Here is a 57,671-nt window from a genome sequence, read left to right as displayed (position 1 = left end):
CTCATCGTAGGTTTTCCCTTCATGGTTAAAGCTAATCACGTTTCGTCGTTGTATCGATTCGATAAGTTTCTCGAACACCGAAGCACATTCACTAATGTCCTCTACTTGTGGGTTCTTGAAGAGAAAAGGTGGTGCGGTTTTGTTGTTCAGTACGCCATTACTTAGATAGTGCTTACCCGAAAACAAAGTATCGAACCCCATGTTTAACAGCAGGAGAGATAGCTCATTATTGGTCTGTCTGCCTAAGAACTTAGGGTCTAACGAGTAACAAGCTCCGTCACGTTGTATAGGTAGGTAATTTAACCGTTCATTGAAGTCACGATTTAACGTCCTTCTTGCTACCCCAAATTCACGACTTAAATCATCCAGATGCAACTTCTCACCCGTATTTAAACGGGTCAGGATGATGCCAAGTCGTTTCGCTAGTTTGTCATGCTCTTTCATTCTACGCATTGTAGATAGGTCACTCGTCAGGTGGTGTCGCACTGAGAAAGAACCTGATTATTTCTAGCTAATTTTCATAAGGTTACTGATATTGCTATAACTTTCATTAGCTACCTCTAGGTATGCCTTACAAGGCATTCATCAATCATTTCAATATTTCTATATCCGAGCGACACACCCTGTCGTTCACCCTCTTTAAACTAATCATCAATCACGTTAATGCCGTCTCTTATAAGCGGCGTCATTACGTATTTAAGGAAAACAAAAGTGAAAAAATTAATCATCCTGCTAGGTCTAACTTCACTATTCGCATCTTCAGTATTCGCAGGTGGCACGTTCGGCGGTAATCCGGGCGATATCTCGAAAATGAAAGAACTGCTAGAGCCACAATGGAATGGTAAAGCAGGTATTCAGAACACATCATCTTACGGTGCCATCGTGCAATGGAAAGCGGATGTCTGCGGAACCATGAACGGTCATGTTACTGATGTAACTCAATGCGGCTCTGATACCCCGAAAGGTAAAGCACTATAAGTTTTGTTGCGGAGCTTGGCTCACGATATCTCAGCTTCGAAATTGGAACTCTCTAGGCTGAGGTATCAATGAGCTCCGCAACACCCTAATAAACCAACAAGAAGGAGCCTTTTCATGGCGATTAAATCAATAACAATATTAGTTACAACCTGTCCTGCATGTGGTGAGCGTGCATATGATGATGGTAGCTGTCAGGTGTGCGGTCACTCTCACTAAAGCTGCATTGGTAAAAATCTAAGGGGGCGTATTCTTAATTGAGTACGCCTCTTTTTCATATATAGGAAAGGAGAATCATGATGAAAGCATATGATCGAATCATGCTTCAACAACGATGGTTTAAGCCTAGCGTTTCAACTGGATTGAAAGGCGCACAGTACGGGACTGCACTTGGAGCTAGGTTTGGCCCTCAAGGTGTTGTGCTTGGTGGTGCAATCGGGTTTGTCAGTGGAGCCTTAATCGGTGGTGTTCTGGATGAGCTAGACGTTCTCTAGTGATTGAAGGAGTAGGGGGTATCTCTGCTTCTTTTTTTTCTTACGTTGATGATTCAGAGTTCGTATTGACGACGGCTTCGATATGTCGAGTTACGAAGATATTAAAGATAAATTTCACAACCAGTGTTAGCAATGTAGAAGTGTTGCTGATGTTCGTTTCTTTATCTAGTCACGATGATTCACTTTGTCATTGCTGTGCTCATTCTGTTCTAAATTCAGCACTGTCCCATTGCACTAAAAACAATGTTTGAAATTTAGTGTAGTAGGGTTGGGTTTTGTTGCTTCTAAGTAGTACAGCTTTACTTTGTTCAGACATATCCAGTCTATAAGAAGAGATTTATTGATCAACATTTGTTCGATCAAACAAGAAAGAAAAAAATTATTTTAACGAGTGGCATCTTGATTATTCATTCAGAAAGACTTCGTATGTTTTTTGTTCGAAGAAGTTTTACGCCAAGAAGAGGGCGCAAACCGTCGTGATTAAAATTTGCTTATTCACTTTCTTGGTTTTTTTAGTCATTGTTGATGTTTTTAGTTGTTTTAAATCAAGTGGTTATGTATTTTTGTGGTGTTGATTATATATTTTTGAAGGGTATGCTAAACGTTCTTTAAACACCCGAGAGGACTACAAAATGGCTCGTAAGACACAGAAAAAAGGTTTCATCCAGACACTAGATGGCAACACACTAGCTATGAAATTAATTGCCTCAATTATTCGATTAGAAGACTTAATTATTTTTCTCGAAGGTAAAGGACGACAAGTTTCCTACGCAAAGCTTTCAGATAAAGAGGGTAGAACTGTTGCCGATGCTGATGCTTGTACTGATGAGGTGATCAACTCAGATAGCTTTATCAACCTAGGCAAAGGTAATCACGTTCGTTGTTCTACTATCGAGGCGGTCGAGACTTGTAATGGTCGAGATCATAACGGCATTCTGATTCGTGGTGAGGGTGATGCGATATTGAGCTTCCTGCCTATCTCCCAATTAGAAGCCCGTGAGAAGGTCGCTGACGCGTTACATGATGCGCTGGTTTCTTATGAAGCTGGTAAGTTTGTACAACCTGATCTAACTAAAATCCTATTCACTCACTAATCGTACGAAGGTAAATGATATGAACACTCTGAAACTGAAAGACTTAATCGAAATGATCAAAAAATGTGGTCAAGATTGTCCGCAGGGTAACCGCAGAACAATGGGAGGACTACTCGCTCACTGTATCGAGAGTTGCGAAGATGAACATGGAACAATGCAGCAATCTGCTTATTTAATGAAGTATGTGCGTACCTGTATGAATAACAACGTTGAAAAGAAAGGTGTCGATAGCATTGGCTATTTGCAACTAATCAAGTTTGTTAAGTCATGGGCTCGCACAGCGAAGTTTAAGTAAGAATAATATCGCTGTAATACGGTCTAGCAAACCACTGCCTTCGTGCGCACCATTCTATACCAGCCTTTTCTAAACTAGTCTCATCTCCGAGCACCTCTTTATTACCAATCTTTCTATATCCGATAACCGACGAAGTGTGTCCGGTCATGGATGTACTTCGTCTTTTTTATTTTAACGAATGGATAAATAAAGATGAAAACGTTAGAAACAGCCCCAAAAACAACATATCAATTGATGCGCGAAACTGAGCACGAATTAGAAGACTTCCTGCAGTCCACGTTCTTCGATACAAAACCATTGCTTTTAGATGATCAAGTTAGCAAGTTCGAAGCTGAGCTGCGAGGACGTGAGGAAGCTAAAAAGGAAATAGATAAACGTATTAATCGATACTTAGAGGGGATTAAATCTGCTCCATGGGCGGCAATGCGTGGTAAGGGTAAAGCTATCCATATATCGATAGACTCTGAGTGGGTCTTTAACCATGAGACGGGTAAGAACGATATTCTTTGCTACTCCTACAGTGTTCGCATTGGTGATAAGTCGTTTAGCGGCGTGAAACATACCGACATGGCGAAACTGATTAAGCAGTGTCGTGATCAAGGTCTGTCGAAAGAAGATGAAATGGATAAGCGTAAGCAGCTTACCAAGAAAGGTTATAAGATCGGCTTTGACAAATTCATCCAAGAATTACTGATAAAAGCTAAAGCACGTGGTTTCATCGAAGAATGGCCTGAGCAGACCTTTATCTATGCTCATTTTCTTCGTGCTGATATCGCTTCTTTCGAAGAGTTTTGGAACATCGGTAAAAATAACAAGAACCATAAAAACTCGCTAACAGTCGTTCAAGGTACAGTAACCTCTGGTCGCGGTGCTTACGGTATCGCTCTGGACTCCATCGGGCGCAGTAAATATAAAATAGAAAACACCAAGTTCTACTCTTCATCAAATAACGCTTTTGAAACTAAGCTTCGCTTCATCGATACAACTTTGTTGAGTAGCAAGGCATCACTTGAGGAGCTAGGGTTGCAGTGCGGTTTCCCCAAAATGACGCTACCAGACAACATGATAGAGCGAATGGATGACCTGTATTGTAAGGATACTAGTCTGTTTAATCGGTATGCGGTTCGCGATGCGGATGTTGCCTTGGAATATGGTTTACGGATGCAGAAGTTCGCATTGGTTGACCTTCGTGAAGATATTGGTCTGGAGCTGAATAGCCTGCCTTCGACATTAGGCAATCTTGGTGTGTCGTTGTTCCGACATACGTGTGGTAGTACAGCCGCAATGCATGACTTTTTAGGATATGAGACTCGTAAAAAGCAGTATTATCATGCAAAAAGTAATGCTATTCGCAACACATACGATATATCGAAAACGGTTAGTCGAGAGTACACCGATAACCTTGCAGTTTCAGCCTTGTTTGGTGGTTGTAATTTTGGAGCTTACTTTGGGGTATCTGAAAAAGGTGACTATTTTGATTATGATTTGAGCGGCGCGTACACGACCAGCTTAGTCAACTCTAAAAAGGCCGATTACCCTAATACCTTCGAATCTAAGAATATTGAAGACTATCTAGGTGATACCATGGGTTTTGCGTATGTTCGCTTTAAACATCCAGACGGTATCCGATTTCCTGTCATGCCTTGTCGAACCGATCTTCGTGGCATCTATTATCCGATGGAAGGGGAAACTTATGTAACGTCGCCAGAGCTTCAACTGGCGCACGATATTGGGTGTGAAATTGAGATCTTACATGGAATGGTAATCCCTTGGGTTGAGGGTTCGACATCTATGTATAAGGACTTCACCACTATCATTCGTAAGCAACGTTCCAAGTACAAGAAAGCAGGAAATGAGCTGTACAGCGGGCTATGGAAGTTGGTAGGTAACTCGCTTTATGGCAAAACTTTGCAGGGGTGCAGCAACTCAAAAGGGTTCGATCTTGCTACAGGATTGAGTAAGAACATCCCATACTCACCAGTGACTAACGCGCACTACGGGGCATACTGCACGTCTTATGTTCGCGCTACCATGCTTGAGGTTATTGGCAAGCTTTGCGAGCGTTATGGCGATGACATTAAGATAATTTCAGCCACCACAGACGGTTGGTTGTGCAATGCCACAGAAGAGCAATTAGAGCAATGCTTAGACGGTCCATTAGCACAACGCTTCCAGCAAATCTGTACTGAAGTCAGTGGCGAAGACATGATGCAACTAAAGCACCATGCTAAACAGATTATCTCTATGAAGACTCGTGGACAATTGACTGCTGAATTAGGATATACAAAACCTATATGCGCTAAAGCAGGGATAAAAGCACCGAAAGGCGTAGATGAAAATGAGTGGATGGTCGAGTTGTTCTTAGATCGTTATCCGGGTCAGAAAGTTGCACGTAAACACTTAGCTTCAGCGCGTGACCAATGGTTAAAGGAACTCGACCTGATTTCTATCCATATCGAACAGACACTTAACCTCGAATATGACTTTAAACGTCGCCCCGTAAACCCTCGTATGGTGGAAGTTCGTCACCCTAAAAGCGGTGAAATGGTAGAGCACCTATCGTTCGATACTATTCCATGGAATACCGTTGATGAAGGTTTAGATGCTCGTACTTATTTCGACGAGTGGCGTGTAAACAACTGCCTAAAAACGATGGAAGATTGGGACAATTGGATGGACTTCTATAAGGTTCGTAGTTATCTCAAGGGAACTGGTGTTAAATACCTAGGAGATGGCTCAGAGGGCATTTTCAAGGTACAGATGTTACGAGCTATCACTCAAGGTAAATGGGGGCTACCAGAGGCTCCAAAACGCGCTCCACGAGGTCATTACGATAAGATGGTCTCTATGTTTGAGACTGACGGTATAGAAGGTATCACTAAACAAGATTTAGCAAATTCGAAGGGACGTAAGCTACTGGAATCTAAGTTACCTGTAACGCCTCGCATGTTGCCACTCCTATCATGGTTAGTGCGTAAGTACCCAAGGGTCGATATGACATTGATTTTCCATCCTATCGAGGTTGAAGAAGCAGTTTCCATGCTAGAAGAGTACAGCCGAGAACATACTGAAAAACTAGCAGCGTAGTATCGCGTAACACTTACAGAGCCAGATTCCGAAAGGGGTCTGGCTTTCAATTTTAGAACAGGTGGTAGCAGTGAGTGGAACGATTGCTGCCATTCTCTGGTGATGTACAGGAGGTTTCGTTGTTGGGATGGTTCTAATGATAGTTATTGGAAACACGGCAATGGATACATTGCTAAAGATATGTGGCGAAATTGACGGGTTAAATTATGCAAATCAGTTAGTTATGTTAGTATTTGATACTAGCTATTCACTTAGTTCGTTAGCTGTGCTGATAAAAGAGGCGGTTAATTGATTCTTTGATCACTGCCTACCTTTAGCTTTTCTATTATGCCAATCTTTAACATTTAAAAGTTTGAATTAGAACATAGCCTTAAGAGTAAAAGTCAGTTATTAGATATACTTCCCATGCTACAATTTGCATTCAATCGGATAGGTAATGTGATTATGTTAGTCCATTTAGCAATGCATAAGGGAGAGTATGGGTTTAGCTGAAGCTTTGATTAGTATTCCGCAGTCTGAAAGAGGTGGTGAGGTTGCTCAACGTGGATTTGATTATCAGACTTGCTGGGCGTTATCTCAAATGCTGGAATATGAACTGGATGGAAAGAACTACGTGTTTATCTTCGAGTATCATGATGATGTTCTTATTCTAGATGATGAAGTTTCCCCAAAAGATCTTATTTTTGCGCAGGTAAAAACCAGAGAGTCGCATTGGACTGCATCTTCTCTTAGTAGTAGCACGAAGAAAAAGCCAGTATCTATCGTTGGTAAATTATTCATTCACCATAAGAATTTTTCTGATTATTCGCCTAAGTTAATGTTTGTTACTAATGCTTCATTTAACTTGTGCGAACAGAACGGCGGTAAATCTTCGTTTAGTGCGGATGAGGTAAAGGATGAATATAAGACTAGCTTTAAACAAGCATTGAAAGAACAAGTAAAACTTGATGATGCTAGCATTGATCTTTCTGTGATGAGTTTTGTTCAATCCTCACTGAGCCTAGAGGATCATATTACACATTTAAAAGGTAAGCTGTGCGACTTCCTTAGCAAGAAGTTTGGGGATAGCTCTAACTTGAGTATTAATGTATTAGCGTCTTTACTTGAACGAGAATGCCGAGACAAATCTAAGGTAAAGTCAGCAGATATCATTGATTTTGCAGACCTTATTTCTCGAAAAGGTTTTTCATCCCAAGCATTTAACGGTGTTCTTGATTCGTTGAATGCAAGCAACAGCATGAAGCCTGATTGGGAAATGACGAAAACTGTATTTAGTGATCTCGGTAAGACACCTTTCCAGCTCATTCCGCTTAAAGCAATGTTCTCACAACTCTGTATGGACCTTAATCGAAATACAAAGAATCCGTCGACTGTATATTTAGAATATGCAGTTAGCCTTTACGACGAGGTTAAGATCCATTCGGATTTAAAACTATACGTAATTGAAACCATGCAAAAAATTGATGCACTTTGTCCGGACTATACATTGGCTCTAAAGCAAGGGAAGAAAGAATGTATCGTTGTTTATTCAATAATCCAGAAGCTATTAGAGGGAGGTGAGATATGAAAAGCATCTACTTCAAAAGTGTTCATATATTATCACTTCGTGATAAGAAAGGGTTCTTCTTCGAATTCTCACCAGATATAAATATAATTACGGGTGAGAACGACACAGGTAAATCTAGCTTTATCAAGAGCTTATATCACACATTAGGTGCTGATGTTCGTCTAGATAAAAAGTGGAAGGATGATAACTTCATTTCAAAAGTGGTTATTTGTGTTAATGATCGTGATTATGCTTTTGTTCGACACGAAAAACGTATTTCCATATTTGATATCACTGAAGGACAGAAACACTTAGTCACCTCTAATTCACGTACAGACATTGCATTAGCTGTAAGAGATATCTTTGATTTCAACTTAGAGCTTGTTACTAAGAGTAACTTGGTTCAAGGGCAAGCACAGCCAGCAAGTCTTTACCTTCCTTTTTATATTGATCAAGATAGTGGCTGGGGGAAGATTTTAGATTCATTCAGTAGCTTGGCAATGTACAAAGATTGGCAGAAAAACATCTTAAACTTCCATACAGGTGTAAAGCCCAAGGAATATTATAAGCTTCAAGGAAAGATTAATTTAATTGATATCGACCTCGAAGAAATCAGAGCAACATTAAAAGCTCTAGAAGCTGCAAAGAAGCGTTTCGAAGAATCATTTGGAAGAGTACTTTTTGATGTTGATGTTGAATATTATGAAGAATTATTAGAGCGGTTCCTTCGTAAGTGTCAAGACTTGCATCAGGAAGAAACAGAATACAGAATCAAGCTAATTGAAGTCTTATCTTTGCGAGATGAATTAGTAGCTGAGATAGAAGAATCAAAAAGACAGCTTGATGAAAATAACATCGATTCTCTATCGCCATCGGCAGGCTTAGAAGCCAAATATGCGGTACTTGAAAATAGAGATAAGCTTTTACAAATCGTCCCCGAATTGTATGAGCAAAAGTCAGTATATGATGAGAAAATTACAAGTATCAAAGAAGATTTGAAAAATGCTCAAAAGTTAAGCTCTGAGCTGAAAGGTATGCTTCAGGAAGTAAAAGAACACTTGACTCTTCAAGACGTTATTAAATCACAAGCAAGTAAGCAGGTTGAGTTCACTTTCGATGAGCAGATTAATGAGTTGCTACAGAAAATAGGTGAATTAGATGTCGCTAGAACTGAGCTATCCGAAGAGATTGCAAAGTTCGATGATAAAAAGCGCTCCAAAGAAATTAATGACAAATTCAAAGAGTCATTAAAATTGGCACAAACTGAGTTAGGTATTAAAGATCCGAAAGTTGGCACTATTCTTCAATACGGTCCGATCTCGAAGAGCGAAACAGGTAGCCGTGCTCCAAGAGCTATATTGGCTTATCACTATGCTCTTCTTAAAACGATAGAAGATAAATCAACAAACCCAATGCTTCCTGTGGTAATCGATTCGCCTAAACAGCAAGACCCTGACCCACATACAGCGAAAAAGCTTTTCGATTTATGTATCGACGGTCTTTCAACTAATAGTCAACTAATTATTGGTTCAGTTTCTTTTGAGAAGGCAACAGATGAATTTAAAACACTGACTATGATTGAAAAATATAGCTTGTTAAAAACGAATCTTTACGACGAGGCTTATCAACAAATTATGCCTTTATATCAACAAGCTGTATTGTCTTGAAGAGTTGCGAGTATATCGACAGAGATATAATCGCGTAACAAAGAGTATCATCGCCATACTTTAGGCGTTGTCTGTGAAAGCGACCCTAAGATACTTTAAGTTATTTACTGAATGTTAAACCCTGATAATGGTAGGGCAGTCCCACTAATCGCTGGTTGAATGGCTACAATGTATCCATTGCTAAAGACATAGTCGGAAATTTAGCTCGAAGTTTAGACGTGGTGTTAGTTGGTCAGTGGTTCTCGATACTATTTGTAAATAACATTCCGTGGTGAGCGTATTGCAGTCTATTCGCTTGCGTAATTCCCATATGAGACATGCCAACATAGTCAGGTTAGTTGTTTGATTGTGTCTTTAATGCAGCGAAATTACGTGTTCCAAATCCGCGTGTTGGGAGTTCGAATCTCTCCACCCCTGCCATATTTAAGGCTCTAGCAGAAATGCTAGAGCCTTTTTGCTTTCTGAAGCTAATTATACGCCATTAGCAAAGCAGCGGATTCCCCGACTTACCAAAACAGCGCGCGTTGGGAGTCTAAATCTCCACTCCTGCCATATTTAAAGTCTCAGCAGAAATTCTGGAGCCTTTTTTATTAGCTTCGACTCATAATGCTTTTACGCAACTTTTCCTATTTGGATATGTTGATATTCGAACCTTAACGCTTCCGTAATAGTTTGAAGATCGAGTCGAAGATAGAGGTCTTTTGGCTTTCTATATGTGTGATATTTAAGCTGTCATTTCTTGCATTGGCTGATATTTGGCCTTAGAAAGGTAAGTGCTCACTTATCCCAGCCTCTTTTATAAACAACCAACAGCACAATCCCCACTTCTTTATGAGAATTATTCTCAATATTTTGTTACATTTTGGTCGTTATTACTAAAAGGCAACAAATATGGATATTTCCCGTCGTAAGTTTATTCAATCATCTCTCGCTATATCTGCACTCACTGTTTTACCCGCTTGTTCTATGAAGCAGTCTGTTGATGCTCAAGGTAAGTATGTTTATGACTTAACTGCTGAACCTTCAATGGCTGAATTAGTCGTGGGATTTGACACTAATGTTTTAGCCTTTAATGGACAGATTCCAGCTCCGACGATTCGATGTCGACAGGGTGAAAAGGTCACAATTCGTTTTACGAATAAGCTATCAGAGCCGACGACTATTCATTGGCATGGCTTAAGAATTCCTATCGAAATGGACGGTGTTCCCTTCTTAAGTCAGCCACCGATCATGCCAGGTGAAACATTCATTTATGAGTTTACGCCGCCAGATGCTGGCACATTTTGGTATCACCCACATATGAATAGCGTTAAACAACTTGGTATGGGTTTAGTTGGCCTTATTATCGTAGAAGAAAGCACTCCCGTGCAGTTTGACGAAGAACACGCATTGATGCTTAAACATTGGCATATCGACAAGCAAGGTCAATGGAAAGGCTTAATGATTCCTCGACTCAGTGCTCGTATGGGTACTCCAGGAGAGTGGAGCAGCGTCAATGGTGTTCATGAACCTGTATACCAATTAAAGCAGCACGCAACGACTCGACTGCGTATTGCGAATGTCGATAATACGATCACTTATCCTATTGCTATCGAAGGGGCTGAGGCATGGGTGATTGCCATTGATGGTAACCCTGTGAAAACGCCTTATAAACTTACTCAACATAAAATTGGTCCGGGTATGCGTGTTGATATCGGACTGGTCGCTCCTAAAGCTGGTGAGCGAGTTAACGTTCTCCAAATGAAGGGGCGTTTCCCATTTTCTTTGTGTGAATTTGAAGTCGTAGATTCAGCATTTACTCAAGAGCGAGTGTTGCCATTATTACCATTGAATCCAGTACCTAATCTAGATCTTGCTAATGCTGAAGAGATCGATTTCGTGTTCGAGTGGGAGGGGGCGGTTTCACCTGTATCTAAAGATGGTAAATCGATGCCTAAATTTTGGCTTACTAATAAACGAGCGTGGGAGGGGATGAGCAAAGACAATATCCCTGAGCCGTTGGCGACTTTAGAGCTAGGTAAGACTTACATATTCGATCTTAAGAACGTCACTCAATATCATCACCCGATTCATATTCATGGTCATACATTCACTGTATTGGAACTTGATGGTAAAAAAATTGAAGAACCTTTCCATACCGATACTGTGTTACTTGGAAAGAATGGTCGAGCGAAAGCCGCATTTTTTGCCGACAACCCAGGACGTTGGATGTATCACTGTCATGTTATAGAACACATGAAAACGGGTTTAATGGGATATATCGAAGTTAAGTGACACCTGTAACGTTTAATATTTGCGCATGCATTCTTAGTTTCTACCCTCGCTTTTATCAGCGTTAAAGCTAGAATATAGGGATTATTGTTTGGGAGGATTCATGGGTCAGTTATCTATTTTAGGTTTTATTGCCATTGGTGGCGCATTTGGTGCTTGTTCGCGCTATTTGATTTCAGAGTTATGTGTGGTGATGCTAGGGCGTGGTTTTCCTTATGGTACGCTAACTGTTAACGTGATTGGCTCTTTAATTATGGGCTTACTCATCGCAGCGTTTGAGAATGAGATGGTTGCGACAGAACCATGGAGACAAATTATCGGTCTTGGCTTCCTTGGAGCACTGACTACATTTTCTACATTTTCGATGGATAACGTGCTTCTTATGCAGCAGGGTGCTTTCTTTAAGATGGGACTCAATGTGCTACTTAACGTGGTTCTCAGCATCTCAGCAGCATGGATCGGCTTCCAACTTTTGATAAAGTCTTAAAACTTTCTTACGATTTGTTAACAACTCGGCTTGGTTTATCCAAGGCGTTTTTATATACTCGATCGAACTTGTCGGAGTGCCATATGGCTGAGACCGTTAACTCGGGATCCGTTGAACCTGATCAGGCTAATACCTGCGAAGGGAACAAGAGTAGATATCTAACTAGAATCCATCTAGAGATCTATCTCCAGATCACAACTGTATTTCTTACCGTGATCCCTCTTGTAGCATCTAATCCGTCAAGCATTTTTATCCCTATAAATAATGGCTAAAAGCCAAGGAAAAATGCTATGTCGAGTCGTAAACAAGCAAGACTGGAAGCGAAGAATTTCATCGATTCTTTATCCGTACAACCTTATCCAAATTCAAAAAAAGCTTACATCCAAGGATCTCGAGAAGATATTCAAGTCCCTGTACGAGAAATATCACTTGCTGATAGCCTTGTCGGTGGTACCAAAAAAGAGCCTGTATTCGAACCTAATGTACCCATTCAAGTTTACGATACCTCAGGTGTTTACACTGACCCCAAGCATCAAATAGACCTGTATAGCGGCCTTCCAAAGTTGCGTGAGCAATGGATTGATGAGCGTGGTGATACGGAACTGTTAGACGATGTAAGCTCTGTTTACACTAAAGAACGTTTAGAAGATGAAACTCTAGACGACCTTCGTTACGGCAATCTACCTAGAATTCGTCGCGCGACTGACGATCAATGTGTTACTCAGCTGCACTATGCTCGTCAGGGGATTATCACTCCTGAGATGGAGTACATTGCTATACGTGAGAACATGGGGCGTCAGAAGTTTGCTGATGAGCAGCTTAACCACCAACATCCTGGCCATAACTTTGGCGCAAATCTACCGAAAGAAATTACCCCTGAGTTTGTGCGCAAGGAGGTTGCTGAAGGTCGAGCTATTATCCCTTCAAACATCAACCACCCAGAATCAGAACCGATGATTATTGGCCGTAACTTCTTAGTGAAGGTGAACGCTAATATCGGTAACTCTTCAGTAAGCTCTTCGATTGAAGAAGAAGTTGAGAAGTTAGTATGGTCAACTCGCTGGGGTGGCGATACCGTAATGGACCTTTCTACCGGCCGTAATATTCACGAAACTCGCGAATGGATCTTACGTAACAGCCCTGTACCAATCGGTACGGTTCCTATGTATCAAGCCCTTGAAAAAGTGAATGGTGTTGCGGAAGACCTTAACTGGGAAGTGATGCGCGATACTTTGATTGAACAAGCAGAGCAGGGTGTTGATTACTTCACTATCCACGCAGGTTTGTTGCTTCGCTACGTTCCGATGACGGCTAAACGTGTCACTGGCATTGTTTCTCGTGGTGGTTCTATTATCGCGAAATGGTGTCTTGCACATCACCAAGAGAGCTTCCTTTATACTCACTTCCGCGAGATCTGCGAGATCTGTGCGAAGTACGATGTTGCCCTGTCATTGGGTGATGGCCTACGCCCGGGTTCTATTGCAGATGCCAATGATGAGGCTCAATTCTCGGAGTTACGTACTTTAGGTGAGTTGACTAAGGTAGCTTGGGAATACGACGTGCAGGTGATCATTGAAGGCCCAGGACATGTGCCAATGCACCTAATCAAAGAGAATATGGAAGAGCAGTTAGAGCACTGCCACGAAGCACCTTTCTATACTTTAGGTCCACTGACGACAGATATTGCCCCTGGTTACGACCATATTACCTCTGGTATTGGTGCCGCCATGATTGGTTGGTACGGCTGTGCGATGCTCTGTTATGTCACTCCTAAAGAACATTTAGGCTTACCAAACAAAGAAGACGTGAAGACTGGCTTGATTACTTACAAGCTGGCAGCACATGCAGCAGACTTGGCAAAAGGACATCCGGGCGCACAAATCCGCGACAATGCATTATCAAAGGCGCGTTTTGAATTCCGTTGGGAAGACCAATTTAATCTAGCTTTAGATCCGGAAACCGCGCGTGCTTTCCATGATGAAACTCTGCCACAAGAGTCGGGTAAGGTTGCTCACTTCTGCTCTATGTGTGGACCTAAATTCTGCTCGATGAAGATCTCTCAGGAAGTACGAGAGTATGCGAAAGACACCGAACAAGTGGCGGCTGATAAGGCTATCGAAATTAAGATGTTGGATAACCCGTTGGAAGGAATGCGTCAGAAATCACAAGAGTTCCGTGATACCGGCTCTGAACTTTACCACCCTGCAGTAGGTGCAAAAGAAGCTCAACTAGAGGAATAATGACAGTGAAGATACTCATCCCATCTCAAAATATTGAGTTAACGGGAGAAGTGCAGAACTGTCTATTGGTTGCTAAGCGACAAGGCTTTGCAACCGATGCAGTTGAGTTGGGCGTAAGCCCAACTCAATACTTCTCTATCGTTGATGCTCAGCAGGCGTTATCTATTGGCTTTGCTCATGATGTTGATTCATTGGCTAAGTGTCAGTTAGCGGAATTGAACCATGTTGTTGATTACAGTAATTCAGTCGCGTTAACTGACGTTTGTGATGCCTTTATACAAACTCCGAATACTATCTATATCGGTATCTCAGATGATTCAGCTGTACTGGATATCTGGTCACACCTAGATGCTAATCGTGCTATCAAGAGTGAAACTACAGCTCATCAGGAGTTAGATAATCGCGGCCACTTTGCTTGGTTACTTACTTTGTTGGCGCTGGAATTCCCATTAGAAGACGCACTAGTTTTAGCTCGCGCAGCATCTAATGTTTCACGTGGAACATGGCCTGCACATTACCAAAATTTTCCTATCCCTGTTCTTGAAGATCAACGATTGGATATAAGCGTAGGTTGGGCTAACCAAGGGACATCACTTTCTTTTCCTGAATTGAATAAGAGTAGCCTCGGTTTATACCCCGTAGTTGATGATGTTGACTGGATCGAAAGATTACTCAAGCTTGGAATCAACACTGTTCAACTACGTATTAAGAACCCGCAGCAAGCGGACTTAGAGCAACAAGTCGCACGATCTATCGAGCTTGGTCGAGAGCATAACGCTCAAGTTTTTATCAATGATTACTGGCAGCTTGCACTCAAGCATGACGCTTTTGGTGTTCATTTGGGGCAAGAGGATATTGAAGAATCAAACCTCTCACAGTTGAGCCAAGCGGGTATAAAGATTGGTTTATCGACTCATGGCTATTACGAGTTACTGCGCATTGTTCAAATCAACCCAAGCTATATTGCGCTAGGCCACATCTTTCCAACAACGACTAAGCAGATGCCATCAAAGCCTCAGGGTATAGTTCGTTTATCTCTGTATCAACAGCTGATTGATACTATCCCATATACAAAAGAACTCACCGGTTATCCGACGGTTGCTATTGGTGGTATTGACCAATCGACAGCTGAGCAGGTGTGGGATTGTAGGGTGTCGAGTTTGGCGGTTGTTCGTGCGATTACATTAGCGGAAGACCCTAAAAAGGTGATCGAATTTTTCGAAAAACTGATGGCGTCTAAACCTCCAGCTCTCAAAGAAGAGGTTATGCAGGAGCCTAGCTATGCTGAGTGACTTTGAATTTATTCGTTATCAACGACAAATTGCGTTACCTGAAGTCGGTGAACAAGGACAACGAAACCTATTAAATAGCCATGTGTTAGTGATTGGTTGTGGTGGCTTAGGTAATGCTGCGGCTCTTTACCTTGCAGCTTCTGGTGTTGGAAAGATCGTGTTGGTTGATGATGACTGTGTGGATTCATCTAACCTGCAACGACAGGTCGCGTTCAAAGAAATTCAGTTAGGTTCGCCTAAAGTCGAAGCTATGAAGCAACAACTGACTGAGCTCAATAGCCGCAGTCAAGTTAGAACCATCAATCAGCGAATGAGTGACAGTCAGCTTGAACTTGAAGTGATGCTCGCTGATTTGGTGTTGGATTGTACTGACAACTTTGCGTCACGCCAGCAGGTTAACCAAGCGTGTTTCGGCAGCAATACACCTTTGATTTCTGGATCTGCAATCGGTTGGAAAGGCCAGTTTATTGTATTTGATTATCAGAATCAGAAAGGGTGCTATCACTGTTTGTTCCCGTTCAGTCATCATCCACAAACGACTCGTTGTAGTGATAGCGGCATCATAGGCCCAGTTGTTGGCACCATAGGTAACCTTCAAGCTTTGGCTGCTATTCAACATTTAACTCGTGGTGAGTTTCAGGTAGCAACACACCAGCTCAAACTGTTCGATGGCCAAACGATGAACTGGCAAAACTTAATGGTCACTCAAGATAGTGAATGTCCCGTGTGCAGTGCGTCTGCAGTTAAGCATTTAGAAGAAGAAATCCAATGAGTCATATAACGATCTCTATAAACGAGCAACCAGAACAGGTCGCGCACTTGTCGTCTCTAGCGGACATTATCCACGCTTTATCACTACCTGATCTGGGGTGTGTATTTGCAATCAATAATGCGGTTGTCCCGCGCAGCCAGTGGCAAAACACGGTCGTCAATGAAGGCGATGCTATTTCCCTTTTCCAAGCTATTGCAGGAGGCTAACCATGTTAACTATCGCTGATAAAACGTTTCAATCTCGACTCTTCACAGGAACCGGCAAGTTCGCGAACAAGCATTTGATGGCGAGTGCTATTGAAGCTTCAGGTTCGCAACTGGCAACCATGGCGTTGAAGAGAGTCGATATTCGCTCTGAGCAAGACGACATTTTACAACCAATCATTGATGCTGGCGTAAACTTACTACCGAATACATCAGGCGCTAAGAATGCAAAAGATGCCATCTTTGCTGCGCATTTGGCTCGTGAAGCGCTAGGCACAAATTGGCTCAAACTGGAAATTCACCCAGATCCAAAGTACTTGATGCCAGACCCAATTGAAACGCTTAAAGCCGCTGAGCAACTGGTTAAAGATGGCTTTGTTGTGTTGCCTTACTGCCATGCTGATCCAGTATTGTGTAAACGCTTGGAAGAGGTGGGTTGTGCTGCAGTTATGCCGCTGGGCGCACCTATTGGTTCAAATAAGGGTATTGCGTCTGCAGACTTCTTAGAGATCATTATCGACCAAGCGAATGTCCCTGTGATTGTGGATGCAGGCATAGGCGCGCCATCGCATGCTGCTCGTGCAATGGAAATGGGCGCAGACGCTGTGTTAGTGAATACGGCTATAGCTGCGTCGCAACAACCTGTTGATATGGCAATTGCGTTTAAGTTGGCAGTTGAGGCGGGGCGTATAGCTTACCTTGCTGGACTTGCAGGAAAAGTATCTCACGCGGTTGCTTCAAGCCCGTTAACTTCATTCCTAGACGAGTAGTAGTGCTATGACGTTTGTTGATCGATTTAAACAGCTCAACTGGGATGACATTGGTATGTCTATCTTCAGTAAAACGGCAGCGGATGTTGAACGTGCTCTGAGTAAACCCAAACGTGACTTAGAAGACTTTAAGGCTCTGATCTCTCCGGCGGCAGAACCTTACTTAGAGCAGATGGCGCAACAATCTTTGGCACTAACACGCAAGCGATTCGGCAATACGATGTCGCTTTATATTCCTTTATACCTATCTAACCTGTGCGCTAATGCGTGTACGTATTGTGGCTTCTCAATGGAGAACCGTATCAAGCGCCGCACGCTTACGTTGGATGAAATTGATGCCGAAAGTGCGGCTATCAAAAAGATGAAGTTCGATAGCGTTTTGTTGGTCACCGGTGAACATGAAACTAAGGTCGGGATGAATTACTTTCGACAGGTGTTGCCGAACATCAAAAAGCAATTCAACTACCTTGCGATGGAAGTTCAGCCGCTTGATCAACAAGATTACGCAGAACTTAAAACGCTAGGTTTAGATGCAGTGATGGTTTATCAAGAGACTTATCAGCCAAGGACCTACGCTGAACATCACCTACGCGGTAATAAAATGGATTTTGAATATCGTCTTGAAACCCCTGATCGCTTGGCAAAGGCGGGGATCGATAAGATAGGGATTGGTGCCTTGATTGGTTTGGAAGATTGGCGAACCGACTGCTTTTTTGTTGCTGCTCACTTAGATTACCTAGAGCGCACTTATTGGCAGACTCGCTATTCAATTTCATTCCCGCGTCTTCGTCCGTGTGAGGGTGGAGACTCTAGTGGAGGATTACAGCCTAAATCAGTCATGAACGACAAACAATTGGTTCAGCTTATCTGCGCATATCGACTCTTGAATCCTGAAGTCGAGCTATCTCTATCTACTCGTGAGTCAGCAACCTTCCGCGACAATGTGTTGCCATTGGGAATCACGAGTATGTCGGCGGCTTCTAAAACCCAACCCGGTGGTTATGCTTCTGGTGAAGAAGAGCTTGAGCAATTTGAGATAAGCGACGAGAGAAGTGCTGCCGATGTTGAGTCAATGATTCGTCAGCGAGGTTTCGACCCAGTGTGGCGAGACTGGCACAGTGCCTATTCTGGTTAATCAACATATTGGTCGATGTTCCACGTGAAACATCGTAATGATACAGGCAAATAAAAACGGCTACCTTTGGGTAGCCGTTTTGCTATTTGCTATTTGCTATTTGCTATTTGCTATTTAACTTATTAACCGAGCAAGCTCGTTTTGGTTCAGCTAACAGCTTAGTGAAGCGTTAAGCGTGAGCAAGTGGTGTTGTTGATTGGCGTAACCATTCCAATGTATCACCTTCAACTAGTGGGCTAACGTCGTTCCATACCTTCTGATGGTAGTCGTTCAGCCACGCCAGTTCAGGTCGTGTTAGCAAATCAACATTGATGTTGTGCTTATCGATAGGACAACGAGTTAGCGACTCAAACGTTAGTACTGAAAAATCACCTTGAGTTGGCAGCTCAACCACCAGTTCTAGGTTCTCGATACGGATACCAAATTCATCAGCACGGTAGTAACCCGGCTCGTTTGATAACACCATACCTTCAACAAGAGGCACGTCGATAAGCTTCTTAGAGATGCTTTGCGGCCCTTCATGAACACTTAGGAAGTGACCAACACCGTGACCAGTACCGTGGTCGTAATCGAAGCCTTCTGCCCATAAGTGCTGACGCGCTAGGATATCAAGTTGGAAACCACGAGTGCCTTGTGGGAAACGAGCTCGTGCGATGCCGATATGACCTTTCAGTGCGAGAGTGAACTGCTGAATCATTTCGTCACTTGGTTGGCCAATCGCGATAGTACGCGTGATGTCTGTTGTGCCATCTAGATACTGGCCGCCTGAATCGACTAGGTACAGAGTATTCATTTCTAACTGACCTGGTTCAGGTTGATTCTCATGGTTGTAGTGACACATTGCAGCGTTGCCGCCTGCCGCAGAAATGGTGTCAAAACTTAGATCCATCAGCGTCGGGTCTTGCTCGCGGAATGATTGTACTTTGTCTGCTAGTACCGCTTCGTTGTGTAGGTTACCTTGCGCGACTTCTGCATCAATCCAAGACAGGAATTTCGCCATCGCCACGCCATCTCGAATGTGACACGCTTTCATACCTGCAATCTCAGTTGCGTTTTTAGCAGCTTTTGGCATTAGGCATGGGTCTGCTGCTTCAATGATGTGAGCGCCAGCGTTTTGCAGAACCAGCGTGTACCAAGCATTACTCGTGCCTGAATCGACAGACACATTGTTACCTTCTAAAGACTGAAGGCGCGCTTCAAGCTCTGATGGGTGAGAAACGCGAATACCATTACCAACGTGTGCTTCAAAGCCTGCTGGGATGCGTGCTGGGTCTAGGAAGAAATCGACGCTTTCATCAGCGTGAATGATTGCATTAGACAGTACAACAGGTAGGCGAGATACGTCCAAGCCACGAATGTTAAGCAACCAACAGATTGAGTCTAGCTCGGTAAGGATAGCGGCGTCCGCACCTTTTGCTTTTAGTAAGCCAGCAATCTCCGCACGTTTGCTTTCACTTGATTGACCAACGGCATCTGTTGCCATTAGGCGAACATCAGACACGACAGGTTCAGGGCGATCAGACCAAAGTTCATCAATTGGATTAGAAGAGAGTGTCGTTAACTCAACTTTCTCCGCTAGTTTTGCTTGTGCGCCTTTCAACCAAGCAGCGGTGTGCATGCGTGGGTCGAATGCAACCTTACTGCCTTGTGGCAATGAATTGATGATCCAATCTAAAGCCGGTTCTTCAATAAGGTGGCGATACTCAAATAACTCTGCTGGTACCTGCTTACGAACCTGAACGGTGTAGCGACCATCTACAAAAATAGCAGCAGTTTCACGAGTGATAACAGCGGCACCTGCAGAGCCAGTGAAACCTGTTAACCAGTGAAGTCGCTCGTTATGAGCGGGAACGTATTCACCTAGATATTCGTCTTCATGTGGAATGATAACGGCATCTAGGTTGTTTGTTTCAAGCCAAGATCGAACTGCAGCAACGCGTTCAGCAGTGATATTGTGCATCTGTGTTTATCCTTATTGTTAGGGTCCTTGTTAACACTCACAGTCGATATACATGCGAGGGGACTTATTAGGTCAATAAGCTAGCGCTTTTGTTCGTTTGCTGCAAACGCTGTACGCCATTTTTATCTAAGGTGCAGAGTTTTTTCTTTGATGATATCTCGCAACCAAGTTAAGGCTGGGTCATTTTCTCTGTCACGGTGCCAAAACAAAGTGTATGCCATCGGTGGGAATTCCATTGGTAAAGGAACAACCACTAAGTCGAGTTGCTTAGCGACGAGGTAAGTAAAGTGGCTTGGTGCGGTAAACACAAAGTCGGTGTAAGTACACAGGCTTGCGGCGCTATTGAAGTCTGGAACAGAAATAGCGATATCACGTTGATGGCCAAGATCAGCCAGTTTGTAGTCGAGCAGCCAGCGGTCGTTACCATCACACCTTACTTGTACATGACGCTGCGCAAGGTAGGTTTCCAGATCCCATTTACCACTCAGAGCAGGGTGGTTGCGTCTTAGTACACACATCTGTGCATCGCGGTAGATCTCTTGTTCGCAAATATCATCTGGCGGCAGCATGGTTAAACGCGCATCGTTGATGTCGATGTCTTTGCCAGTGAGTCCGATATCTAGTTCGCCAAGCTGCAGCTTCTTAAAGGTTTGTTCTGTCCACGCGTGGGTGTTGATATTGACCTTAGGTGCTTGTCGAAATATTGCCGGTAAGAAATGAGGAAGAATCAGTGGGTACACACTCTCAACGGCAGCAATGTGAAAGCTATGGTCACTGTTGTTGGGAATGAATGTCTCAGGCTGAGTGAGAACATCAAGTTGGTTGATCAACGTTTCTAACCGAGGCTTGAGGAACACAGCTTTCGGTGTTGGTCGTAGGCCATGAGCACTTCTCGTAAAAAGGGGGTCATTAAATTGTTCACGAAGCTTGGCCAATGACTTACTCACCGCTGACTGGCTCAAGCATAATCGATGCGCAGTGCGAGTGACACTCAGCTCTTCCATCAGCACCTGCAAGCAAACTAATAGATTGAGGTCGAGGCGTGATAGTTTCTCGATATTCATGTGAGTTTCCTATTTGGAATAATGCTAATGAGTATATGCCATTTTTGTTCATATCTTTAGTTGGTTATTATGCACCTAAATTAACTCATTCGGAGAATCTTGTGCCTTCTAACGCGCTTCCAACCCCTAGTAAACTGCAGGTTGCTTTATTGGCAATGCTGGTTCTATTTAGCCCTCTGGCTATAGATATTTATCTTCCAGCTCTGCCACAAATTTCAACAGCGTTTCACGTGGAACACGCACTAGCACAAGATACGATTACTTGGTTTTTATTCGCCATGGGTGTCGGGCAATTATTTGCAGGCCCTTTGGCTGATAAGCTAGGACGTCGAACCGTTGCATTGGGAGGTGTTAGTATCTATGCATTGAGTGCTTGCTTGGCGTGGGCAGCTCAATCGATTGATATGATGCTAATAGCTCGGCTGCTACAAGGCTTAGGAGCTTGTGCGACTTCTGTAGCAGCCTTTGCGACGGTTCGCGATCTATTTGGCCCTGAGAAGAGTGGCCGTATGATCAGTTACCTAAATGGTGCAATTTGCTTTATTCCTGCATTAGCACCGATTCTGGGTGCGTGGTTGACTCAACAGTTTGGCTGGCGCTCGAACTTCAGCTTCATGGCTGTGTTCGCTGTCGTGGTTGGCACAATTTTGTTTTTCCAAATGAAAGAGTCTAATCCTGCGACAGAAAAGGTCGCGGTGTTCAAACTTGAGCGTTACTGGTCGGTATTGAAAACACCATCATTCATCTTCCATGCGACATTGTGCTTGATGGCAATGGCAGTGATCCTGGCTTACGTTACCTCTGCACCTGTTGTGTTGATGGAAAACCTAGGTTTGACGATGAACGAATTTACCTTCTGGTTTGGTATTAACGCGGTTATCAACATCACGGCTGCATTCACTGCTCCGAAGTTCATGGACCGTTTTGGTACATATAAGGCGTTAGTTGTAGGTATCTCAACATTGGGTCTGGCTGGCGTCATTATGTTGGTACTTGCTGACCATGCTAGTGCGATCGCATTCATGCTGCCAATCTTCTTGTCTTCAGTTGGTTTTGCTTGGATTCTTGGTGCTGCAGCCGGTAAGGCACTTGAACCCTTCGGTGACCGTGCGGGTACCGCAGCTGCGTTGCTTGGTTTGTTCCAAATGAGTGGCTCAGGGTTACTGGTTGGTACCATGCAGCGCCTTGATTTAACATCACAAGTGATGATTGCGCTGCAAATGTTCCTGATTGTTCCAGCATTGTTAGTACTTGCGAGCAAAGCAGGTAAGTCGTGGCACACGACGTTTGCTAAGGCATAAGTCTCAAGGGTGACAAAATATACAAATGGCGGTTTGCGAAACGTTAAAACATGGTATATTTGTCACTCATTGAAACGTTAGTCCCCAACGGAAAATACTGTAATGTCATTAACAACCTACGAAATGGCGCGCATCTTAGAACAAATGGAAGATGCACCTGAAAAGGTCATGTTTGGTAAATTGCTTAAAGAGCTAGGAAACCAAAGTGAAGAGCGTATTCGCAGTGCGGCAAAACAAGTTCCAATCGACACTTTGCGAGATATTATTTACCAGTTTCAACGCGTGGTTGAATCTCGTAAAGGTGAACAAGTTCAGCTGCTAGCAAAAGAGCTGGCAGAGCAAGGTATTTCAGCTGAGGAATTACAAGCTTTTCTGAGCAAGTAGTTTTTCACCAGTTAAAAAGAAACCACTCATTTGAGTGGTTTTTTGCGTTTTGGATTTGCGATGAGGACTAGTTGCTAAATTGCTTCTTCAAGATTCTATCCAATGAAAATGGTCCTGCGCCCCATACAACGACGATAAGAATCATTAATCCCCAAAGCTGATGATCGTAGAAGCCTTGCGCCCACAATACAGGGTATGACACGACGGCCATGATATTGAAAACGAATAGTGCTGCAGCCATAGGTCGTGTTAATAAACCAAGTGCTAAGAATACTGGCAGAATCAATTCAGCGGCAGTACCCATATAGGCCGCTAACTCCCAAGGTAACAGTGGGACTTGGTATTCCAATTCAAACAAGTACAGAGTGCTATCCCAAGTTGCTATTTTAGTCAGCCCAGAATTAAAGAATACCCATGCCACCCAAAGGCGACAAAATAGCAGAAGCACTGGAACAAAAAGTGCCTGTGATTTCTCAATCAAATTGTCGTATTGAGCCATCATGTTCGTGACTGTGTTGTTATCCATATTATGTCTCCAATTCGGCATCGATTGAAAAACCTGAGATGACGTTAAGCGCCATGACAGTATTCAGATGTTGTAGTAATGAAGGGTCAATCTCAACGAGCGTTTGACCCGATTGCAATTCAGTTAATAGTTGGTGGCATTCTTCTGTCAAACAATGACTCTCAATCTGTGAATTCTCGGCTCGGATTAACACCCCAAATTCAGGTTGGTTGATGTCTAACCCGTCGAGTTGCTGCTGATAGATAGCTTGCTCAAGCGCGATCATCGTATAGCTAGAATTGACTAGTGTTATTGAACCTTTGAGATGAAATACTAAAGCGCCTTGTTGCTCTTGTGGCACATCAGCTAAACAAGAAAGGGGGCGCTGGTCGACATGTGATTCTGAAGTACATCTTACTAAGCTATCTTTTTGCCATTCATACAAAGTCACTTCAGTGAGATAAGGTGCAGCCTCAATCACGGCAGGAAAGGCTTGGATAGTCTGTTCAAAGTGTTCCCCATAACCGCTGACATCACCAGAGGTTGATGGATAACTTAAGACATGTTGACGAGCCATCTGTTGGAAGCACTCTTCACCAACCAGCATTTCAGTGAGTGGGTAGGTTGCTGCCAGTACTTCGCTCAAGCTAATCACAAAGTTGTTGCGGTAAATCTGGATGCGTTGCTCATCAGTAAAATGGTCGCTCACGATGTCGCAATGCTCACCATTGTTTTGGTAGCGTAACGCGTTCGCAAACTCCGATTGCACATTAGCTAAAGAGTGGCTCATGATGCGCGACTCCTTTGGTTGAACTTGTCGTGTTGATACAAGATATCACTGGCTTTGCTTGCTTCAGCCAATAAGACTTGTGGTTCTGGGATGTCTAGATCCCACTCAATCAAGGTGTGGCGCAAACCATGTTGTGCTATCCATTGTGTGTAGAGTTGCCACACTTCGTCACAGACTGGTTTGCTGTGGGTGTCTATCCAGATCTCACCTTGTTCGAGTTTCTTTTTGGTAAAACCTGCCAAGTGAATCTCTTCCACTTTGTCTGCAGGAATTCCGCTTAAGTACTCTTCACAGCTGAAGCCATGATTAAAAGATGAGACAAAAATATTATTGAAATCGAGCAGTAGGTGACACTCAGTGCGTTTCTGTACCTCGGCCAAAAATTCCCACTCTGGGATGGTTGAATGCTTGAAGGCTAGGTAGCTCGATGGGTTCTCAATCAACATAGGGCGTTGCAGGCTGTCTTGAACCTCGATGACATTACGACAGAAGATTTCTAACGCTTCTTCTGTGTAAGGCAGCGGTAGCAAGTCATTGAAGTAATGACCGCCGGTCTGACTCCAGCTGAGATGGTCAGAAACCAAGAACGGCTCGATGTCATCAATGAGTTCTTTCAGCTGTAGTAAGTGATTTGGGTTGATGCGCTCAACAGAACCGAGAGACAAACCCACACCGTGGCAACTGATGTTGTGGGCGTTACGAATTTCTCGGAGTTGTTGACGTTGCGGTGATTGAGTTAAAAAGTAGTTCTCGCTGTGCACCTCTAACCAACTCACTAAGGCTGGGTTTTGGCTAAAGAAGTCCAAGTGCGGTGTTCTAAGGCCAACCCCTGTGTTGGGATGAAGAGTTTGAGTCACAACGATTCTCCAAATAAGAAGTGGAGGTGAGCTGAATGTCAGCTCACCATGCTAAGCAGCTCAATTATGATGATTGAGTGTTACCACCTGATAATTTGCCACACAGCCCTTTAGGTACGACTACGAATGCATCGGATTGGTTGTCTTCTTTTGCTGTACCCGCACATGAACTTGTTTTGGTTGCACAATCATTTTGGCCAGCTTTTGCCACGCCGTAGCATTTTTCTTTTGCTGCTGCTTCCGCAGGTGCTGATGTAAGAACTGCACCGCCGAACGCTAGTACACTTGTGATTGCAGCTGTAACAGCAAGATTAGAATTTTTCATAGTCATTCCCTCTAGGACTTAATAGTATTTCATATCGCAGGTTAATGGATTGTTAACTTGCTTACTAAAAAGGATAGGAAGAACCAGGAAATAATTTCACGACATTATAAGAAATATCAATATTAATGATGAGTTTCATTTTAAGTTGATGATTTTATGATGTTAATTTTTGAATGTTTTTTCTTCTTATTATCCTAAACGCAGCCTAGTGTTTAGGTTATAATCAACTTTTATGTATAAATACCCAGTAGTGAGCATATCCAATGATAGATCCTTCGCTTTTACTCGATGGCCTAAACGACAAACAACGTGAGGCGGTCGCTGCACCTTTAGAAAACCTACTTATTCTGGCAGGTGCTGGCAGTGGTAAAACGCGAGTGTTGGTGCATCGTATCGCTTGGTTACAAAGCGTAGAGCAAGCATCACCGTTCTCTATCATGTCGGTTACCTTCACCAACAAAGCGGCAGCAGAGATGCGTGGTCGTATTGAAGAGTTGATGATGGGCAGCTCGTCGGGTATGTGGAACGGCACCTTCCACGGCATTTGTCACCGCATTCTTCGTGCTCACTACCTAGATGCAAAACTGCCAGAAGACTTCCAGATCATTGATTCAGATGATCAGATTCGTTTGCTGCGTCGCTTAATCAAGGCGCAAAACCTTGATGAAAAGCAGTGGCCAGCCAAGCAAGCTTCTTGGTGGATCAATGGCAAGAAAGACGAAGGGCTGCGCCCAAGTCATATTGACGCCTACCATGATCCAATAACTCAAACGTGGTTGAAGATTTACTCTGCTTACCAAGAGGCATGTGATCGTGCTGGCTTGGTCGACTTTGCTGAGATCTTGTTGCGATCGCATGAACTATTGCGCGATAAGAAACACATCCGAGAGCACTACCAAGCTCGCTTTAAGCATATTCTTGTCGACGAATTCCAAGATACCAACAACATCCAATACGCTTGGTTACGTATGATGGCGGGCCCGGATTGTCGCGTGATGATCGTGGGTGATGATGACCAATCTATCTATGGCTGGCGTGGCGCTAAAATTGAAAATATTCAGAAGTTCTTGGATGAATTCCCAGGAGCTTCAACGGTTCGACTCGAACAAAACTACCGTTCAACCAAAACCATTCTTCAGGCGTCGAATGAGCTTATCTCGAACAACACTGAGCGTATGGGTAAAGAGCTGTGGACTGATGGCAACGATGGCGAGCCAATCTCAGTTTACTCAGCTTATAACGAGTTAGATGAAGCGCGTTTCACGGTTAGCAAAATCAAAGAGTGGCAAGAGAAAGGCGGTGCGTTAGAAGATACCGCGATGCTTTATCGTAATAACGCCCAATCTCGTGTGCTTGAAGAAGCGCTTATCCAAGGTGGCCTGCCTTACCGAATCTACGGTGGCATGCGATTCTTCGAGCGTCAGGAAATCAGAGATGCTTTGAGCTACCTGCGCTTAATGAGTAACCGCAGCAATGATGCGGCATTCGAACGTGTCGTTAATACGCCGACTCGTGGCTTGGGTGATAAAACGTTAGAAACGATTCGTCTTGCAGCGCGTGATCGTGGTGCAACCATGTGGGAAGCCAGTGTTGCTCTGATAGAAGAGCAAGTGTTACCAGGTCGTGCTGCGGGTGCTTTGAGCCGCTTTATTGAACTTATCAATGCACTTGAAGATGACACCATAGAACTGAGACTTCATGAGCAAACCGACCACGTAATCAAATCGTCTGGCTTGTTTGCAATGTACGAGCAAGAGAAAGGTGAGAAGTCGAAGGCTCGTATTGAGAACTTGGAAGAATTAGTAACGGCAACGCGTCAGTTTGAAAAACCAGAAGAAGCGGATGAAATGAGCATGCTAACAGCATTCTTAACTCATGCAGCTTTGGAAGCGGGTGAAGGTCAGGCTGATGAGTTTGATGATGCTGTTCAGTTAATGACTCTGCACAGTGCCAAAGGCCTAGAGTTTCCAATGGTGTTCATGGTCGGTGTCGAAGAAGGCATGTTCCCAAGCCAGATGTCGGCCGAAGAAGCGGGGCGTTTAGAAGAAGAGCGTCGTCTGTGTTACGTCGGCATGACCCGTGCGATGGAGAAGCTCTACATCACTTACGCTGAAATGCGTCGTTTGTACGGTCAAGACAAGTATCACAAGCCATCTCGTTTTATTCGTGAGCTACCAGAGACATGTCTGGATGAAGTGCGTATGAAAGCGCAAGTGAGTCGCCCTGCAAGCAGTGGTCGCTTTAGCCAAACCGCCGTGAAAGAGAACTTCAATGAAACAGGCTTTAGTTTGGGCTCTCGCGTTAAGCACCCTAAGTTTGGTGAAGGTACCATCATCAATTTCGAGGGAAGCGGCCCACAGAGCCGAGTTCAAGTTGCGTTTAACGGTGAAGGGATTAAGTGGTTAGTAACGGCTTACGCTCGATTAGAGCAGCTTTAATCTGCTACTTCGGCATCTAAAAATCGTTCATTATTAAAAACTAAAAGAGCAGCCAATGGCTGCTCTTTTTATTGCTTTGTACTGACCTCTATTAGGTTAATACGAGCTTAAGGCATTGCTGCCTCAAAGTGAGACTTACAGTGCTGCAAGTGCCGCTTCGTAGTTTGGTTCTTCAGTGATCTCTGCAACCAACTCGCTGTGTGTTACCACACCTTTTTCATCAACAACGACAACTGCGCGTGTTGTTAGGCCTGATAGTGGGCCTTCAGCGATCGCTACGCCGTAGTCTGATGCGAATGCAGGAGAACGGAAAGTTGAGGCGTGTTGAACGCCTTCAATGCCTTCTAGTTCGCAGAAGCGACCCGCAGCAAACGGTAGGTCAGCAGAAATACAAACAACAACCGTGTTCTCAAGCTCTGCCGCTTTTGCGTTGAACGTGCGTACGCTCGTTGCACAAGTTGCTGTGTCGATGCTTGGGAAGATGTTTAGAACCACTTTCTTGCCTTCAAGAGAAGCAAGAGTCAGTTCAGAAAGATCGCCTGCAGTCAGTGCAAAGCTTGGTGACTTTTCACCTGTTTGTGGGAATGTGCCCGTTAGCGGTACAGCAGCGCCTTTGAAGGTAACGTGTGACATGAATTTGTCCTTAGTTTAATTATGGTTATGAAACTAGTTGAGCCTAGTTCGACTTACGTTACTCGGAAGTGGTTAAGAAGTGAATGCTTTAAATGTCAGAATTGTAATCAAAGGTCTTTGATGTATTTGTTTGAGAGAGGAATAAATGAAACGACAGATAAAGAAAAACCCCGAGAGCTTGCGCTCATCGGGGTCTATAGTCTTACTCGCAGCAATCCGGCTACTAAGTGTGCTCCATGCATCAAATCCATGATAGTGTGCTGTTATCCTTCAGCGTATTCCTTTCGTCGCCTTCCTAGCGGTGTCCTTGATCTTATCCTGATCTGCCAACAATCCTCGTTAGCGCGCGTCACTTGTTCCTTGAGCGGTGTCCTTTACATCATCCTGATGTTCAGGCCTTTCCTCGTCCAGAGGTGTCCATTGTCTTTCCTTAGTAGCAACCATCCTAGTTACTATTGCGTCCATTCAATATCCATTTCGCTATCCATGCCGATTATTCATCCTGAGTAATCGAATCTTCATCCTGAAGATAACCAAATCCTTGGCGTTTCCTGTTCCGTGTCAGCATCCTTCCGACACCATTCATATTACCGATTCCTTATTTATCAGCAATGGTGAATAAGCGAATTTCTATATAATTATTTGAGTGATAAATGTACGTGTCTTTTTAATTCAATCGGTTACGACGTTAGGGTGACTAATTTCGTCATCAAATATCGATATTTACTCACTGCCTTGTGAGAGATCTCGCACAAGGCAGCGAGTAAAAAGGGAGGATTATTCCCTACTGACCAATGGCTGCACCTTCACGACGAGGGTCTGCAGCGCCTTCTAAACCATCTTTTGTGATGCGAATCGCGTGTAAACCAGAGTTAAGATCGCGAACGTTGACTTCAAATCCCATCTTTTCTAGCTCAGGTTTGAAGTTTTCCGCTGATGTTCCTTTTTCCAAATCTAAGGTACCGAAACGGTTTAGGAAGTGTGGTTGGTTGATCGCTTGCTGAATATCCATGTCCCATTGGGTATGCGCAATGATCGCTTGTGCTACATAACCGATGATACGGCTGCCACCGGGAGAGCCAATCGCCATGTAAGGTTTATCGTCTTGCATGATGATGGTGGGTGCCATTGAAGAACGTGGACGCTTACCCGGCTCAAGTCGGTTGGCGATAGGTTTACCATCGTTATGGGTCTTGAATGAGAAGTCGGTCAGCTCGTTGTTGAGTAGGAAGCCTCTCACCATCAAGCGTGAGCCAAAGGCATTCTCAATGGTGGTGGTCATTGAAACGACATTGCCATCGCTATCAACAATATTGAAGTGGCTGGTGGACGGCAATTCAATAGAAACATCTTGGCTTCTTTGCATGGCGTGATCCCACGGTGGCGTGCCTGATGGTGCGCTTTCTAATGCCTTGCCTGCGGTAATTAACTGGGCACGTTCCTGCAAATAGTCAGTATTGACTAACCCTTGGGTTGGCATCGGTATGTAATCTTGATCGGCCATGTACATACCACGGTCAGCAAAGGCTAGGCGAGAAGCGTCTGCTAACACTTGCCAAGATTTTGCGTCGTTTGGTCCCCATGATTTGAGGTCAAACTGCTCGGTCATCGCTAAGATCTGCCCAACCGTTAATGCACCTGAACTTGGTGGTCCCATTCCACATACTTGATAGCTTTCATAAGCAGAACAAACTGGCTCACGTTGCTTAATTGAATACGCGTCGAAATCTTTCTGCGCCAATACGCCAGGGTTACCTTTGGCAGTTTGCACAGTATTAATGATGTCGGCAGAGATCTCACCTTGATAGAAGGCCTTAGCACCGTTCTTCGAGATAGCGTTTAACGTTGCCGCGTATTCTGGGTTCTTAAGTTGAGTACCCGCTGTTTTCGGGCTGCCATCGGCATTGAAGAAGTAGGCCTTAGTTGTGGCAAAGCGGCTTAGTCGCTCTTGGTCATTTTCAATCAAGGTTGCTAAACGTGGGCTGATGGTAAAGCCTTTTTCAGCCAGTTGAGCTATGGGCTTAATCAGTGATTCCCACTCTAATTTACCGTATTTCTGGTGAGTGTCCCACAGCAATTGCACCGTGCCCGGTGTGGCAACAGAACGACCGCCAACCACTGCATCATAGAATTTAAGCGGTTGTCCGTTTTCGTCTTGGAATAGACGTGGTGTGGCATCAAGTGGTGCAGTTTCACGACCATCGTAGGTTTTGAGTTGCTTGTCCTTGCCATCAAAATAAACAAGGAACGCGCCACCACCAATACCTGAGGATTGAGGTTCCACTAAGCCAAGCATCAGCTGCACAGCAACCATGGCATCAATGGCATTACCACCACGAGCAAGTACATCGGCACCCGCTTGGGTCGCCAGTGGGTTGGCCGCAGTGACCATCCAGTCGTTGGCTTTAACGAGTTGTTTGGTTTCTAAACCACTACTTTGTTCGGGTGCGACGGAATCGGCAGCTTGATTTGCCCAACTGACGTAAGAGGCAAAAAGTAGGGTAGAAGTGGCGAGGGTTGTTAGTTTTGTTTTCCACTGCATGATCTTCTCCTTTTAATATGCAGAGCTAGATTGGCAGTGGAAAGATGAGATAGCCAGAGCGTTGTTAACGAATTGTAATCTTGATTCGAATTTAAGCGATTAAACCGGACAGTGACTGCCAAAGAATACTCGCGCCAATAAGGCTGAATAACACGCCACACAAGCCATCGATGTAAACGGTCGCTTCGCTGAGTTTCTTCTGCAGTGTTTTGGTTGAAAGCATCCACGCCAGCAGTGAGAACCAAAACAGAGAGAGGCCAAATAGGATGATCAGAGCAAAGCCTTTGCCTGACAGCGACATATCCGCAGGGATTAAGCTCGACATTAAACTAATAAAGAATACCAAAGCCTTTGGGTTGAGAATGTTGGTCATAAACCCTTTAGAAAATGCATCTCGTTTGTTGGTCAGAATCAGATCTTTGGAATTGACGGTGTCGGCGTCATCATCGTGGTTCTGAATGATTTGCCAGGTTGCTTTAAGTGCACCGTAACCTAAGTACAGTAAGTAGCTACCGCCGGCCAATTGGATAATGGCAAATAGTGTGGGTTGCTGGTGGACTAGGTAACTGATTCCCGTCAGGCTCAGCAATGAGTGCAGCAAGATCCCGCAAGATAAGCCAAGCGCAATGTACAAGCCTGTCTGGCGTCCGTGGCGTGTCGCATTTTGCACGACTAACGCAAAGTCGGGGCCGGGGCTCATCAAGGCGATGAAATGGATAGAGGCTAGGGTGATCAGTATGGTGACTTCGTTCATGTCAGTTCTCAATAACGTTGCCGCTATTTTTAAATAAGTAATCGTATTGAGCGTAGCTTACCGTGATTTGAAATCGAGCAATTGTAAATTATCAACACTTAGTTGATTTGTGAGGGTGGTACGCCGAACGTGGTTTTGAAAGCCTTAGAGAAGTGTGCCTGATCATAGAAGCCTACTTGGTGCGCAACCTTAGTACCACATATCCCAGACTTAATCAGGCGCATGCTTTGTTCCATGCGTAAACGGCTCAGCCATGCATAAGGCGTAATGCCCATTCTGCTTTTAAAATGGCGTTGGAATTGAGTCGTCGTTAAACCACACAACTCAGATAGTTGTTCTAATCGCACTGGTTGATCCAAATTCGCCATCAAATAGCCTTTTAGCGTATCAATCGATTGATTACCCAGTTTGATGTCGCTTTTCGATCCAAATTTCGCATAACGATCGACAATCGTCGAGAATCCTTCGAAAGGTAAGCAATCTTGAGCGAGTTGGCTGATGTTTTGATTGATTAACAGGCCATGTAAGTTGCGTAATTGTGAAAATGCAGCTTGATCGGAGAGGATCAACTCAGAAAAGCCTAATGTGTGACCATTTTCCTTGGGATCGGCAAGATCTTGAAACCATTGGGGAGAAACCGCAAACACACTGACCTGATAACCCGAATCGAGCTTGGAGTGCCCATCATGCAGTTCATCGGGTGGCATGATAACAACTTGGCCAGCACCAACATTATGGCTCGTCCCTTTATAGACGAATTTCTGCTGTCCTTGGGTAATTAAGCCAATGTGAAAGTCCAAATGATAGTGGCGCTGAAAGGCAAACTCTTGATACTGAGCTTGGATCAGGCTGATATCTTCTGTTGGGGTAGAGTAGTAGTGGACTTTATCCATGGTACAAAAAAGCTTGGTCAAATAGTCATCAATTCAACCAAGCTTATCTTCGTATTAAGGGATTGTCTTGTAAAAAACGATCAGTGTTACTGCTTAGCGCGTTTGTTCTTCTTGTTGTTACGTAGGCCATCAAAGCTGAAAATCACCAGAGCGCCCCAAATAAAGGCGAAGGTAATCGCTTTATCTGAAGTAAAGGCTTCACCGTAAATCAGAACCGCGAGCAAGAACATTAAGCTGGGGCCGATGTACTGGAAGAACCCGAGTGTCGATAGCTTCAAGCGGGTTGCAGCGCCAGTAAAACAAAGCAGTGGAACCGTGGTGATCACACCTGCTGCAACCAATAATAGATTGAGCTGCATTGGGTTCATCGAGAAATCTGACGTTGCGCTATCGGCAATAAACAGTAAGTAGGTTGCGGCGAGAGGCAGCATCACCAGAGTTTCAATGAACAGACCCGTTTGCGCTTCTAAGCTGACTTTCTTACGCAGCAAGCCATAAAAACCAAAGCTAAAGGCTAGGGCAATAGCGACGATCGGCACTGAGCCGAAGGCAATCAATTGGATTAATACGCCAATCGCGGCCAGAGCCACAGCAAACCATTGCAGCTTACGTAAGCGTTCGCCGAGGAAGAGCATCCCAAGTAATACGTTAATTAGCGGGTTGATGTAATACCCCAAACTGGCATCGAGCATGTGATTGGAATTCACCGCCCAGATAAAGATCAGCCAGTTTGCACCTACTAAAATAGACGTCGCTACCAAATAGAGCATTTTTGGTTTTGAGGTCAGGGTGTCACGGACTTTACGCCAGCTGCGGCCGATGTGTAGTAAGAAAGCGAGTAGGAAAAAAGACCATACTACACGGTGGCTAAGGATCTCTAACGGGGAAACGTCACTTAAAGATTTGAAATATATAGGGGCGATCCCCCACATTGTGTAGGCGCCGACGGCAAGCAAAACTCCCTGGCGCGTACGTTGTTGTTCTTCCTGTGTCATGCATCTTTCTCTAGCACTAAGTGCTTATTAATAAGATTTATAAGAGAGTTGGTCAGTATAGGAGCGATAACCCTTTTCACCTAACAATTTGCGGTTTAATTCGCCAGCGTTCCCCTCTACAATGTGCGACTTGCTTGCCGAAGATGCTTGCTGATTTCATACCTCGATTAGGAACCATAATGACCGCCACTCTGATTGCTGAGCAAATACCAACTCCCGCGAATGATGCGCAAACCATCTTGCAAGATGTGTTCGGCTATCAAAGCTTTCGTGATGGTCAGCAAGAGGTCATAGACCTAGCCGTTGAAGGCAAAGACAGCTTGGTAATTATGCCAACCGGTGGTGGTAAATCTCTGTGTTACCAAATTCCGGCGTTGGTTCGTGAAGGGCTGACTCTGGTTATCTCGCCGCTGATCTCGTTGATGAAAGACCAAGTCGATCAACTGAAGGCCAATGGTGTTGCTGCTGAGTGTATTAACTCTTCAATGCCACGCGACCAATTGCTGAATGTGTTCAATCGTATGAACTCAGGTCAGCTGAAAATGGTTTATGTGTCGCCAGAGCGCGTGTTGATGCGTGACTTTATCGAGCGCTTACAAGGCTTGCCGCTTTCGATGATTGCGGTGGATGAGGCGCACTGTATCTCTCAGTGGGGACACGATTTCCGTCCTGAGTATGCTTTGCTAGGCCAACTTAAAAAGTATTTCCCGCATGTGCCTTATATGGCGCTGACGGCAACCGCTGACGATGCGACGCGCAAAGATATTATCTCGCGTTTGCAGCTGGTGGAGCCGCACACGTACTTAGGCAGCTTCGATCGCCCTAATATTCGCTACAACCTAGTTGAGAAGCACAAGCCCGTGTCTCAGGTGGTTCGCTACCTAGAAACACAGAAAGGCAATTGCGGCATCATCTATTGTGGTAGCCGAAAGAAAGTGGAAATGGTGACCGAGAAGCTGTGCAATAACGGTATTCGCGCTGCGGGTTACCATGCAGGCATGGACACCGACGAACGTGCTTACGTTCAAGAAGCCTTCCAACGTGATGATATTCAGATCGTTGTGGCGACTGTGGCGTTTGGTATGGGCATCAATAAACCCAATGTACGTTTTGTGGTGCACTTTGATATCCCACGCAACATCGAATCTTACTATCAAGAGACAGGCCGCGCGGGTCGCGATGGCTTGCCTGCTGAAGCGATGATGTTGTTTGACCCTGCTGATATGGGTTGGCTGCGTCGTATGCTGGATGAGAAAGAAGAAGGCCCGCAAAAACAAGTTGAGATGCACAAGCTGAACGCGATGAGTGCCTTTGCCGAAGCGCAAACCTGTCGTCGTCAGGTTCTGCTTAACTACTTTGGCGAGTATCGCGAGAAACAATGCGGCAACTGCGATATCTGCCTAGATCCACCAAAACACTTTGATGCAACCCAAGAGGCGCAGAAAGCGTTGTCTTGTGTGTACCGCGTTAACCAATCATTTGGTATGGGCTATGTAGTCGAAGTGATGCGCGGTATGCAGAACATCCGTGTGCGCGATAATGGTCACGATAAATTATCTACTTACGGTATTGGCCGCGACCACAGCCATGATTACTGGATCAGTATCTTCCGTCAGTTGATTCACAAAGGCTTGTTGTTCCAGAACATCACTCGTAACTCGACTTTGCAGTTAACCGAAGAAGCCCGCCCGTTATTGCGCGGTGAGATGTCTTTGGAGTTGGCTGTACCTCGTTTAGATACCGCGGTGCGTAATGCTAAGTCCGATAAACTGAGCAGCAAGAACTACGATAAGAAGCTGTTTGCCAAACTGCGCAAGCTGCGTAAGTCGATCGCTGATGAAGATGGTTTGCCACCTTATGTGGTATTCAGTGATGCGACTCTGATTGATATGGCTGAAATATTACCCACATCTTATGGCGAGATGCTGGCAGTCAATGGCGTTGGTCAGCGTAAACTTGATAAGTACGCAGACCCATTCTTAGATTTGATTCAAGAACACATCACCACACACGGCTAGCTTGCCAGAAACGACTAGCTTGTAAAAACGATTGGCTTATAGAAAAAGAATAAGGTTGATAGGGACATGACAACACCAACAGAATTTGGCTTAAGAGAGTATTTGGCTGAGGAAGGGCGTTTATTGATTACGTCTCCAAGTTTTGATTTTGATTCTTATGAAGTGCTAGGTGAAAAGCTGGTGGCATTGCTGTCAGCTTCTGTTGTTGAAAAGCAATGGGACGCCGATATGCATTCTTGGTTGATTGATTTTGAAGATTGTCGAATGTTTTTAAAGTCTGAGCATTACAGCGAATCAATTTGGTTTGAGTCGTTAAACGCTGAAGAAAGCCGAGAAGAGTTCGATTATCTCGCGACGCTTTTCAAGCGTGGTTTCTAACTTTTAGCATGGCTTCTGAAACGTAGCTTCTAAACCTGGCTTTTAAAACTTGGCTTCTAACGTCATTCATCAATAAAAATGAGGATAAACGTTTGCGTTTGTTCTCACCGTTGCAGCCAATATTGATTAATGTATAATCGCCCGCCGCTCAATAGAGCAAATTATAGAAACATTTTTAATTCACATTATTGGTAAGAGCTTTCTTAGTTTATTCGAAGAAATGACTCGATTTGGGTTCCCTCACCCCCAAACCAAACTAAAAAGGTACAGCATGAGTAACTTTACCCCTGCGCAACAGCGCAAAGCCCTAGCACTATTAGTTTTGTTCCATTTAGTGATTATTGCGTCAAGCAACTATTTGGTTCAGCTACCTTTTACCGTCTTCGGTATGCACACCACTTGGGGTGCTTTCACTTTCCCGTTTATCTTCCTAGCGACCGATCTCACAGTACGCATTTTTGGCGCGCAGCTTGCTCGTAAAATCATTTTCTTAGTGATGTTGCCTGCACTGGCCGTTTCTTATTTATTGTCTGTGGTGTTCTTTGAAGGTTCATTCCAAGGCTTTAGCCAACTAGGCGAGTTCAACCTGTTTGTTGCACGCATCGCAGCGGCAAGCTTCATGGCTTATTTGCTCGGTCAGATCTTGGATGTGCATGTGTTCAACCGCTTACGCCAAATGAAGCAATGGTGGGTTGCGCCAACGTGTTCGACACTTTTTGGTAATGCCATTGATACGATCGCGTTCTTTGCGATTGCTTTCTACCAAAGCCCAGATCCATTCATGGCTGAGCACTGGACTGAGATTGCGTTGGTTGATTACGGATTCAAACTTATCATCAGCTTAGGCTTGTTCGTGCCTATGTACGGTGTGCTTCTAAATTACGTAGTTAAGAAGCTAACCGCTGTGAACCCTGACTTTAAAGCGACAGGTGTTAACGCTTAAATTTAGATTTGTAACGCAAAGCATTAATGCAGCGATAAGAAAAAGCCCAAGTTAGTAGACTAACTTGGGCTTTTTTAATTTCTAGCGTCAGATACTAATATCAGAGGCATTCAATATTCAATGGCCAGCCAATATCGGTTTGTCGATTGGATTCGATTTCTAGCTCTGCGGCTGTGAGAGGGTTGTCTTGCAGCCATTGTTTAGAAAGCGTCAAGGTCAGATTGTTGTCATCCGTCGTCAGCTTGAACTCAGGCTCTAGCGCTGGATTACGACGGTGAGTCAACAAAATAGCCAAACGTAGAATTCGTAAAATACGCTTGCTGCTGGTGCCTGAGATTGCATGTTGCTCTGGCAATGAAGTTAACTGTTCGCGGTAGCGGCGTGTTAACTCACCCAAGCAGTGCTTTTGCGCTCGAGTAAAGCCAGGTAGGTCTAAGTTCTGCAGTAGGTAAGCACTGTGCTCGCCGCCTTTTTTGAAATCGATTGTTAAACCAATCTCATGAAGCTTCGCCGCTGTTTGTAATAGCACACCTGCTTGAGGTTCAGAAACCCACGTTTCGGCGCCCGCTTGCTCTAATAGAGTCTGTGCGACTACAGCAACTTGTTCACTGTAGCTTACGTCCATTTGGTAGCGTGATTGCACGCTCTTAATGGTACGAGCGCGAATATCTTCTTGGCGAAACTCATCAACCATCTCGTAGGCGAGACCTTCACGGAGTGCGCCGCCAGCGAGTGTCATTGAATCAATTTCAAGCAGCTCAAAAATCGCGATAAGAATAGAAAGGCCACTTGGGAACACTAGTGCGCGCTCAAGGGTTAAGCCTTCAATCTCAAGCTCTTCTAAGCGCTCGGTAATCATCGCTTGTTTTTGTAGACGCTTGAGTTTGGCGTGAGTAATGACTTCATCCATGCCTTGCGCCAACATGATTTCTTGCAGTGCTTGAACGGTACCACTGGCACCAACACACACATCCCATCCGATATCAGTGTAGCTATCTAGGATAGGAGCCAACGTAGACTTAGCCGCTTCAATGGCATTGTTGAAGTTGGTTGCGGTTAATTGGCGATCTTTAAAGTGGCGTTCAAGCCAAGTAACACAACCCATCTTTAGGCTGGTTAAGGCTTTGGCTGAGAAACCTTCACCGATGATCATCTCTGTACTTGCACCACCAATATCAACCACTAGTCGGCGGCCGCTGCCACCAGAAGTGTGTGCTACGCCTTTATAGATAGTCGCAGCTTCTTCTTCACCAGAGATAACATTGATGTCGTAACCAAGGATCTGGTTCGCTTTCTCGAGAAATATATCCACATTGATAGCGGTACGTAGGGTCGCTGTACCAACAATGCGGATATTTTCTTTCGGAATATCTTGCAGTCGCTCTGCAAAGAGACTCAAACAGTCCCAACCGCGCTGCATGGCTTCAGTACTAAGCGCATTATTTTCATCTAAGCCTGCAGCTAAACGAACTTTGCGCTTAATTTTAGCCATGGTTTGTACGCTGCCATCGATATGACGCACAACGAGCATATGAAAACTGTTCGACCCGAGGTCGATTGCAGCATAAAGCGGTGGTGACACTGTTTGACTCATAAGCGACTAAGCTTCCTTGTTATGACGCGGTTGGCGTGGGCGACGGTTCTGGTTTGGTTTACGGTTACCGTTGCGTGGGCCATTGTTGTTTGAGCGGCGTTGTTGCGGGTTACGTGTACGTAAGCGCATCGGTGCTGGCAGATCTTCCAGTAGTGCAGAAGCATCGTAGTCAGACATTGGGATAGCGTGCTCAATGTATTCTTCGATTGGTGGCAAGTTGATTGCGTAATCTTCACAAGCAAAGCTGATCGAGTGACCGCTTTCACCAGCACGACCTGTACGGCCGATACGGTGAACGTAATCTTCACAATCGTCAGGTAGGTCAAAGTTGAATACGTGTGTTACTTGAGGGATGTGTAGGCCACGTGCTGCAACATCTGTTGCGACAAGCAGGTCAACATCGCCTTTAGTGAATTGCTCAAGAATCTTTTCACGTTTCTTCTGAGGAACATCGCCAGTTAGTAGGCCAACACGGTGACCATCGGCAGCCAAGTGGCCCCAAACTGATTCACACTTGTGCTTAGTGTTAGCGAAGATGATTGCGCGATCTGGCCACTCTTCTTCGATTAACGTTTGTAGAAGAGCCATCTTATGTTCGTTAGAAGGGTAGAACAGCTCTTCTTGAATACGGTGACCAGTCTTACGCTCAGGTTCAACAACGACATGCTCTGGGTTGTGCATGTGTTCGAATGCAAGTTCTTGTACGCGGTAAGACAGCGTCGCAGAGAACAGCATGTTTAGGCGATCTTTTGGCTCAGGCATACGACGGAACAAGAAGCGGATGTCTTTGATGAAACCAAGATCGAACATGCGATCAGCTTCGTCAAGAACAACTGCTTGAATGTGGTTAAGGTTAAATACCTTTTGCTTGTAGAAATCGATGATGCGGCCAGTTGTACCAATTAAGATATCAGCGCCTTCTTCGATCTTACCTAGTTGCTTGTCGTAGCTTTCGCCACCGTAAGCTAATGCTGCCTTGATACCTGTGCTTGCAACCAGAGAGTCAGCATCGTTGTAGATCTGAATCGCGAGTTCACGCGTTGGTGCCATAATAATCGCACGTGGCTGGTTAGGCTTACGGCCTTCATGCTCAGGTGTTTTTAGCAGGTGATTAAAAGTAGCAGTAAGAAACGCAAGCGTTTTACCAGTACCCGTTTGGGCCTGGCCTGCAATGTCTTGGCCGGTGAGCAGTACCGGGAGCGCCAAGGCTTGGATAGGGGTACAATAGTCGAACCCTTTTTTCTCCAATCCTTCAATGACTTGCGGAAGTAAATCCAAGTCGGCGAACTTTTGCTCTGTGATATGCGTCTTTTTCATTGCTATAGAATATCAGCTTAAGCTTGCAATACGAAAGTAAATACATTCCAATAGGGCATCTATTTACTGGTTATCATCCAACCAGTTCTAAAAAATACATTGGAGTGGAAGATGAGTGATAAGATTTTGCAGCTAACTGATGACGGTTTTGATAACGATGTAATCAACGCTGCAGGCCCTGTTCTTGTTGATTTTTGGGCAGAATGGTGTGGTCCATGTAAAATGATTGCGCCGATTCTTGATGAAATCGCAAACGAGTACGAAGGTCAGCTCACAATCGGTAAATTAAATATCGACCAAAATGCTGGTACTCCACCAAAATTCGGTATTCGCGGTATTCCAACGCTACTTCTTTTCAAAGACGGTGGCGTAGCAGCAACTAAAGTTGGTGCATTGTCTAAAACTCAACTTAAAGAGTTCCTAGACGCTAACCTATAATCAGGTGAGTATTTGAAAAGAAACCGCGCAGTTAACAAATGCGCGGTTTTGTTTTTTCTAAGCTATGGACTAGTCTTAGTTTTAGTGCTAATTTATCGCACGTTAATTGAACAAATTCTCTTCTTGGTCGAGCCTGTGACCAAATCCTTCTTAACTTAAGAAAACAGACCCTATTTTGACTAAACAAACTTCCACCACTATGAATCTTACTGAACTGAAGAACAGACCTGTGTCTGAACTTGTTAAACTTAGCGAAAGCCTAGGTCTTGAAAATCAAGCTCGCTTAAGAAAACAAGACATTATCTTCTCCATCCTTAAAGCACACGCAAAAAGTGGTGAGGACATCTTTGGTGATGGTGTTCTAGAAATTCTTCAAGACGGTTTTGGCTTCCTACGTAGCGCAGACAGCTCATACCTTGCTGGTCCTGATGATATTTATGTATCACCAAGCCAGATTCGTCGTTTTAACCTTCGTACAGGTGACTCTATTGGCGGTAAAATCCGTCCACCTAAAGATGGCGAACGTTACTTTGCTCTGCTTAAAGTAAATACGGTTAACTACGATAAACCAGATAACGCTCGTAACAAGATTCTTTTCGAAAACCTTACTCCTCTTCACGCCAACGAACGTATGGTGATGGAAGCGGGTAATGGTGCAACTGAAGATATCACAGCTCGTATTCTTGACCTTGCTTCTCCAATCGGTAAAGGTCAGCGTGGTCTGATTGTTGCTCCGCCAAAAGCGGGTAAGACAATGCTTCTGCAAAATATTGCTCAAAGCATTGCTCGTAACCATCCTGAGTGTGAACTAATGGTTCTACTTATCGATGAGCGTCCAGAAGAAGTAACAGAAATGCAGCGCCTAGTTAAAGGCGAAGTAATCGCATCGACGTTTGATGAACCAGCATCTCGCCACGTACAAGTAGCAGAAATGGTAATCGAGAAGGCGAAGCGTCTTGTTGAACACAAGAAAGACGTGGTTATCCTACTGGATTCAATTACTCGTCTAGCTCGTGCTTACAACACTGTGATTCCTTCATCAGGTAAAGTTCTTACTGGTGGTGTTGATGCGAATGCTCTACATCGTCCAAAGCGTTTCTTCGGTGCGGCACGTAACGTAGAAGAAGGCGGTAGCTTAACTATCATCGCAACAGCACTGGTTGATACTGGTTCTAAGATGGATGAAGTTATCTACGAAGAATTCAAAGGTACAGGTAACATGGAACTGCACCTTAACCGTAAGATTGCTGAAAAACGCGTATTCCCAGCGATTGATTTCAACCGATCTGGTACTCGTCGTGAAGAGCTTCTTACCAAGAACGATGAACTACAGAAGATGTGGATTCTGCGTAAGATTGTTCACCCAATGGGCGAAATCGATGCGATGGAATTCCTTATCGACAAGCTAGCAATGACTAAAACGAACGATGAGTTCTTTGACGCAATGCGTCGTCAGTAGTATTGATTAGCTTATAGTTATTAAAAAGCGCTGCCTTCGGGTGGCGCTTTTTATTTGCATTTTGTAGCGACAGCTTGCAGAATGGGCAAAAGTGTTACGAGGAAGTTAAAATGCAACATGGACTGTTGTCATCATTACTCCTGTCTACTTCACTGTTACTTTCACCGGTTGGTATGAGTTATGCCACCGAGATGTCTCCACTTACAGTAGAGTCTTGGCTTGAGAATGATCAAGTAAAACTGAAAACTGCTGAATTACTCGAGCTTGTCGTGCGTGACGAAGTCAATTCGCTACGCTTTTCGCTTGAGCGTCTGACATTTCCCCAGCAAGAGGTGGCTCGTTACCGGCTCTTGAAGAAGATCGAACAGCAAGAGATCGTTCTCACCCCTAAGATGTCTATTTTCATAGAACAGCAACTCGCTATCACGCCGACCTACCAAGTATTAGAGCGTGGGGATGGCTACGAGTTTACGGTACCTGCTTTTAATTACCCTTCGATTGCTAATCGACTGATCAAGCAATGGCACCAAGACCAGAAGACACTGGTGTTTGTACTGGATGCAGAAAAGCGGGAACTTAACCTTAATGAGTGGTTGTCAGGGCCTGAGTATCAAGTTCAAACGCGAGAAGCACTATTAATTCGAGAGCTAGACAGTTTGTCTCCTGAAGCGGTTGACTATCTGACTAAGCAACTCACCGCATCTTCTATTGTTAGCTGGTTACCCTCTACCGAGGTGGTAGTTCGATTAGCGCAAGTGAGCGAAGACCCTGAGGTCTATAAGATTCTATGGCGAATGAAGGCCGATTATCATAGCCAAGCAGAGTTAGAGCGACTTGCTAAAACTAAACAAACGTTCGCGTTGGAACAGGTAATGGCAGCGACTAAGAACCCTCGTTTGAAAGATGAAGCGATTACTTTGCTTACCAAGGTGAACCCGCTATCAGAAGAGGTGAAGCAGTTCCTTGTCTCTAGGATGGCGATTGCCGATGAAGCGCCATTAGTCGCCCGTGAATTAGCCAAACAAGGTCACACGCGCTGGTTGCAAGATCTTGTGAATGATAACCCTCAGGTGAAGAGCTCTTTGATCGAGCAAGCATTACCGTAAAGTGGATTTTGCCTCTCAATAACCACACTAAAAAGGGGGATCTCAGCGTCACCCTTTTTGATATACTGAGCGCAGAATAATCAGCATGTAGAAGCCCTATGAGTTTTAAAGATTTACGTGATTTTGTCGACCATCTTGAAAGCATTGGTCAGTTGAAACGCATTTCTCACCCCGTCGACCCAGACTATGAAATGACCGAGATTAGCGACCGTACTCTACGTGCTGGTGGCCCGGCTCTTTTATTTGAAAATCCCGTAGGCTATGACATGCCTGTTTTGACCAATCTATTCGGTACACCTGATCGGGTAGCCATTGGTATGGGGCGTCAAGAGGTCAAAGAGTTACGCGAAGTAGGTAAGTTGCTTGCTTACTTAAAAGAACCTGAGCCACCAAAAGGCTTTAAAGACGCTATCGATAAGCTGCCTGTGTTTAAGCAGGTCTTAAATATGCCAGCTAAGCGTCTTCGTAAGGCTGCCTGTCAACAAATCGTATGGCAGGGTGACGACGTCGACCTAGATAAAATCCCTGTTATGAGTTGCTGGGCTGATGATGTCGCACCATTGTTAACCTGGGGTTTGACCGTTACTCGCGGGCCGAATAAGAAACGCCAAAACTTAGGCATCTATCGTCAACAGAAGATCGGTAAGAATAAAATCATCATGCGTTGGTTAGCCCACCGTGGTGGAGCGCTTGATCTGCGTGATTGGATGGAAACTAACCCAGGTAAGCCATTCCCAGTCTCTGTAGCGTTTGGAGCAGATCCTGCCACCATTCTTGGTGCCGTTACGCCAGTGCCGGATACTTTATCGGAATACGCGTTTGCCGGCTTGCTGCGTGGCAGTAAAACTGAGGTCGTTAAATCAATTAGTAACGACCTAGAAGTGCCAGCGAGTGCTGAAATCGTAATGGAAGGTTACATCGACCCGAATGAGTTCGCAGACGAAGGGCCGTACGGAGACCATACTGGTTACTACAACGAGAAAGAAAAGCATCATGTGTTTACTATTACTCATGTAACCATGCGCGAGAATCCGATCTATCACAGTACCTATACTGGCCGTCCACCTGATGAGCCCGCAGTATTAGGTGTTGCGTTAAATGAAGTGTTTGTTCCTATTCTTCAAAAGCAATTCCCAGAGATAGAAGACTTCTACTTGCCGCCTGAAGGTTGTTCGTACCGAATGGCGGTCGTGACCATGAAGAAGCAATACCCAGGTCACGCTAAGCGAGTAATGATGGGTGTATGGTCTTTCCTACGCCAATTCATGTACACAAAATTTGTCTTGGTATGCGATGAGGATGTTAACGCACGTGATTGGTCTCAAGTGACCGCTGCCATGTGTGAACATATGGATCCGTCTCGTGATAGCTTGATGATAGAGAACACACCTATCGATTCACTAGACTTTGCATCGCCAGTGGTAGGTTTAGGCTCAAAAATGGGTTTAGACATTACTAAGAAGTGGGATGCGGAGCTGGCACTATCACCTGATGCTCAATCTTTACCTATAGATAGTCAGCATATTGAAGGTTGCCTAGCTGAGCTAACCAAAACCTTCCCTGAAATTATTGATATTCACTTACAGAATGACAATGCGTGCATGGTCGTTGTGTCTATCGATAAACAAGCGGCAGGCAATGGTAAGAAAATCATTGAAGCGGTTTGGTCTCAGTTTGATGAGAACAAGTTTGTCATCGTGTGTGATAGTGACGTTAACGTCAGTGACTGGAACGACATTATCTGGGCGGTGACTACAAGAATGGATCCGGCAAGAGATACGTTCTTCCTGAAAAACCAAACTGGACACTCAAAAATGGGTCTAGATGCGACGAACAAGTTTGAAGGTGAGTGCCTGCGTGAGTGGGGTGTTCCAATCACTAAGAACCCAGACGTCGTTAAAAAAATTGATAGCATCTGGGAACAACTAGGAATCTCATGAGCTTCCAAGTAGTCTTATACCCAGAAAATATCAGTTTTACCGTAGAAAAAGGGCAAACGGTTTTGGATGCTGCGCTCAACAGCAATATCAATTTTCCAAACCGCTGCCAAGTTGGTGCATGCGCTATGTGTATGTGCAAAAAATTAGAAGGCAAAGTGAGTTACCACCTTGAACCCATGCTCACAGAGAAAGAGCAGTTACAAGGTTGGATTTTTGCTTGCCAAGCATTTGCAGAAAGTAATTTAGTTCTAACCTTTGCCGATTAAGGGTTAGTGAGAGGAAGAACATGACTATTAAATGTAAAGTGAAATCTATCGAGCCTTTGGCTTGTAACACTTACCAAATCCTACTTCACCCAGAAACACCGGTCGCTTTTAAAGCGGGCCAATACTTGATGGTTGAAATGGGTGAAAAAGACAAGCGCCCATTTTCGATTGCAAGTAGCCCTTGTCGCCATGAAGGTGAGCTTGAGTTGCACATTGGTGCAGCTGAGCACAATGCTTACGCTTCAGAAGTTGTTGAGGCAATGAAGAAAGCGCAAGCTGAAGATGGCGATATAGCTATTGATGCTCCGCACGGTGATGCGTGGGTTAAAGAAGAAAGCGATCGTCCTCTGTTGCTAATTGCTGGTGGTACTGGCTTTAGCTACGTGCGCTCTATTCTCGATCACTGCATCGCGCAGAACAGTAAAAAAGAGATTCATCTATACTGGGGTGCAAAAGATGAGTGTCAGCTGTATGCGAAAGAAGAGCTTGCCGACATTGCAGCAAAACACAGCAATGTGCATTTTGTACCAGTAGTAGAAGAAGCACCTGCAATTTGGCACGGTCAAACGGGTAATGTATTAGAGGCAATCACGCAAAGTTTCGAATCATTAGCTGATTTCGATATCTACATTGCGGGTCGTTTCGAAATGGCAGGCGCTGCAAGAGACTTGTTTACTCAGAATAAAGAAGCAAAGCGTGACCATATGTACGCAGATGCTTACGCATTTATCTAAGATTTCTTTCAGATTTTGAGCGAAAAGAGAGCAGAAATGTTCTCTTTTTTCTGTTTAGGTGAACTATTAGGCAGTTAACCCCTATTTATTCATTTTTTATGAAAAAGTGGTTGCTAAGCTGAGTGGGTTCCCTATAATGCGACACCACTGAGACGGCAGACGCCACAAGGCTTCAGCAACAATCAGTCAGACGGAAAGCGACAAAAAATTAATTTTCAAAAAGTGTTTGACACTGAATGTTAATTCGCTAGAATGGCCGTCCACTTCGAGAAGCTTCTTACTTAAAAGGAGCGCTCAATAAGTGAAGCTCTTTAACAATTTAAACCTATCAATCTGTGTGGGCACTCGTTGATGAATATCAAAACGTTATTACTTAGGTAATGACAGTTACTTCGGTAACAAAATGATTTCAATGAACTGAGTGACCAATACGAATAATTACTTTCTTTATAGAGAGGGGTTATTTGGCACAGTCAATTCATTACCATTCTGTTCCTATTTATTTAAGAAGAGAGGGGTAATAGCTTTAAAATTACACTCTTTATTTATAAAGAATAGTTTTGAAGTCAGTATTCGTTGAGTCACAAAATCTTAAATTGAAGAGTTTGATCATGGCTCAGATTGAACGCTGGCGGCAGGCCTAACACATGCAAGTCGAGCGGAAACGACACTAACAATCCTTCGGGTGCGTTAATGGGCGTCGAGCGGCGGACGGGTGAGTAATGCCTAGGAAATTGCCTTGATGTGGGGGATAACCATTGGAAACGATGGCTAATACCGCATAATGCCTACGGGCCAAAGAGGGGGACCTTCGGGCCTCTCGCGTCAAGATATGCCTAGGTGGGATTAGCTAGTTGGTGAGGTAATGGCTCACCAAGGCGACGATCCCTAGCTGGTCTGAGAGGATGATCAGCCACACTGGAACTGAGACACGGTCCAGACTCCTACGGGAGGCAGCAGTGGGGAATATTGCACAATGGGCGAAAGCCTGATGCAGCCATGCCGCGTGTATGAAGAAGGCCTTCGGGTTGTAAAGTACTTTCAGTTGTGAGGAAGGGTGTGTAGTTAATAGCTGCACATCTTGACGTTAGCAACAGAAGAAGCACCGGCTAACTCCGTGCCAGCAGCCGCGGTAATACGGAGGGTGCGAGCGTTAATCGGAATTACTGGGCGTAAAGCGCATGCAGGTGGTTCATTAAGTCAGATGTGAAAGCCCGGGGCTCAACCTCGGAACTGCATTTGAAACTGGTGAACTAGAGTGCTGTAGAGGGGGGTAGAATTTCAGGTGTAGCGGTGAAATGCGTAGAGATCTGAAGGAATACCAGTGGCGAAGGCGGCCCCCTGGACAGACACTGACACTCAGATGCGAAAGCGTGGGGAGCAAACAGGATTAGATACCCTGGTAGTCCACGCCGTAAACGATGTCTACTTGGAGGTTGTGGCCTTGAGCCGTGGCTTTCGGAGCTAACGCGTTAAGTAGACCGCCTGGGGAGTACGGTCGCAAGATTAAAACTCAAATGAATTGACGGGGGCCCGCACAAGCGGTGGAGCATGTGGTTTAATTCGATGCAACGCGAAGAACCTTACCTACTCTTGACATCCAGAGAAGCCAGCGGAGACGCAGGTGTGCCTTCGGGAGCTCTGAGACAGGTGCTGCATGGCTGTCGTCAGCTCGTGTTGTGAAATGTTGGGTTAAGTCCCGCAACGAGCGCAACCCTTATCCTTGTTTGCCAGCGAGTAATGTCGGGAACTCCAGGGAGACTGCCGGTGATAAACCGGAGGAAGGTGGGGACGACGTCAAGTCATCATGGCCCTTACGAGTAGGGCTACACACGTGCTACAATGGCGCATACAGAGGGCAGCAAGCTAGCGATAGTGAGCGAATCCCAAAAAGTGCGTCGTAGTCCGGATTGGAGTCTGCAACTCGACTCCATGAAGTCGGAATCGCTAGTAATCGTGAATCAGAATGTCACGGTGAATACGTTCCCGGGCCTTGTACACACCGCCCGTCACACCATGGGAGTGGGCTGCAAAAGAAGTGGGTAGTTTAACCTTTCGGGGAGGACGCTCACCACTTTGTGGTTCATGACTGGGGTGAAGTCGTAACAAGGTAGCCCTAGGGGAACCTGGGGCTGGATCACCTCCTTATACGAAGATACTTACGATGAGTGTCCACACAGATTGATGGTTTAGATTTAGTTAAAGCCAGAGCTTTAATTAATAACGTAAGTTATTGATTAAAGCTTTTTGCTTTATGCTCTTTAACAATTTGGAAAGCTGACTGATTGATTTACTTACGAGTAATTCAATCAAATTTAAAAGTTCTCAATGTTTATCTTTCATTAGATAAACACAACAAACACATTCAAGTGTCTTGTATTCGAATCAAATTTATTTGATTCACAATTGAGTCCGGCAAACAGTTATCAAGAATTAACCCTTCTTGATGACAACCAAAAACCTTGGTTAGTTGCCATACGCTTATTTGTCTTCACTTTTTTAAAGTGAAAGCAAATAGAAACCCTTTCGGGTTGTATGGTTAAGTGACTAAGCGTACACGGTGGATGCCTTGGCAGTCAGAGGCGATGAAAGGCGTAATAACTTGCGATAAGCCCAGATTAGGTAGTAATAACCTTTTGAGTCTGGGATTCCTGAATGGGGAAACCCACTTACATAAGTAAGTATCTTGTTGTGAATACATAGCAACAGGAGGCAAACCGGGGGAACTGAAACATCTAAGTACCCTGAGGAAGAGAAATCAACCGAGATTCCGAAAGTAGCGGCGAGCGAAATTGGATTAGCCCTTAAGCTTTTAATGATGCAGGTGAAGAGTCTGGAAAGTCTCGCAATAAAGGGTGATAGCCCCGTAACCGACACATCATAATCAGTGAAAACGAGTAGGGCGGGACACGTGATATCCTGTCTGAATATGGGGGGACCATCCTCCAAGGCTAAATACTACTGACTGACCGATAGTGAACCAGTACCGTGAGGGAAAGGCGAAAAGAACCCCTGTGAGGGGAGTGAAATAGAACCTGAAACCGTGTACGTACAAGCAGTAGGAGCACCTTCGTGGTGTGACTGCGTACCTTTTGTATAATGGGTCAGCGACTTAATTTTAGTAGCAAGGTTAACCGTTTAGGGGAGCCGTAGGGAAACCGAGTCTTAACTGGGCGTACAGTTGCTAGGATTAGACCCGAAACCAGGTGATCTAGCCATGGGCAGGTTGAAGGTTGAGTAACATCAACTGGAGGACCGAACCGACTAATGTTGAAAAATTAGCGGATGACTTGTGGCTAGGGGTGAAAGGCCAATCAAACCTGGAGATAGCTGGTTCTCCCCGAAAGCTATTTAGGTAGCGCCTCGGACGAATACTACTGGGGGTAGAGCACTGTTAAGGCTAGGGGGTCATCCCGACTTACCAACCCTTTGCAAACTCCGAATACCAGTAAGTACTATCCGGGAGACACACGGCGGGTGCTAACGTCCGTCGTGGAGAGGGAAACAACCCAGACCGCCAGCTAAGGTCCCAAAGTATAGCTAAGTGGGAAACGATGTGGGAAGGCTCAGACAGCCAGGATGTTGGCTTAGAAGCAGCCATCATTTAAAGAAAGCGTAATAGCTCACTGGTCGAGTCGGCCTGCGCGGAAGATGTAACGGGGCTAAGCTATACACCGAAGCTGCGGCTACGTACCTTAGGGTATGTGGGGTAGGGGAGCGTTCTGTAAGCCGTTGAAGGTGGTCTGTAAGGGCTGCTGGAGGTATCAGAAGTGCGAATGCTGACATGAGTAACGATAAAGGGAGTGAAAAACTCCCTCGCCGGAAGACCAAGGGTTCCTGTCCAACGTTAATCGGGGCAGGGTAAGTCGACTCCTAAGGCGAGGCCGAAAGGCGTAGTCGATGGGAAACGGGTTAATATTCCCGTACTTCTTACAATTGCGATGGGGGGACGGAGAAGGCTAGGTGGGCCTGGCGACGGTTGTCCAGGTTCAAGTACGTAGGCGGAAAGTTTAGGTAAATCCGGACTTTCTTAACGCTGAGATACGATGTCGAGCTACTACGGTAGTGAAGTCATTGATGCCATGCTTCCAGGAAAAGCCTCTAAGCTTCAGATTGTAAGGAATCGTACCCCAAACCGACACAGGTGGTCGGGTAGAGAATACCAAGGCGCTTGAGAGAACTCGGGTGAAGGAACTAGGCAAAATGGTACCGTAACTTCGGGAGAAGGTACGCTCTTATCAGTGAAGTCCCTTGCGGATGGAGCAGACGAGAGTCGCAGATACCAGGTGGCTGCAACTGTTTATTAAAAACACAGCACTGTGCAAAATCGTAAGATGACGTATACGGTGTGACGCCTGCCCGGTGCCGGAAGGTTAATTGATGGGGTTAGACTTCGGTCGAAGCTCTTGATCGAAGCCCCGGTAAACGGCGGCCGTAACTATAACGGTCCTAAGGTAGCGAAATTCCTTGTCGGGTAAGTTCCGACCTGCACGAATGGCGTAATGATGGCCACGCTGTCTCCACCCGAGACTCAGTGAAATTGAAATCGCTGTGAAGATGCAGTGTACCCGCGGCTAGACGGAAAGACCCCGTGAACCTTTACTACAGCTTGGCACTGAACATTGAACCTACATGTGTAGGATAGGTGGGAGACTATGAAATTGCGTCGCTAGATGTGATGGAGTCGTCCTTGAAATACCACCCTTGTAGTTTTGATGTTCTAACGTTGGTCCCTGAATCGGGATTACGGACAGTGCCTGGTGGGTAGTTTGACTGGGGCGGTCTCCTCCCAAAGAGTAACGGAGGAGCACGAAGGTGGGCTAAACACGGTTGGACATCGTGTGGTTAGTGCAATGGCATAAGCCCGCTTGACTGCGAGAATGACAATTCGAGCAGGTGCGAAAGCAGGTCATAGTGATCCGGTGGTTCTGAATGGAAGGGCCATCGCTCAACGGATAAAAGGTACTCCGGGGATAACAGGCTGATACCGCCCAAGAGTTCATATCGACGGCGGTGTTTGGCACCTCGATGTCGGCTCATCACATCCTGGGGCTGAAGTCGGTCCCAAGGGTATGGCTGTTCGCCATTTAAAGTGGTACGCGAGCTGGGTTTAGAACGTCGTGAGACAGTTCGGTCCCTATCTGCCGTGGGCGTTGGAAAATTGAAAGGGGCTGCTCCTAGTACGAGAGGACCGGAGTGGACGAACCTCTGGTGTTCGGGTTGTCATGCCAATGGCATTGCCCGGTAGCTAAGTTCGGAATCGATAACCGCTGAAAGCATCTAAGCGGGAAGCGAGCCTTGAGATGAGTTTTCCCTGACGCTATAAGCGTCCTAAAGGGTTGTCGTAGACTACGACGTTGATAGGCAGGGTGTGTAAGTGCTGCGAGGCATTGAGCTAACCTGTACTAATTGCCCGTGAGGCTTAACCATACAACACCCAAGGGGTTTTGTGGACTCAAAGAAATACCAAACGCTTGAATGAGTTTGATGAGAATTTAACAGCTTTCCGAATTTTAAAATTTGCTTGGCGACCATAGCATTGTGGACCCACCTGATTCCATGCCGAACTCAGAAGTGAAACACAATAGCGCCGATGGTAGTGTGGGGCTTCCCCATGTGAGAGTAGGACATCGCCAGGCTTTAAATTTATTTTCACTTTTTTAAAAGTGAAGACAAAAGCTCGACTTTGTCTATTTAATAGACAAGTCACCATAGAGTTCTAAGTTTTCTTAGAGTTTTATGTTGACTTTCAAAGTGGAAAGCGTATTATACGCGTCCTGCTTAAGTGCTAAGGCACTGAAAGCGTTCTCTTTTTAGAGAACACGCTCTTTAACAATTTAAACCTATCAATCTGTGTGGGCACTCGTTGATGAATATCAAAACGTTATTGGTTCTTTTTCGAAAGAGCGTAATAGCAGTTACTTCGGTAACAAACTTGATTTCAATGAACTGAGTGACCAATACGTTTAACTACTTGTAGTTATTCGGCACAGTCAATTCATTACCATTCTGTTGGAATGGTAATAGCTTTAGAATTACATGTTCATTTTCGAATGAATATTAGTTTTGAAGTCAGTATTCGTTGAGTCACAAAATCTTAAATTGAAGAGTTTGATCATGGCTCAGATTGAACGCTGGCGGCAGGCCTAACACATGCAAGTCGAGCGGAAACGACACTAACAATCCTTCGGGTGCGTTAATGGGCGTCGAGCGGCGGACGGGTGAGTAATGCCTAGGAAATTGCCTTGATGTGGGGGATAACCATTGGAAACGATGGCTAATACCGCATAATGCCTACGGGCCAAAGAGGGGGACCTTCGGGCCTCTCGCGTCAAGATATGCCTAGGTGGGATTAGCTAGTTGGTGAGGTAATGGCTCACCAAGGCGACGATCCCTAGCTGGTCTGAGAGGATGATCAGCCACACTGGAACTGAGACACGGTCCAGACTCCTACGGGAGGCAGCAGTGGGGAATATTGCACAATGGGCGAAAGCCTGATGCAGCCATGCCGCGTGTATGAAGAAGGCCTTCGGGTTGTAAAGTACTTTCAGTTGTGAGGAAGGGTGTGTAGTTAATAGCTGCACATCTTGACGTTAGCAACAGAAGAAGCACCGGCTAACTCCGTGCCAGCAGCCGCGGTAATACGGAGGGTGCGAGCGTTAATCGGAATTACTGGGCGTAAAGCGCATGCAGGTGGTTCATTAAGTCAGATGTGAAAGCCCGGGGCTCAACCTCGGAACTGCATTTGAAACTGGTGAACTAGAGTGCTGTAGAGGGGGGTAGAATTTCAGGTGTAGCGGTGAAATGCGTAGAGATCTGAAGGAATACCAGTGGCGAAGGCGGCCCCCTGGACAGACACTGACACTCAGATGCGAAAGCGTGGGGAGCAAACAGGATTAGATACCCTGGTAGTCCACGCCGTAAACGATGTCTACTTGGAGGTTGTGGCCTTGAGCCGTGGCTTTCGGAGCTAACGCGTTAAGTAGACCGCCTGGGGAGTACGGTCGCAAGATTAAAACTCAAATGAATTGACGGGGGCCCGCACAAGCGGTGGAGCATGTGGTTTAATTCGATGCAACGCGAAGAACCTTACCTACTCTTGACATCCAGAGAAGCCAGCGGAGACGCAGGTGTGCCTTCGGGAGCTCTGAGACAGGTGCTGCATGGCTGTCGTCAGCTCGTGTTGTGAAATGTTGGGTTAAGTCCCGCAACGAGCGCAACCCTTATCCTTGTTTGCCAGCGAGTAATGTCGGGAACTCCAGGGAGACTGCCGGTGATAAACCGGAGGAAGGTGGGGACGACGTCAAGTCATCATGGCCCTTACGAGTAGGGCTACACACGTGCTACAATGGCGCATACAGAGGGCAGCAAGCTAGCGATAGTGAGCGAATCCCAAAAAGTGCGTCGTAGTCCGGATTGGAGTCTGCAACTCGACTCCATGAAGTCGGAATCGCTAGTAATCGTGAATCAGAATGTCACGGTGAATACGTTCCCGGGCCTTGTACACACCGCCCGTCACACCATGGGAGTGGGCTGCAAAAGAAGTGGGTAGTTTAACCTTTCGGGGAGGACGCTCACCACTTTGTGGTTCATGACTGGGGTGAAGTCGTAACAAGGTAGCCCTAGGGGAACCTGGGGCTGGATCACCTCCTTATACGAAGATACCACGATGAGTGTCCACACAGATTGATGGTTTAGATTTAGTTAAAGCCAGAGCTTTAATTAATAACGTAAGTTATTGATTAAAGCTTTTTGCTTTATGCTCTTTAACAATTTGGAAAGCTGACTGATTGATTACTTACGAGTAATTCAATCAAATTTAAAAGTTCTCAATGTTTATCTGCTCTTATTTAATAAGAACGGTATAAACACAACAAACACATTCAAGTGTCTTGTATTCGAATCAAACATTAGTTTGATTCACAATTGAGTCCGGCAAACAGTTATCAAGAATTAACCCTTCTTGATGACAACCAAAAACCTTGGTTAGTTGCCATACACTAAGACCCTTTCGGGTTGTATGGTTAAGTGACTAAGCGTACACGGTGGATGCCTTGGCAGTCAGAGGCGATGAAAGGCGTAATAACTTGCGATAAGCCCAGATTAGGTAGTAATAACCTTTTGAGTCTGGGATTCCTGAATGGGGAAACCCACTTACATAAGTAAGTATCTTGTTGTGAATACATAGCAACAGGAGGCAAACCGGGGGAACTGAAACATCTAAGTACCCTGAGGAAGAGAAATCAACCGAGATTCCGAAAGTAGCGGCGAGCGAAATTGGATTAGCCCTTAAGCTTTTAATGATGCAGGTGAAGAGTCTGGAAAGTCTCGCAATAAAGGGTGATAGCCCCGTAACCGACACATCATAATCAGTGAAAACGAGTAGGGCGGGACACGTGATATCCTGTCTGAATATGGGGGGACCATCCTCCAAGGCTAAATACTACTGACTGACCGATAGTGAACCAGTACCGTGAGGGAAAGGCGAAAAGAACCCCTGTGAGGGGAGTGAAATAGAACCTGAAACCGTGTACGTACAAGCAGTAGGAGCACCTTCGTGGTGTGACTGCGTACCTTTTGTATAATGGGTCAGCGACTTAATTTTAGTAGCAAGGTTAACCGTTTAGGGGAGCCGTAGGGAAACCGAGTCTTAACTGGGCGTACAGTTGCTAGGATTAGACCCGAAACCAGGTGATCTAGCCATGGGCAGGTTGAAGGTTGAGTAACATCAACTGGAGGACCGAACCGACTAATGTTGAAAAATTAGCGGATGACTTGTGGCTAGGGGTGAAAGGCCAATCAAACCTGGAGATAGCTGGTTCTCCCCGAAAGCTATTTAGGTAGCGCCTCGGACGAATACTACTGGGGGTAGAGCACTGTTAAGGCTAGGGGGTCATCCCGACTTACCAACCCTTTGCAAACTCCGAATACCAGTAAGTACTATCCGGGAGACACACGGCGGGTGCTAACGTCCGTCGTGGAGAGGGAAACAACCCAGACCGCCAGCTAAGGTCCCAAAGTATAGCTAAGTGGGAAACGATGTGGGAAGGCTCAGACAGCCAGGATGTTGGCTTAGAAGCAGCCATCATTTAAAGAAAGCGTAATAGCTCACTGGTCGAGTCGGCCTGCGCGGAAGATGTAACGGGGCTAAGCTATACACCGAAGCTGCGGCTACGTACCTTAGGGTATGTGGGGTAGGGGAGCGTTCTGTAAGCCGTTGAAGGTGGTCTGTAAGGGCTGCTGGAGGTATCAGAAGTGCGAATGCTGACATGAGTAACGATAAAGGGAGTGAAAAACTCCCTCGCCGGAAGACCAAGGGTTCCTGTCCAACGTTAATCGGGGCAGGGTAAGTCGACTCCTAAGGCGAGGCCGAAAGGCGTAGTCGATGGGAAACGGGTTAATATTCCCGTACTTCTTACAATTGCGATGGGGGGACGGAGAAGGCTAGGTGGGCCTGGCGACGGTTGTCCAGGTTCAAGTACGTAGGCGGAAAGTTTAGGTAAATCCGGACTTTCTTAACGCTGAGATACGATGTCGAGCTACTACGGTAGTGAAGTCATTGATGCCATGCTTCCAGGAAAAGCCTCTAAGCTTCAGATTGTAAGGAATCGTACCCCAAACCGACACAGGTGGTCGGGTAGAGAATACCAAGGCGCTTGAGAGAACTCGGGTGAAGGAACTAGGCAAAATGGTACCGTAACTTCGGGAGAAGGTACGCTCTTATCAGTGAAGTCCCTTGCGGATGGAGCAGACGAGAGTCGCAGATACCAGGTGGCTGCAACTGTTTATTAAAAACACAGCACTGTGCAAAATCGTAAGATGACGTATACGGTGTGACGCCTGCCCGGTGCCGGAAGGTTAATTGATGGGGTTAGACTTCGGTCGAAGCTCTTGATCGAAGCCCCGGTAAACGGCGGCCGTAACTATAACGGTCCTAAGGTAGCGAAATTCCTTGTCGGGTAAGTTCCGACCTGCACGAATGGCGTAATGATGGCCACGCTGTCTCCACCCGAGACTCAGTGAAATTGAAATCGCTGTGAAGATGCAGTGTACCCGCGGCTAGACGGAAAGACCCCGTGAACCTTTACTACAGCTTGGCACTGAACATTGAACCTACATGTGTAGGATAGGTGGGAGACTTTGAAACCGCGTCGCTAGATGTGGTGGAGTCGTCCTTGAAATACCACCCTTGTAGTTTTGATGTTCTAACGTTGGTCCCTGAATCGGGATTACGGACAGTGCCTGGTGGGTAGTTTGACTGGGGCGGTCTCCTCCCAAAGAGTAACGGAGGAGCACGAAGGTGGGCTAAACACGGTTGGACATCGTGTGGTTAGTGCAATGGCATAAGCCCGCTTGACTGCGAGAATGACAATTCGAGCAGGTGCGAAAGCAGGTCATAGTGATCCGGTGGTTCTGAATGGAAGGGCCATCGCTCAACGGATAAAAGGTACTCCGGGGATAACAGGCTGATACCGCCCAAGAGTTCATATCGACGGCGGTGTTTGGCACCTCGATGTCGGCTCATCACATCCTGGGGCTGAAGTCGGTCCCAAGGGTATGGCTGTTCGCCATTTAAAGTGGTACGCGAGCTGGGTTTAGAACGTCGTGAGACAGTTCGGTCCCTATCTGCCGTGGGCGTTGGAAAATTGAAAGGGGCTGCTCCTAGTACGAGAGGACCGGAGTGGACGAACCTCTGGTGTTCGGGTTGTCATGCCAATGGCATTGCCCGGTAGCTAAGTTCGGAATCGATAACCGCTGAAAGCATCTAAGCGGGAAGCGAGCCTTGAGATGAGTTTTCCCTGACGCTATAAGCGTCCTAAAGGGTTGTCGTAGACTACGACGTTGATAGGCAGGGTGTGTAAGTGCTGCGAGGCATTGAGCTAACCTGTACTAATTGCCCGTGAGGCTTAACCATACAACACCCAAGGGGTTTTGTGGACTCAAAGAAATACCAAACGCTTGAATGAGTTTGATGAGACTTTTAAATCAGTTTTCCAGATTATTTTGCCTTCAGTTTTTAAAAAACTGAAAGTAAAAGCAAAATTTGCTTGGCGACCATAGCATTGTGGACCCACCTGATTCCATGCCGAACTCAGAAGTGAAACACAATAGCGCCGATGGTAGTGTGGGGCTTCCCCATGTGAGAGTAGGACATCGCCAGGCTTTAAATTTATTTTCACTTTTTTAAAAGTGAAGACAAAAGCTCGACTTTGTCTATTTAATAGACAAGTCACCATAGAGTTCTAAGTTTTCTTAGAGTTTTATGTTGACTTTCAAAGTGGAAAGCGTATTATACGCGTCCTGCTTAAGTGCTAAGGCACTGAAAGCGTTCTCTTTTTAGAGAACACGCTCTTTAACAATTTAAACCTATCAATCTGTGTGGGCACTCGTTGATGAATATCAAAACGTTATTGGTTCTTTTTCGAAAGAGCGTAATAGCAGTTACTTCGGTAACAAACTTGATTTCAATGAACTGAGTGACCAATACGTTTAACTACTTGTAGTTATTCGGCACAGTCAATTCATTACCATTCTGTTGGAATGGTAATAGCTTTAGAATTACATGTTCATTTTCGAATGAATATTAGTTTTGAAGTCAGTATTCGTTGAGTCACAAAATCTTAAATTGAAGAGTTTGATCATGGCTCAGATTGAACGCTGGCGGCAGGCCTAACACATGCAAGTCGAGCGGAAACGACACTAACAATC

Annotated in this window: 41 protein-coding genes, 7 rRNA genes and 1 riboswitch (2 of these 49 only partly in view); of the genes, 34 read left to right on the top strand and 14 right to left on the bottom strand. The window is 45.1% G+C overall.

All coding sequences use genetic code 11. The features are described from left to right. Positions 1-444, bottom strand: the 5' portion of a protein-coding gene (locus tag OCV30_RS15345; protein WP_065679819.1) for a helix-turn-helix transcriptional regulator. Its footprint begins 438 nt before the window's first position; only the first 444 of its 882 coding nucleotides appear in the window; it begins with the start codon at positions 442-444; the stop codon falls past the left edge of the window. A 267-nt stretch (positions 445-711) separates the two neighbouring features. Between OCV30_RS15345 and OCV30_RS15340 the strand changes: the two genes are divergently transcribed. The 15 genes from OCV30_RS15340 (at position 712) to thiH (ending at position 18,328) form a co-directional block, all read left to right on the top strand. Next, positions 712-978 carry a hypothetical protein gene (locus OCV30_RS15340; protein ID WP_065679818.1) on the top strand — a complete coding sequence of 89 codons (267 nt, stop codon included), beginning with the start codon at positions 712-714 and terminating at the stop codon, positions 976-978. Between the two features lie 293 nt (positions 979-1,271). Then, the gene (locus OCV30_RS15335) at positions 1,272-1,469 is read left to right on the top strand and encodes a hypothetical protein (protein ID WP_370736704.1); all 198 of its coding nucleotides are present in this window, start codon (positions 1,272-1,274) and stop codon (positions 1,467-1,469) included. A gap of 632 nt (positions 1,470-2,101) precedes the next feature. Further along, positions 2,102-2,563: a hypothetical protein gene (locus tag OCV30_RS15330; RefSeq protein WP_017099698.1), complete on the top strand. Its 462-nt coding sequence runs from the start codon at positions 2,102-2,104 to the stop codon at positions 2,561-2,563. 19 nt (positions 2,564-2,582) lie between these two features. Continuing rightward, on the top strand, positions 2,583-2,858 hold the full coding sequence (locus OCV30_RS15325) for a hypothetical protein (protein ID WP_065679816.1): 276 nt from the start codon (positions 2,583-2,585) through the stop codon (positions 2,856-2,858). A 192-nt stretch (positions 2,859-3,050) separates the two neighbouring features. Then, positions 3,051-5,945: a DNA polymerase gene (locus tag OCV30_RS15320; RefSeq protein ID WP_065679815.1), complete on the top strand. Its 2,895-nt coding sequence runs from the start codon at positions 3,051-3,053 to the stop codon at positions 5,943-5,945. 478 nt (positions 5,946-6,423) lie between these two features. Continuing rightward, positions 6,424-7,512, top strand: a complete 1,089-nt coding sequence (locus OCV30_RS15315) for a DUF4297 domain-containing protein (protein ID WP_065679814.1) — start codon at positions 6,424-6,426, stop codon at positions 7,510-7,512. Continuing rightward, on the top strand, positions 7,509-9,158 hold the full coding sequence (locus OCV30_RS15310; protein WP_017084388.1) for an ATP-binding protein: 1,650 nt from the start codon (positions 7,509-7,511) through the stop codon (positions 9,156-9,158). The genes OCV30_RS15315 and OCV30_RS15310 overlap by 4 nt, the downstream gene beginning before the upstream one ends. 891 nt (positions 9,159-10,049) lie before the next feature. Then, a complete protein-coding gene (locus tag OCV30_RS15305) occupies positions 10,050-11,432 on the top strand; it encodes a multicopper oxidase family protein (RefSeq protein ID WP_065679813.1) in 1,383 nt (460 codons plus the stop codon). Positions 11,433-11,532: 100 nt separating this feature from the next. After that, complete coding sequence (gene crcB / locus OCV30_RS15300) at positions 11,533-11,916, top strand: fluoride efflux transporter CrcB (protein ID WP_004736665.1); 384 nt, start codon at positions 11,533-11,535, stop codon at positions 11,914-11,916. Positions 11,917-11,978: 62 nt separating this feature from the next. Then, positions 11,979-12,077: riboswitch (TPP riboswitch) on the top strand. A gap of 129 nt (positions 12,078-12,206) precedes the next feature. After that, complete coding sequence (thiC, locus tag OCV30_RS15295; protein WP_065679812.1) at positions 12,207-14,156, top strand: phosphomethylpyrimidine synthase ThiC; 1,950 nt, start codon at positions 12,207-12,209, stop codon at positions 14,154-14,156. After that, positions 14,156-15,448, top strand: coding sequence for a thiamine phosphate synthase (locus OCV30_RS15290; RefSeq protein WP_065679811.1), 1,293 nt, complete (start codon positions 14,156-14,158; stop codon positions 15,446-15,448). Before thiC ends, OCV30_RS15290 begins: the two co-directional genes overlap by 1 nt. After that, a complete protein-coding gene (locus OCV30_RS15285) occupies positions 15,438-16,220 on the top strand; it encodes a HesA/MoeB/ThiF family protein (protein WP_065679810.1) in 783 nt (260 codons plus the stop codon). Before OCV30_RS15290 ends, OCV30_RS15285 begins: the two co-directional genes overlap by 11 nt. Then, a complete protein-coding gene (thiS, locus tag OCV30_RS15280; protein WP_065679809.1) occupies positions 16,217-16,426 on the top strand; it encodes a sulfur carrier protein ThiS in 210 nt (69 codons plus the stop codon). Before OCV30_RS15285 ends, thiS begins: the two co-directional genes overlap by 4 nt. A 2-nt stretch (positions 16,427-16,428) precedes the next feature. After that, the gene (locus tag OCV30_RS15275; RefSeq protein WP_065679808.1) at positions 16,429-17,193 is read left to right on the top strand and encodes a thiazole synthase; all 765 of its coding nucleotides are present in this window, start codon (positions 16,429-16,431) and stop codon (positions 17,191-17,193) included. Between the two features lie 7 nt (positions 17,194-17,200). After that, positions 17,201-18,328 carry a 2-iminoacetate synthase ThiH gene (thiH, locus tag OCV30_RS15270; protein WP_065679807.1) on the top strand — a complete coding sequence of 376 codons (1,128 nt, stop codon included), beginning with the start codon at positions 17,201-17,203 and terminating at the stop codon, positions 18,326-18,328. A gap of 169 nt (positions 18,329-18,497) precedes the next feature. Here thiH and OCV30_RS15265 read toward each other — a convergent pair whose 3' ends face one another. Both OCV30_RS15265 and OCV30_RS15260 read right to left on the bottom strand, forming a co-directional pair. Then, the gene (locus OCV30_RS15265) at positions 18,498-20,288 is read right to left on the bottom strand and encodes an aminopeptidase P family protein (protein ID WP_065679806.1); all 1,791 of its coding nucleotides are present in this window, start codon (positions 20,286-20,288) and stop codon (positions 18,498-18,500) included. 122 nt (positions 20,289-20,410) lie between these two features. Next, positions 20,411-21,352 (bottom strand): LysR family transcriptional regulator, encoded by a 942-nt coding sequence (locus tag OCV30_RS15260; protein ID WP_012605070.1) that lies wholly within the window; start codon positions 21,350-21,352, stop codon positions 20,411-20,413. Between the two features lie 101 nt (positions 21,353-21,453). On the opposite strand from OCV30_RS15260, the gene OCV30_RS15255 reads away from it, so the two are divergent. Together OCV30_RS15255 and tsrA are read left to right on the top strand one after the other, a co-directional pair. Continuing rightward, complete coding sequence (locus tag OCV30_RS15255) at positions 21,454-22,653, top strand: multidrug effflux MFS transporter (protein ID WP_026012368.1); 1,200 nt, start codon at positions 21,454-21,456, stop codon at positions 22,651-22,653. A gap of 102 nt (positions 22,654-22,755) precedes the next feature. Continuing rightward, entirely contained in the window at positions 22,756-23,037 is a 282-nt protein-coding gene (gene tsrA / locus OCV30_RS15250; protein WP_016787602.1) for an H-NS-like global regulator TsrA, read from the top strand. Between the two features lie 67 nt (positions 23,038-23,104). Here the strand turns inward: tsrA and OCV30_RS15245 are convergent, their stop codons facing one another. The 4 genes from OCV30_RS15245 to OCV30_RS15230 form a co-directional block, all read right to left on the bottom strand. Next, positions 23,105-23,563: a DoxX family protein gene (locus tag OCV30_RS15245; RefSeq protein ID WP_016787601.1), complete on the bottom strand. Its 459-nt coding sequence runs from the start codon at positions 23,561-23,563 to the stop codon at positions 23,105-23,107. A gap of 1 nt (position 23,564) precedes the next feature. After that, a complete protein-coding gene (locus OCV30_RS15240) occupies positions 23,565-24,332 on the bottom strand; it encodes an HvfC/BufC N-terminal domain-containing protein (RefSeq protein WP_065679805.1) in 768 nt (255 codons plus the stop codon). Further along, entirely contained in the window at positions 24,329-25,189 is an 861-nt protein-coding gene (bufB, locus tag OCV30_RS15235; RefSeq protein WP_065679804.1) for an MNIO family bufferin maturase, read from the bottom strand. The genes OCV30_RS15240 and bufB overlap by 4 nt, the downstream gene beginning before the upstream one ends. A gap of 64 nt (positions 25,190-25,253) precedes the next feature. Next, a complete protein-coding gene (locus OCV30_RS15230) occupies positions 25,254-25,514 on the bottom strand; it encodes a BufA1 family periplasmic bufferin-type metallophore (protein WP_004736650.1) in 261 nt (86 codons plus the stop codon). Positions 25,515-25,777: 263 nt separating this feature from the next. Here OCV30_RS15230 and uvrD point away from each other — a divergent pair, with 263 nt between their 5' ends. Continuing rightward, the gene (gene uvrD / locus OCV30_RS15225; protein ID WP_009848185.1) at positions 25,778-27,952 is read left to right on the top strand and encodes a DNA helicase II; all 2,175 of its coding nucleotides are present in this window, start codon (positions 25,778-25,780) and stop codon (positions 27,950-27,952) included. Between the two features lie 135 nt (positions 27,953-28,087). Here the strand turns inward: uvrD and tpx are convergent, their stop codons facing one another. The 5 genes from tpx to rarD form a co-directional block, all read right to left on the bottom strand. Beyond that, a complete protein-coding gene (tpx, locus tag OCV30_RS15220) occupies positions 28,088-28,585 on the bottom strand; it encodes a thiol peroxidase (protein WP_009848186.1) in 498 nt (165 codons plus the stop codon). Between the two features lie 784 nt (positions 28,586-29,369). Then, positions 29,370-31,127, bottom strand: coding sequence for a gamma-glutamyltransferase (gene ggt / locus OCV30_RS15215; RefSeq protein WP_065679803.1), 1,758 nt, complete (start codon positions 31,125-31,127; stop codon positions 29,370-29,372). 91 nt (positions 31,128-31,218) lie between these two features. Beyond that, complete coding sequence (locus OCV30_RS15210; RefSeq protein ID WP_065679802.1) at positions 31,219-31,881, bottom strand: LysE family translocator; 663 nt, start codon at positions 31,879-31,881, stop codon at positions 31,219-31,221. A gap of 98 nt (positions 31,882-31,979) precedes the next feature. After that, positions 31,980-32,774 (bottom strand): helix-turn-helix transcriptional regulator, encoded by a 795-nt coding sequence (locus OCV30_RS15205; RefSeq protein WP_065679801.1) that lies wholly within the window; start codon positions 32,772-32,774, stop codon positions 31,980-31,982. Between the two features lie 86 nt (positions 32,775-32,860). Continuing rightward, entirely contained in the window at positions 32,861-33,769 is a 909-nt protein-coding gene (gene rarD / locus OCV30_RS15200; RefSeq protein ID WP_065679800.1) for an EamA family transporter RarD, read from the bottom strand. 179 nt (positions 33,770-33,948) lie between these two features. Between rarD and recQ the strand changes: the two genes are divergently transcribed. From recQ to OCV30_RS15185, 3 genes are all read left to right on the top strand, one after another. After that, complete coding sequence (gene recQ, locus OCV30_RS15195) at positions 33,949-35,787, top strand: ATP-dependent DNA helicase RecQ (protein WP_065679799.1); 1,839 nt, start codon at positions 33,949-33,951, stop codon at positions 35,785-35,787. Between the two features lie 66 nt (positions 35,788-35,853). Continuing rightward, on the top strand, positions 35,854-36,165 hold the full coding sequence (locus OCV30_RS15190) for a DUF3630 family protein (protein WP_009848192.1): 312 nt from the start codon (positions 35,854-35,856) through the stop codon (positions 36,163-36,165). A gap of 271 nt (positions 36,166-36,436) precedes the next feature. Further along, positions 36,437-37,108, top strand: a complete 672-nt coding sequence (locus OCV30_RS15185) for a 7-cyano-7-deazaguanine/7-aminomethyl-7-deazaguanine transporter (RefSeq protein WP_004736638.1) — start codon at positions 36,437-36,439, stop codon at positions 37,106-37,108. A 100-nt stretch (positions 37,109-37,208) separates the two neighbouring features. On the opposite strand, the gene gppA is transcribed toward OCV30_RS15185, so the two are convergent. Together gppA and rhlB are read right to left on the bottom strand one after the other, a co-directional pair. Continuing rightward, positions 37,209-38,702 (bottom strand): guanosine-5'-triphosphate,3'-diphosphate diphosphatase, encoded by a 1,494-nt coding sequence (gppA, locus tag OCV30_RS15180; protein ID WP_065679798.1) that lies wholly within the window; start codon positions 38,700-38,702, stop codon positions 37,209-37,211. Positions 38,703-38,708: 6 nt separating this feature from the next. After that, positions 38,709-40,019 (bottom strand): ATP-dependent RNA helicase RhlB, encoded by a 1,311-nt coding sequence (gene rhlB / locus OCV30_RS15175; protein ID WP_009848195.1) that lies wholly within the window; start codon positions 40,017-40,019, stop codon positions 38,709-38,711. Between the two features lie 111 nt (positions 40,020-40,130). Between rhlB and trxA the strand changes: the two genes are divergently transcribed. From trxA to OCV30_RS15110, 13 genes are all read left to right on the top strand, one after another. Beyond that, the gene (gene trxA / locus OCV30_RS15170) at positions 40,131-40,457 is read left to right on the top strand and encodes a thioredoxin TrxA (protein WP_009848196.1); all 327 of its coding nucleotides are present in this window, start codon (positions 40,131-40,133) and stop codon (positions 40,455-40,457) included. Positions 40,458-40,656: 199 nt separating this feature from the next. Beyond that, positions 40,657-41,916, top strand: coding sequence for a transcription termination factor Rho (rho, locus tag OCV30_RS15165; RefSeq protein WP_009848197.1), 1,260 nt, complete (start codon positions 40,657-40,659; stop codon positions 41,914-41,916). 110 nt (positions 41,917-42,026) lie between these two features. After that, positions 42,027-43,022, top strand: coding sequence for a hypothetical protein (locus OCV30_RS15160; protein ID WP_065679797.1), 996 nt, complete (start codon positions 42,027-42,029; stop codon positions 43,020-43,022). 98 nt (positions 43,023-43,120) lie between these two features. Next, positions 43,121-44,962, top strand: coding sequence for a 4-hydroxy-3-polyprenylbenzoate decarboxylase (ubiD, locus tag OCV30_RS15155; protein ID WP_065679796.1), 1,842 nt, complete (start codon positions 43,121-43,123; stop codon positions 44,960-44,962). Next, positions 44,959-45,228, top strand: coding sequence for a 2Fe-2S iron-sulfur cluster-binding protein (locus OCV30_RS15150; protein ID WP_065679795.1), 270 nt, complete (start codon positions 44,959-44,961; stop codon positions 45,226-45,228). Before ubiD ends, OCV30_RS15150 begins: the two co-directional genes overlap by 4 nt. 20 nt (positions 45,229-45,248) lie before the next feature. Continuing rightward, entirely contained in the window at positions 45,249-45,962 is a 714-nt protein-coding gene (fre, locus tag OCV30_RS15145) for an NAD(P)H-flavin reductase (RefSeq protein ID WP_065679794.1), read from the top strand. A 593-nt stretch (positions 45,963-46,555) separates the two neighbouring features. After that, positions 46,556-48,110 (top strand): 16S ribosomal RNA (locus OCV30_RS15140). Between the two features lie 389 nt (positions 48,111-48,499). Further along, positions 48,500-51,392, top strand: a 23S ribosomal RNA gene (locus OCV30_RS15135). Between the two features lie 93 nt (positions 51,393-51,485). Then, positions 51,486-51,601: ribosomal RNA gene (gene rrf, locus OCV30_RS15130) — 5S ribosomal RNA — on the top strand. A 460-nt stretch (positions 51,602-52,061) separates the two neighbouring features. Then, positions 52,062-53,616 (top strand): 16S ribosomal RNA (locus OCV30_RS15125). A gap of 368 nt (positions 53,617-53,984) precedes the next feature. After that, positions 53,985-56,877 (top strand): 23S ribosomal RNA (locus OCV30_RS15120). Between the two features lie 132 nt (positions 56,878-57,009). Beyond that, positions 57,010-57,125, top strand: a 5S ribosomal RNA gene (rrf, locus tag OCV30_RS15115). 460 nt (positions 57,126-57,585) lie between these two features. Next, positions 57,586-57,671: ribosomal RNA gene (locus tag OCV30_RS15110) — 16S ribosomal RNA — on the top strand; it runs 1,469 nt beyond the window's last position. Together the 16S, 23S and 5S rRNA genes form the textbook arrangement of a ribosomal RNA operon.

The sequence above is a fragment of the Vibrio atlanticus genome, from assembly GCF_024347315.1.
In the GTDB taxonomy this organism is placed as follows: domain Bacteria; phylum Pseudomonadota; class Gammaproteobacteria; order Enterobacterales; family Vibrionaceae; genus Vibrio; species Vibrio atlanticus.
This window is presented reverse-complemented; position numbering and strand designations above follow the sequence as displayed.

Bases quoted from the DNA above. Each gene is read 5' to 3' on its own strand.
- OCV30_RS15335 (WP_370736704.1), top strand. From the start codon at position 1,272: ATGATGAAAGCATATGATCGAATCATGCTTCAACAACGATGGTTTAAG.
- OCV30_RS15330 (WP_017099698.1), top strand. From the start codon at position 2,102: ATGGCTCGTAAGACACAGAAAAAAGGTTTCATCCAGACACTAGATGGC.
- OCV30_RS15325 (WP_065679816.1), top strand. From the start codon at position 2,583: ATGAACACTCTGAAACTGAAAGACTTAATCGAAATGATCAAAAAATGT.
- OCV30_RS15320 (WP_065679815.1), top strand. From the start codon at position 3,051: ATGAAAACGTTAGAAACAGCCCCAAAAACAACATATCAATTGATGCGC.
- OCV30_RS15315 (WP_065679814.1), top strand. From the start codon at position 6,424: ATGGGTTTAGCTGAAGCTTTGATTAGTATTCCGCAGTCTGAAAGAGGT.
- OCV30_RS15310 (WP_017084388.1), top strand. From the start codon at position 7,509: ATGAAAAGCATCTACTTCAAAAGTGTTCATATATTATCACTTCGTGAT.
- OCV30_RS15305 (WP_065679813.1), top strand. From the start codon at position 10,050: ATGGATATTTCCCGTCGTAAGTTTATTCAATCATCTCTCGCTATATCT.
- crcB (WP_004736665.1), top strand. From the start codon at position 11,533: ATGGGTCAGTTATCTATTTTAGGTTTTATTGCCATTGGTGGCGCATTT.
- thiC (WP_065679812.1), top strand. From the start codon at position 12,207: ATGTCGAGTCGTAAACAAGCAAGACTGGAAGCGAAGAATTTCATCGAT.
- OCV30_RS15290 (WP_065679811.1), top strand. From the start codon at position 14,156: ATGACAGTGAAGATACTCATCCCATCTCAAAATATTGAGTTAACGGGA.
- OCV30_RS15285 (WP_065679810.1), top strand. From the start codon at position 15,438: ATGCTGAGTGACTTTGAATTTATTCGTTATCAACGACAAATTGCGTTA.
- thiS (WP_065679809.1), top strand. From the start codon at position 16,217: ATGAGTCATATAACGATCTCTATAAACGAGCAACCAGAACAGGTCGCG.
- OCV30_RS15275 (WP_065679808.1), top strand. From the start codon at position 16,429: ATGTTAACTATCGCTGATAAAACGTTTCAATCTCGACTCTTCACAGGA.
- thiH (WP_065679807.1), top strand. From the start codon at position 17,201: ATGACGTTTGTTGATCGATTTAAACAGCTCAACTGGGATGACATTGGT.
- OCV30_RS15265 (WP_065679806.1), bottom strand. From the start codon at position 20,288: ATGCACAATATCACTGCTGAACGCGTTGCTGCAGTTCGATCTTGGCTT.
- OCV30_RS15260 (WP_012605070.1), bottom strand. From the start codon at position 21,352: ATGAATATCGAGAAACTATCACGCCTCGACCTCAATCTATTAGTTTGC.
- tsrA (WP_016787602.1), top strand. From the start codon at position 22,756: ATGTCATTAACAACCTACGAAATGGCGCGCATCTTAGAACAAATGGAA.
- OCV30_RS15245 (WP_016787601.1), bottom strand. From the start codon at position 23,563: ATGGATAACAACACAGTCACGAACATGATGGCTCAATACGACAATTTG.
- OCV30_RS15240 (WP_065679805.1), bottom strand. From the start codon at position 24,332: ATGAGCCACTCTTTAGCTAATGTGCAATCGGAGTTTGCGAACGCGTTA.
- OCV30_RS15230 (WP_004736650.1), bottom strand. From the start codon at position 25,514: ATGAAAAATTCTAATCTTGCTGTTACAGCTGCAATCACAAGTGTACTA.
- uvrD (WP_009848185.1), top strand. From the start codon at position 25,778: ATGATAGATCCTTCGCTTTTACTCGATGGCCTAAACGACAAACAACGT.
- tpx (WP_009848186.1), bottom strand. From the start codon at position 28,585: ATGTCACACGTTACCTTCAAAGGCGCTGCTGTACCGCTAACGGGCACA.
- ggt (WP_065679803.1), bottom strand. From the start codon at position 31,127: ATGCAGTGGAAAACAAAACTAACAACCCTCGCCACTTCTACCCTACTT.
- OCV30_RS15210 (WP_065679802.1), bottom strand. From the start codon at position 31,881: ATGAACGAAGTCACCATACTGATCACCCTAGCCTCTATCCATTTCATC.
- OCV30_RS15205 (WP_065679801.1), bottom strand. From the start codon at position 32,774: ATGGATAAAGTCCACTACTACTCTACCCCAACAGAAGATATCAGCCTG.
- rarD (WP_065679800.1), bottom strand. From the start codon at position 33,769: ATGACACAGGAAGAACAACAACGTACGCGCCAGGGAGTTTTGCTTGCC.
- recQ (WP_065679799.1), top strand. From the start codon at position 33,949: ATGACCGCCACTCTGATTGCTGAGCAAATACCAACTCCCGCGAATGAT.
- OCV30_RS15190 (WP_009848192.1), top strand. From the start codon at position 35,854: ATGACAACACCAACAGAATTTGGCTTAAGAGAGTATTTGGCTGAGGAA.
- OCV30_RS15185 (WP_004736638.1), top strand. From the start codon at position 36,437: ATGAGTAACTTTACCCCTGCGCAACAGCGCAAAGCCCTAGCACTATTA.
- gppA (WP_065679798.1), bottom strand. From the start codon at position 38,702: ATGAGTCAAACAGTGTCACCACCGCTTTATGCTGCAATCGACCTCGGG.
- rhlB (WP_009848195.1), bottom strand. From the start codon at position 40,019: ATGAAAAAGACGCATATCACAGAGCAAAAGTTCGCCGACTTGGATTTA.
- trxA (WP_009848196.1), top strand. From the start codon at position 40,131: ATGAGTGATAAGATTTTGCAGCTAACTGATGACGGTTTTGATAACGAT.
- rho (WP_009848197.1), top strand. From the start codon at position 40,657: ATGAATCTTACTGAACTGAAGAACAGACCTGTGTCTGAACTTGTTAAA.
- OCV30_RS15160 (WP_065679797.1), top strand. From the start codon at position 42,027: ATGCAACATGGACTGTTGTCATCATTACTCCTGTCTACTTCACTGTTA.
- ubiD (WP_065679796.1), top strand. From the start codon at position 43,121: ATGAGTTTTAAAGATTTACGTGATTTTGTCGACCATCTTGAAAGCATT.
- OCV30_RS15150 (WP_065679795.1), top strand. From the start codon at position 44,959: ATGAGCTTCCAAGTAGTCTTATACCCAGAAAATATCAGTTTTACCGTA.
- fre (WP_065679794.1), top strand. From the start codon at position 45,249: ATGACTATTAAATGTAAAGTGAAATCTATCGAGCCTTTGGCTTGTAAC.